The organism is Marinobacter arenosus, assembly GCF_019264345.1.
GTDB lineage: Bacteria > Pseudomonadota > Gammaproteobacteria > Pseudomonadales > Oleiphilaceae > Marinobacter > Marinobacter arenosus.
Genome location: NZ_JAHVAO010000001.1, coordinates 343720 through 401390, shown reverse-complemented (window position 1 = coordinate 401390; position 57671 = coordinate 343720). Strand labels below are relative to the sequence as shown.

At 55.6% G+C, this 57671-nt stretch carries 43 protein-coding genes (1 of these 43 running past the window's edge); 20 read left to right on the top strand and 23 right to left on the bottom strand.

Annotated elements, in window-relative coordinates; genetic code table 11:
• Window positions 1–359: 359 nt before the first annotated feature.
• The 9 genes from KXD86_RS01850 to KXD86_RS01805 all read right to left on the bottom strand — a co-directional run bounded on the left by KXD86_RS01850 (window position 360) and on the right by KXD86_RS01805 (window position 12919).
• Entirely contained in the window at window positions 360–1715 is a 1356-nt protein-coding gene (locus tag KXD86_RS01850) for a metal-dependent hydrolase family protein (protein ID WP_218634391.1), read from the bottom strand.
• A gap of 105 nt (window positions 1716–1820) precedes the next feature.
• On the bottom strand, window positions 1821–3647 hold the full coding sequence (locus tag KXD86_RS01845; protein ID WP_218634390.1) for a M81 family metallopeptidase: 1827 nt from the start codon (window positions 3645–3647) through the stop codon (window positions 1821–1823).
• Window positions 3648–3709: 62 nt separating this feature from the next.
• A complete protein-coding gene (locus KXD86_RS01840) occupies window positions 3710–5503 on the bottom strand; it encodes an amidohydrolase (protein WP_218634389.1) in 1794 nt (597 codons plus the stop codon).
• Window positions 5504–5594: 91 nt separating this feature from the next.
• Complete coding sequence (locus KXD86_RS01835) at window positions 5595–6821, bottom strand: serine hydrolase domain-containing protein (RefSeq protein ID WP_218634388.1); 1227 nt, start codon at window positions 6819–6821, stop codon at window positions 5595–5597.
• A gap of 2 nt (window positions 6822–6823) precedes the next feature.
• Window positions 6824–8161, bottom strand: a complete 1338-nt coding sequence (locus KXD86_RS01830; protein ID WP_218634387.1) for a metal-dependent hydrolase family protein — start codon at window positions 8159–8161, stop codon at window positions 6824–6826.
• A gap of 503 nt (window positions 8162–8664) precedes the next feature.
• Complete coding sequence (locus tag KXD86_RS01825) at window positions 8665–9063, bottom strand: potassium channel family protein (RefSeq protein ID WP_218634386.1); 399 nt, start codon at window positions 9061–9063, stop codon at window positions 8665–8667.
• 971 nt (window positions 9064–10034) lie between these two features.
• Window positions 10035–10859, bottom strand: coding sequence for a MipA/OmpV family protein (locus KXD86_RS01815; RefSeq protein ID WP_218634384.1), 825 nt, complete (start codon window positions 10857–10859; stop codon window positions 10035–10037).
• Window positions 10860–11212: 353 nt separating this feature from the next.
• Complete coding sequence (locus KXD86_RS01810; protein ID WP_218634383.1) at window positions 11213–11914, bottom strand: hypothetical protein; 702 nt, start codon at window positions 11912–11914, stop codon at window positions 11213–11215.
• A gap of 282 nt (window positions 11915–12196) precedes the next feature.
• Window positions 12197–12919 (bottom strand): sulfite exporter TauE/SafE family protein, encoded by a 723-nt coding sequence (locus tag KXD86_RS01805; RefSeq protein ID WP_218634382.1) that lies wholly within the window; start codon window positions 12917–12919, stop codon window positions 12197–12199.
• A gap of 115 nt (window positions 12920–13034) precedes the next feature.
• On the opposite strand from KXD86_RS01805, the gene KXD86_RS01800 reads away from it, so the two are divergent.
• Entirely contained in the window at window positions 13035–13922 is an 888-nt protein-coding gene (locus KXD86_RS01800; protein WP_218634381.1) for a LysR family transcriptional regulator, read from the top strand.
• On the opposite strand, the gene KXD86_RS01795 is transcribed toward KXD86_RS01800, so the two are convergent.
• From KXD86_RS01795 to KXD86_RS01785, 3 genes are read right to left on the bottom strand one after another with little or no spacing between them, the layout of a single operon-like run.
• Window positions 13919–14980, bottom strand: coding sequence for an ABC transporter substrate-binding protein (locus tag KXD86_RS01795; protein ID WP_218634380.1), 1062 nt, complete (start codon window positions 14978–14980; stop codon window positions 13919–13921). The genes KXD86_RS01800 and KXD86_RS01795 overlap by 4 nt on opposite strands.
• Window positions 14977–16398: a sensor histidine kinase gene (locus KXD86_RS01790; RefSeq protein WP_218634379.1), complete on the bottom strand. Its 1422-nt coding sequence runs from the start codon at window positions 16396–16398 to the stop codon at window positions 14977–14979. The genes KXD86_RS01795 and KXD86_RS01790 overlap by 4 nt, the downstream gene beginning before the upstream one ends.
• Window positions 16391–17062, bottom strand: a complete 672-nt coding sequence (locus KXD86_RS01785; protein WP_218634378.1) for a response regulator transcription factor — start codon at window positions 17060–17062, stop codon at window positions 16391–16393. The genes KXD86_RS01790 and KXD86_RS01785 overlap by 8 nt, the downstream gene beginning before the upstream one ends.
• Window positions 17063–17283: 221 nt before the next feature.
• Here KXD86_RS01785 and tcuA point away from each other — a divergent pair, with 221 nt between their 5' ends.
• The 8 genes from tcuA to KXD86_RS01745 all read left to right on the top strand — a co-directional run bounded on the left by tcuA (window position 17284) and on the right by KXD86_RS01745 (window position 27736).
• Window positions 17284–18678, top strand: a complete 1395-nt coding sequence (tcuA, locus tag KXD86_RS01780; protein WP_312846241.1) for an FAD-dependent tricarballylate dehydrogenase TcuA — start codon at window positions 17284–17286, stop codon at window positions 18676–18678.
• Window positions 18665–19777, top strand: a complete 1113-nt coding sequence (gene tcuB / locus KXD86_RS01775) for a tricarballylate utilization 4Fe-4S protein TcuB (protein WP_218634377.1) — start codon at window positions 18665–18667, stop codon at window positions 19775–19777. Before tcuA ends, tcuB begins: the two co-directional genes overlap by 14 nt.
• 16 nt (window positions 19778–19793) lie before the next feature.
• Entirely contained in the window at window positions 19794–20465 is a 672-nt protein-coding gene (locus tag KXD86_RS01770) for a GntR family transcriptional regulator (RefSeq protein ID WP_218634376.1), read from the top strand.
• Between the two features lie 89 nt (window positions 20466–20554).
• Window positions 20555–21871 carry an OprD family outer membrane porin gene (locus KXD86_RS01765; RefSeq protein WP_218634375.1) on the top strand — a complete coding sequence of 439 codons (1317 nt, stop codon included), beginning with the start codon at window positions 20555–20557 and terminating at the stop codon, window positions 21869–21871.
• A 488-nt stretch (window positions 21872–22359) separates the two neighbouring features.
• Window positions 22360–23469: a 4-oxalomesaconate tautomerase gene (locus tag KXD86_RS01760; protein ID WP_218634374.1), complete on the top strand. Its 1110-nt coding sequence runs from the start codon at window positions 22360–22362 to the stop codon at window positions 23467–23469.
• 161 nt (window positions 23470–23630) lie between these two features.
• A complete protein-coding gene (locus KXD86_RS01755; protein WP_218634373.1) occupies window positions 23631–24743 on the top strand; it encodes a Bug family tripartite tricarboxylate transporter substrate binding protein in 1113 nt (370 codons plus the stop codon).
• A gap of 80 nt (window positions 24744–24823) precedes the next feature.
• On the top strand, window positions 24824–26830 hold the full coding sequence (locus KXD86_RS01750) for a tripartite tricarboxylate transporter permease (protein WP_218634372.1): 2007 nt from the start codon (window positions 24824–24826) through the stop codon (window positions 26828–26830).
• Between the two features lie 42 nt (window positions 26831–26872).
• Complete coding sequence (locus tag KXD86_RS01745) at window positions 26873–27736, top strand: universal stress protein (protein WP_218634371.1); 864 nt, start codon at window positions 26873–26875, stop codon at window positions 27734–27736.
• Between the two features lie 84 nt (window positions 27737–27820).
• Here the strand turns inward: KXD86_RS01745 and ccoG are convergent, their stop codons facing one another.
• Together ccoG and KXD86_RS01735 are read right to left on the bottom strand one after the other, a co-directional pair.
• Window positions 27821–29206: a cytochrome c oxidase accessory protein CcoG gene (ccoG, locus tag KXD86_RS01740; RefSeq protein ID WP_218634370.1), complete on the bottom strand. Its 1386-nt coding sequence runs from the start codon at window positions 29204–29206 to the stop codon at window positions 27821–27823.
• 120 nt (window positions 29207–29326) lie between these two features.
• Window positions 29327–30733 carry an aminotransferase-like domain-containing protein gene (locus tag KXD86_RS01735; protein ID WP_218634369.1) on the bottom strand — a complete coding sequence of 469 codons (1407 nt, stop codon included), beginning with the start codon at window positions 30731–30733 and terminating at the stop codon, window positions 29327–29329.
• Window positions 30734–30935: 202 nt separating this feature from the next.
• Here KXD86_RS01735 and KXD86_RS01730 point away from each other — a divergent pair, with 202 nt between their 5' ends.
• From KXD86_RS01730 to KXD86_RS01695, 8 genes are all read left to right on the top strand, one after another.
• Entirely contained in the window at window positions 30936–31766 is an 831-nt protein-coding gene (locus KXD86_RS01730) for a hypothetical protein (RefSeq protein WP_218634368.1), read from the top strand.
• Window positions 31767–32044: 278 nt separating this feature from the next.
• Entirely contained in the window at window positions 32045–32791 is a 747-nt protein-coding gene (locus KXD86_RS01725; protein ID WP_218634367.1) for an outer membrane lipoprotein-sorting protein, read from the top strand.
• 9 nt (window positions 32792–32800) lie between these two features.
• Window positions 32801–33487 carry an ABC transporter ATP-binding protein gene (locus KXD86_RS01720; protein WP_218634366.1) on the top strand — a complete coding sequence of 229 codons (687 nt, stop codon included), beginning with the start codon at window positions 32801–32803 and terminating at the stop codon, window positions 33485–33487.
• Window positions 33484–35988, top strand: coding sequence for an FtsX-like permease family protein (locus tag KXD86_RS01715; RefSeq protein ID WP_218634365.1), 2505 nt, complete (start codon window positions 33484–33486; stop codon window positions 35986–35988). Before KXD86_RS01720 ends, KXD86_RS01715 begins: the two co-directional genes overlap by 4 nt.
• A complete protein-coding gene (locus KXD86_RS01710; protein WP_218634364.1) occupies window positions 35981–37108 on the top strand; it encodes a hypothetical protein in 1128 nt (375 codons plus the stop codon). Before KXD86_RS01715 ends, KXD86_RS01710 begins: the two co-directional genes overlap by 8 nt.
• Window positions 37109–37244: 136 nt before the next feature.
• Window positions 37245–38120, top strand: coding sequence for a PhzF family protein (locus KXD86_RS01705; RefSeq protein WP_218634363.1), 876 nt, complete (start codon window positions 37245–37247; stop codon window positions 38118–38120).
• 177 nt (window positions 38121–38297) lie between these two features.
• Entirely contained in the window at window positions 38298–39212 is a 915-nt protein-coding gene (locus tag KXD86_RS01700) for a pirin family protein (RefSeq protein ID WP_218634362.1), read from the top strand.
• Window positions 39213–39566: 354 nt separating this feature from the next.
• Entirely contained in the window at window positions 39567–40844 is a 1278-nt protein-coding gene (locus KXD86_RS01695; RefSeq protein ID WP_218634361.1) for a mechanosensitive ion channel family protein, read from the top strand.
• Between the two features lie 82 nt (window positions 40845–40926).
• Here KXD86_RS01695 and KXD86_RS01690 read toward each other — a convergent pair whose 3' ends face one another.
• The 9 genes from KXD86_RS01690 to KXD86_RS01650 all read right to left on the bottom strand — a co-directional run bounded on the left by KXD86_RS01690 (window position 40927) and on the right by KXD86_RS01650 (window position 54354).
• Complete coding sequence (locus tag KXD86_RS01690; protein ID WP_218634360.1) at window positions 40927–42528, bottom strand: arylsulfatase; 1602 nt, start codon at window positions 42526–42528, stop codon at window positions 40927–40929.
• A 347-nt stretch (window positions 42529–42875) separates the two neighbouring features.
• Window positions 42876–44339, bottom strand: coding sequence for a malate:quinone oxidoreductase (locus KXD86_RS01685; RefSeq protein WP_218634359.1), 1464 nt, complete (start codon window positions 44337–44339; stop codon window positions 42876–42878).
• A 110-nt stretch (window positions 44340–44449) separates the two neighbouring features.
• On the bottom strand, window positions 44450–45850 hold the full coding sequence (locus tag KXD86_RS01680) for a TolC family protein (protein WP_218634358.1): 1401 nt from the start codon (window positions 45848–45850) through the stop codon (window positions 44450–44452).
• A complete protein-coding gene (locus KXD86_RS01675; RefSeq protein ID WP_218634357.1) occupies window positions 45847–49017 on the bottom strand; it encodes an efflux RND transporter permease subunit in 3171 nt (1056 codons plus the stop codon). Before KXD86_RS01675 ends, KXD86_RS01680 begins: the two co-directional genes overlap by 4 nt.
• 11 nt (window positions 49018–49028) lie before the next feature.
• Entirely contained in the window at window positions 49029–50210 is a 1182-nt protein-coding gene (locus tag KXD86_RS01670; protein WP_218634356.1) for an efflux RND transporter periplasmic adaptor subunit, read from the bottom strand.
• Between the two features lie 169 nt (window positions 50211–50379).
• Window positions 50380–51303 carry a LysR family transcriptional regulator gene (locus KXD86_RS01665; protein WP_218634355.1) on the bottom strand — a complete coding sequence of 308 codons (924 nt, stop codon included), beginning with the start codon at window positions 51301–51303 and terminating at the stop codon, window positions 50380–50382.
• A 39-nt stretch (window positions 51304–51342) separates the two neighbouring features.
• The gene (gene trxA / locus KXD86_RS01660) at window positions 51343–51666 is read right to left on the bottom strand and encodes a thioredoxin (RefSeq protein ID WP_218634354.1); all 324 of its coding nucleotides are present in this window, start codon (window positions 51664–51666) and stop codon (window positions 51343–51345) included.
• Window positions 51667–51791: 125 nt separating this feature from the next.
• Window positions 51792–52835 (bottom strand): lipid A deacylase LpxR family protein, encoded by a 1044-nt coding sequence (locus KXD86_RS01655; protein ID WP_218634353.1) that lies wholly within the window; start codon window positions 52833–52835, stop codon window positions 51792–51794.
• 139 nt (window positions 52836–52974) lie between these two features.
• The gene (locus tag KXD86_RS01650; protein WP_218634352.1) at window positions 52975–54354 is read right to left on the bottom strand and encodes an L-serine ammonia-lyase; all 1380 of its coding nucleotides are present in this window, start codon (window positions 54352–54354) and stop codon (window positions 52975–52977) included.
• A gap of 243 nt (window positions 54355–54597) precedes the next feature.
• Here KXD86_RS01650 and KXD86_RS01645 point away from each other — a divergent pair, with 243 nt between their 5' ends.
• The 3 genes in view from KXD86_RS01645 to KXD86_RS01635 are tightly spaced (at most 26 nt apart) and all read left to right on the top strand, a layout consistent with a single transcriptional unit that may run on beyond the window.
• A complete protein-coding gene (locus KXD86_RS01645) occupies window positions 54598–55782 on the top strand; it encodes a thiamine pyrophosphate-dependent dehydrogenase E1 component subunit alpha (RefSeq protein ID WP_218634351.1) in 1185 nt (394 codons plus the stop codon).
• Window position 55783: 1 nt separating this feature from the next.
• Complete coding sequence (locus KXD86_RS01640; RefSeq protein ID WP_218634350.1) at window positions 55784–56761, top strand: alpha-ketoacid dehydrogenase subunit beta; 978 nt, start codon at window positions 55784–55786, stop codon at window positions 56759–56761.
• Between the two features lie 26 nt (window positions 56762–56787).
• Window positions 56788–57671, top strand: the 5' portion of a protein-coding gene (locus tag KXD86_RS01635; RefSeq protein ID WP_218634349.1) for a dihydrolipoyllysine-residue acetyltransferase. 700 nt of this gene lie beyond the right edge of the window; 884 of the gene's 1584 nt are visible here — the first part of the coding sequence; it begins with the start codon at window positions 56788–56790; the stop codon falls past the right edge of the window.

Genomic DNA, 57671 nt, shown 5'->3' with positions numbered 1-57671 from the left:
TCCTTTCTGAAAATTCCGTTCAAATAACATTATTAAAAACTTTATTTTTGTTCCTACCCTGCACTTGAGCTGTGAAACTGGAGCCCAGCAATTATTCCCGTTCACACCCCCTGGAGCGCCACCGGTTTGCTTACCCGACAAGTAAAAAATTTCAGCCCACTTGTCCGGTGCAGTGTTTATAGCGCCGGACCCATAGCTGCCCTGCTCCCTCCATCCAAGGCACTCCATGATTAAGATTCAGGGACAATGGGGTTTTAGGGGTTAGTTAGAATGAATTCAATAATCCATACTGCCTTGCGTGATGATTATTAAATTCATTTCAACCGCAGAATATATCACTCAAATTTTCTTGCCATCTTTTACATAACCGTATTCTTGTAGACCTTTCCGTCTTTCATGATCACCAAAAAATTCTTTGAAGGATTTTCCAGAAGTTTGATATTCGTGAGTGGATTACCATCAACGAGCAATAAATCGGCGAGCGCGCCCTCCTCCACAACCCCAAGTTTTCCCTGGTAGGGGTTACGAGGGCCTGACATGGCTAAGAGCTCAGCATTGTCATGAGTTGCCATTTTTAGGGTTTCTGCTGGCGTGAACCAATTCGTCATTTTCGGTAAGTAGTATGCTTGACGAACAATTCCATCGGGATTGAACTGCATATCTAACCCAAAAGCGATCTTGACGCCGTGCTTTTTAGCCAGTCGATATGTTTCGGCGGTTCCTGCCGCAACCTGCTTGTACTTAAGTTCATTAGCTGAACCAGGCGCGGTTGGAATCGCGTCCTCGTCTTCAAGAAACGGCTGAGAGCTAAACCAAACCCCTCGCTTGGCCATTAGCTTCAGGGTGTCCTCGTCCAGTAACTGACCATGGTCGATACATTTAACACCCGCTTCAATAGCACGTTTTATTGCGCGTGGTGTGTAGGCGTGAACGGCAACATAGGTGCCCCAATCCTCCGCCGCACCGACAGCGGCCGCTAATTCTGCCTCACTGTACTCGGTCACATCTATCGGATCGTAGTCAGAGCTAACACCCCCTCCCGCGGCTAATTTGACTTGACTGGCGCCCTGCATAAGCTGTTCTCGTACAGCTCTACGAACTTCTGCTACACCATCGGCGACAATTCCCAAACCAGCACGGGTAAACCATGGCGCATCGTCTAGGGCCGCGCCAGGTAAATCGTTTAAGCCTCGGAAATCTCCATGTCCAGAAGTTTGCGAAATCATGGCACCTGATGGCCAGATGCGAGGTCCAACTATGAGCCCTTCGTCGATCGCCTTCTTCAGGCCGAAGGTGTTACCTGCCAGATCACGGACAGACGTAAACCCCGTCATCAAAAAGTCATCCGCATAGGCAGCCGCGCGAATTTGCATGTAGTTCTGCGACACGGAAAGCAGTTGAGCTTTTGGCAGATTGTTAAAAGTGATGTGAGCGTGAGCATCTATGAGCCCAGGCATTAACGTTTTACCATTACCAGCAATAGTTTCTGCGTCCGTTGCGTCGATAGGCGAACTTGAAATTGAAGTAATGAGATTACCCTCTACCAACACATTCACGTTTTCGATGAGTTCGTCGTTTTGTCCATCGAATACATTCACATTAGTAAAAAGCACCTTTGAATCTGCGTCGTCCAATGGCTGTGCTACGACAGCCAGTGAAGATAATGCTGCGAACAACAAGATTGTTATCTTTAAGGTTCTGCAAATTAATTCCATTTGAATTTCTCCTTCCCGATGCAATTACGTGCACCACCGAATCTTTCGTTTCACAGTCGTAACTACTTTAGGTATTGAGTGATAGCACCTAGTTTAAAGCGTCTATTACGCGCTCCCTTCGGGATAAGTGGCATCCTCATCGAGGGGATAGACCCTTCGAGATTTTTTCGTGAACGTGAACGTGGACAGGTCGTTGGAGGCAATGCCTGGTGGGTCGCAATCAATAATCGCACTTGCCACATCCGTCCACCAGGCGCGAAAGTGATTGGCCGATTTAACTACGACGATCCGGTAATCCCCGGGATCAAAGCCGACGATTCGTAGCTGGCCATTGTCAAAGGCCTGCATGTTTCCGCTGAGCACGGCCACATCCACGCCGCCAATCAATAGGCCTGCGGCCGGCCCCATGTCGAACCGCATGCCGGTGACCATCGGCCCGATTATGGTATAGCGCCCGTCGGAGATCGTCTTGACGTAGGCCTTGCCTTTGACCGGGCCACCGCTCTGCTTGCTGCGCTTGCCGCCGAGCGCGACCTCGATGGTGTTGCCCACGCCCGCCTTAACCGCCTGCTTGACCGTGTCCGGGTCGTTGATCGCGACAACACAAGCCTGTTTGACGTCGTGCTTGATCAATTCCTGCAAAAGATGGGTGCTGTCACCCGGTGCGCCGGCCCCGGGGTTGTCGGACTTTTCAGCGATGACCACCGGGCCTTTGCGATCTTGATCAGGAAGGAAGCCAAAGGAACGCTGGTTTTCCGCCGTTGCATTGGCGAGGCGGGCAATGCTCTGGTCGTAAAGCGCCTTTGAATCGCGTGCTTTCGCGTCGCGGACCACCTCTTCCTCGACGCGGCCCTGCGCCACCAGCTCGTCCGCGGCGGCTGCCAGCCCTTGGGCCGCAGAGAGAGTCTTGGCAACGAAATGTGCCCGGTTCGTCCAGATCCAGTCCGCAAACTCCTTTGCGGTTTTGCTGGCAAGCTCGGGCGTTTCCGCCCAGCAGTTGACCAACGCGGTGTTAAACGCAATATCCGCAAAGGGGAACCCGTATTGATAGGAAAACTCGTAGATACCTTTGCGCTTGGCAAACTCCTCGGCTTTCATGCGGATCGGCGCGTAGATGTTGCCCGGCATGGTTGACTGGCACTGCATAATAAAGGGTAGGTGTTCGAAATGTCCCTGTGGTGTGATCTTGCCCGCTACCATATCCGGGAGCAGCTTGCCCGCATGGTAGGCGACGTCGTAAAAATCGATGTGCGGATAGTTCTTGACGATAGTGATCAGGTCCACCTGCTGGCGATTGAAATCGGTCAGGTTACAGTGGTGATCGATCGCCATGACGATTTTCACATTGGGCCCGAGCTCCTGGCGAATTGCCGCACAAAGGTCGCCTTCCACGTCATCCACCCCTTCCGCGACGCCGGCCCCGTGCAGAGACAGTGCCAAGGCATCGAATGGCATCGCCGCGTTGAGGCGCGTCACGATGTCCTTTTTCATCGTCTGGTAGGCTTCACCTTCGATAGTAGGCCCGGCGCCGAAGTTGTAGAAAACCGTTGGCACGATCTCTGCCGAGACCTCGTTGAGCGCGTCGATGTACCCGCCCATCGGCGTCGACGAGCCCCTGAATTCTTCTATGATCGCCTTCTCTTCGTACTTCTGGAACCCGGTGGCCACGTTGCCGGTGACAGTCGCCAGGCCCATGGTCTCCACCGCGAAGGTATTCACTTCCTCAAACAATCCCGCGAGCGCGACTCTCATTTTCGCTCCCCCTTTGGGTTTATCTTCGTCCGCTAATGTAGCGAACGGGCCCGTCACCGCTGCTGCCGCCACTCCGGCGGCCGCGAGCTTAAAAAAGTCGCGGCGTGATTCATTCGATATGTGAGTTTTTCCCATCTTTACAGTATGTTCCGCTTCTGCTTTGTCGGCGTCTGTGGTCATATTCCTTTGCTCGTTCTTATCTTGTTATTGATCATCGGCCGGAAAACCTGTATCGCCGGGACTCACTGGCCCGCGTTTTTATAGACGCTCGTTCCCTCTTTGATGGTCTCAAGAACCTTGATGTCGGCGATCTTCATGGGGTCGACCTTCAACGGATCGTCCGAGAGTACGACCATGTCGGCAAGCTTACCGGGCTCGAGAGAACCCTTGATGTCTTGTTCGCCGTACTGCTCGGCTACCCAAATCGTCATTGCCTTCAATCCCTCTAGAGGCGTCACCCGCTGATCGGGCCCGATCTCCATCCCACTTCGTGAGATGCGGTTGACGGCGGTCCAAAGCATGAGCATCTGGTCGAGCGGCACAACCGGCGCATCGGTATGGTTGGTCGGGTGAAGCCCGGCGTCGATCGCATCGCGCATCGGGCTAATGTACATCGCCTGCTCCCTGCCACGGTTGGCGATGTGCGCGTCGGCGAAGTAAAAAGTGTGCAAAGTGAAGAATGACGGCCGGATCTTGTACCGCACGTACTTCGCGATCTGGTCCTTGCGCAGGAACTGGGAGTGGATGGCTGTCACGTTGCGATATCGCGTTAGCTCATCGCCCGCCGCAAACTCGTGCGCCTTGAGCATCGCATCGATTGCCGCGTCGCCGTTGACGTGGAAGGTCACCGGAACGCCCAGGTCGTAGGCCTTCTTGAGTACCTGGTTGATGACCTCTTGGGACGCAAATAGCTGGCCTTTCCAACCCTCCTGCCCTGACGGTCCACCGGTCAGGTAAGGTGTGGTAAAGGCGGCAGTGCGACCCTGCGGCGATCCGTCGATCGTGATCTTGATTCCCTGGATCTTGACTCGCGCCTCGTATTTTTCCCAGTCGCTGACCGGGAAAACCGCGAGGATCTTTTCGACGTCGGTCATGAAAGGGTAAGTGACGAGGTCGATCGTGTTGCCGCCGGCAGCGGCAGCTCGCTTCATGATCTCGAGCTGATCCAGGTGTGTTGCGCCTTCGTGCGCGGTGGTGATGCCGGCTGACGCGTACATTCGCTGCGCCGCCCTGGTTCCGTCCACCTCCTGACCTGGCGTCAGGGGCGGCGTATTTGCAAAGATCTTCAGGAATGCGGTCTCCATGATGAGCCCCCAGGGCTCGTTGGTGCCTGGTTTTCGCACGATGATGCCGCCATCGGGCGTCGGGGTGTTCGCGTCGAAGCCGAAGCGCTCGAGCGCGAGGCTGTTCAGGACGGTACCGTGCATCGAGATATGGTCGACACGAACTGGATTGTCGGGAAAGGCGGCGTCGAGATCGCCGCGATTCAGGAGTCGGCCATCCGGCATGACGGTGTCGTCATAGCCGTAGGCCATGATCAACTCGCCCTTGGGGATATTGTGCTCCTCAGCGAACTTTCTGAGTTCGGCCACTATGCTTGGAACGTCCTTGCCCGGACCGGCCGGAGGCGGATAGAGGCTGGCCTGCCCGGCCAGCGAGAGTGCATTGATGTAATGGCTGTGGGCATCCAGAAATCCGGGCAGCAGTGTTTTGCCGGCAAGGTCGATCATGTGCGTAGATTTTCCCATGAGCGTGCTCTCGAGGTCCGCACGCGAACCGACCCCGAGTATCTTGCCGTCCTTCACCGCCAGGGCCTCCGCACGGGGCTGGGCATCGTTCATCGTGATGACGTTCGCGTTGATGTAGATCGCGTCGGCCGGTTCAGCCGCACACGCCCACCCGGCTAGGCCGACCGCCAGGGCTGCCAAGCTTCCTAAAAACAGCGATTTCATCAATGGGCCAAGCTGCGTGAGCAGAGCGGCGCCGGTGGTTTGCGGGTTTGTATTGCCCTGGCTATTCGAATCCCGGGTCGTCATAATTTTTCGCCCTACCTGGCTGCCTGTCCCCGTATAGGCTGACCAACGATATTAGTCGCCGGTAAAGTCTGTCTGGGTTTTTTGACTTCTATTATTTCCCTATGGCTTTTACGATCGCACGTGCCATGACTTCTTCCATTTGCTTGCCGGTGCTGAACCACACCACGACGGTATCCGCCGAAGGCGATATATACATGCCCTGACCTCCAACGCCGGCTTTAAAGAAATCGCCATCAGGAAAAACGATGTCCCACTGGTGGCGGTTGGCCAGGCCTTGCATGTCGGGAAACGATTCCTGCATTTCTCTGCCGACAAAACCTTTGAGGTATATTTCCGGTTTGCCGCCCTGCTGTATCGCCTTAATGATTGAGTCGGGAATGATCTGCTCCTTGCTGATCTTGTTCCAACCTGGGGTGAAGATCATGGCGAAGCGGCCCATGTCGCGGAGCGTGCTGTTTACAAAGCCCCAAGCGTTACCCAGGCCGTATTTGGTGACGCCAACGAACGCATCATTCTGGGCACCGATCTTGCGCCAGACTCGATCACCAAACACTTCGTTCAGCGTTCGACCCGTCACTTCATTAACGATCAGTTCGAGCACAAAAGGATTGATGGAGTTGTATTCAAATGCAGTATGGCCAGGCTTCACCTTTTTCATGTTGCGCAACACGTCGTAGGGTGATTGGTTGAGGTTTTCCTTGTCCTCAAACAGACCAATGCTCACTGCCCACTTGTACCACCCACGGACAGGGTTGGAACGGGCGTCATCGTTGGGTTCTTCGTGCTCGGTGGAATCCAGGCCGGTGGCCATGTCCAGGGTTTCCTCGACCGTCACCTCGTCCCAGGCCGAGCCCTTGAGCTTCGCAACATAGTCTGACACTGACTTCTTGAGATCGACCTTGCCCTCCAGAGCAAGCAATTCCACCATAGTGCCTGGCACGACCTTGCTACAGGAGAACCACTGGTGTTTGTCGAAGGGGCGCATGGTCTTGTAGCGCTCGTACACTACGGACCCGTGATGAAGTACCAGCAACGCGTCCATGTTGCTGGTATCAAAATGCTGATCGACCGTTTCCGGTTGTTCACCCGGGCGTGTGAATGTGAACTGGCCGATTTTCGGATCAATTTTCTCGGGGAAGACGCTGATTGGGCCGTCACGTTCGATCTGCATCGTGTACTGGAACGCTGACAAATTTTGCCACGCGTAAAGCGTTTTATCGTTGGCCACCTGAATCTGTACCACGTTCGCAGGTGTGTGGAAGAACGTGAAAATATCGCGGATCTCGCTGATTGGCCGGTGGGACTGGATCGTTCTCATGGCTATGGCCCCTGTTTGACTGTGTTCTTGTAGATCACGCCGTCCTTCATAATCACAACGAAGTTCTTGTCCGGGTCGGCGACGAGATCCAGATTCTCAAGTGGATTACCGTCAACCAGGATTAAATCGGCCAACGCGCCTTCCTTCACGACGCCGATTTCACCAGGATACGGATCGCGTGGACCGCACATTTTGATCAGCTCAGCATTATCGCTGGTCGCCATCTTCAGGGCTTCGTAGGGGGTGTACCAGTTCTTGAGTTTCGCGAGGAACTTGCCTTGCTTCGGTCCAAGGGTTGGGTCGAAAAGCAGGTCCGTCCCGAAGGCCGTCTTGACGTTGTGCTTCTTCGCCAGCTTATAAACCTTGTTCGTCCCGTCAGTAACCTGTATCCACTTGCGCTGGTTCTCCCCGGTAAAGGTGAACGCATCCTCGTCGTTGAGCAACGGTTGTATGCTCAGCCAGATACCTTCTTTGGCCATTAGCTTGAGTGTGTCTTCCTCCAGAAGAAAACCATGCTCGATGGACTTTGCACCTGCCTCAATGGCCGTCCTTATTGATGCGTCGGTATTGGCGTGAACCGCAACGTAAGTGTTCCAACTCTGTGCTGCGTCCACGGCGGCTTTGATCTCTTCGAACGTATATTCCGAAACATCAAGCGGGTCGTAGTTGGAAGATACACCCCCGCCAACGGACAGCTTTATTTGCGTGGCACCCATCCGGAGATTCTGCCGCACAGCCTTTAACACTTCCGTCTTTCCGTCAGCGATTCGCAAATGATCCTGATGCTCCAGGTAAATCGGTGTCTCGGGCTCAGCGGGATGACGACCGTCCGAATGTCCAGAGGTTTGAGTTATGTTCGGGCCTGAAGGGTAGATTCGCGGACCTTCAATCATTCCCTTATCGATGCCCTTCTTGATAGCGAAAGGATTTCCGCCGACATCGCGTACGGTCGTGAAGCCACGGTACAACGTATCTCGTGCTCCTCGAGCACCAAGCAACGTTAACCAGCCGGCGTCAGAGCTCATGAGTTCAGGGAACGTGGGTTCCGACAACATCACATGCCAGTGAGCATCAATAAGCCCAGGCATCAATACTTTCTCTTTGGCATCAATCACGTTCGCTCCGGCGGGCGCAGGTATCGACTTGGCTACCTTGCTGATCTTATTCCCCTCCACCAGAACGCTCATGCCGGTGGCAAGATCCGCGTTAACACCATCGAAAATTGAGGCGTTGGTGATCAGCGTCATGGGGGGTGGGGGTGCTTTTTCGGTGGCAAATATCGGCGCGCTCAAAATGAGCCATACTAATGCGCTGATGAAAATCCCTGTGTTTAGTTTCATGTTCTGCTCCTTGCTGGCGCTGGTGATCCTGAGCCCTATTCAGCACTACTCATTGCAGAGGGAGTCATCCACCCAAACCCGGTGGGTACGTAATTGGAGTTCCTTCCTACTTACAATCAGGGAAATGTAGGAAGCCAAGAATGTTTAACTTTAGCCTGGCGCTATTCACACAGAACAGTCGGAGACAGAGCGAGGAGGATTAACAGCGGATCCTCGGAACTTTGAAGTCCGCAAGTTGCTTGTTAGCGCAATGCTCTAAGGAGTTAAGGTTCAAATGCAGGATTCAGCCAATACCATTCCCGACTAAAGCCTGACCTTATATGTTTAAAAGGTCTAGGTTGCGGCGACCCGCACTCCACCCGCGGCTACGGCGCAGCGGATAAGATTACTGACAGACAACCTCTGGGTCGTTTCAAGGCTCAGAGCGAAAGGACAGAGAGCACACCAAGGCACTCCCTGATTGAGGTTCAGAATAGCCAAGAATTTTGTGTCGCAAACTTGGTCTATTCATCGTGAGGGGGTTCCTTGTGCTTTTCCGAACGAGCTGAAAGTTTTCTCGAAATGCTCTCGGCTGCTTTCAGATTAGCGCTCACTGTAAACATCACTAGTTTTGAACAAAGAGCTATAAAAAGACCAATGGTGAGAATGGCATACAAAATCGTGAAAAGCTTGGAAACATCGGTGGTGGGAGCAAGGTCACTCAGCCCAATCGTGGCCATCAACATGACACAGAAATACAACGAATCAATTAGGGACCACCCTTCGACGGTATGATAAAAACCCGTTCCGCTCAGTAGGACGGTCGCCAGAACGAAAACCATTACGCGAAACTCCGCATCTTGTCGCAAGCCTCTCCAGACTGTCTTTAACAAGCGATAGCCACTGATCCAGAAGGAAATCATTGTGTGTTCCTCTCACCGAATTTGGGCCCAAGTTGGCCACTGGCACTTTTCTTCGGGCTTCTCCAAAGGACAAACAAAGACCCTCAAGAACTTGCGATGAAAAGCTATTATCGAAGGATAGTTCACTGAGTCACTACATAATGAATTGGGGAGGGAACGTCACCCTTCAGTGCATCTTCGGAAATGGTTATATCACCATCACCATTATGTGTATCTCTCTACCAGGGAGCTTCCGCCTATCACTCGCCATTCCGCTCTTACGTTCGTCATGCTGCGTAATTTTGCAGGATTAAGAGTTTTTTTGAGGGATGAAGAAGCGGAAGTGATAGTTGTCAATTCATGGGAGCAAGCGATAGGGATGCTCCGCAAAGGCCGCGCCGACGCCGTACCCATCCCTCAAGTACTGGTACCTACACTCATGAAGGACTATGAGTACACCTATTATCAGCAGTACGCAGGGCGCCTCGGGGTGTCGTTCTATATTGCAAAAAGACATGAAAACACTGGATTGACGGAGAAATTGAGGGATGCGATAGGAGAATGCAGTCAAGCGTAATGCTGAACGCTTCATGGATCCAAGGGGTTAGACTGGGACATTGGAATGGTAATCGGACTACGTGACACGGAAATTCCTGAGGGTGATCCGGGAGACGCAGCAATACACAGTCCACGGGCTCCAAAACCAGGACAAAAACCGACCCAAAAGTGAGGCGCGCGAATGTCCGCTTTTGTTTAAAGGCGCTCCGCCGGTATCAGGGCCTGTTGCTTCTCCTCAAATCCATCAGTTCCAGCGAGACAATTCGGCATTCGGAGTCGGACGACGAATTTAGCACTTTGTGTGGAAACCGGAATGAGTGCCCTATTCTCAAATCTACTTTAAGTTTGTTTAGCACTTTGTGTGGAATTTGGCGGGTAACTTTATCGTTGAAAGCGCCTAAACGAAAACTGCCCCAACTCTCTATTGAGGAACATCAAAAAACATAAATGAAGCCAACACCGATCTCCGCTTCGTAATCATTCCGAGATATCGGGCTATCTGAAACGTCACTCCCGTAGACTTCGTAAAGAGCTTCACCGAAGACCTGCCAGTTCTCGTTTAAGTAATTCCGATAGTTAACATTGAAGCCAGTTGATCTATAGCCGCTGTCGACATCGGTTTCTGGAAGACCTGAATCTATGGATTGCTGTGCGTCCACACCGAAGTCCCGGTTGGCTAGCTTACCATCGTGGAACGTGACAACAGCGCCAACTTCCCAGCCAGTGCCGTTAGGTTTGCACCCCAAACATGTTCCTGCGCCGAAAATACCGAGCGTACCGATTTCTCCTGTTAATACACGGCCATCTAAAAAGTAGCGCCAATCCTCTGTAAGGGCATGACGCACTTCCAACAGCAATGTCACCCCAGAATTGGATTCGCCTAACCCATCCAGTCTGCCATCGTCTGAATCGCCCTCTTCACGACCTTCTTCGTAGCCTAAAGAGGTTTGAAACAACCAGGCATCCCTGGCCAAGGTTCGCCACCCAATGGCTTCACCTGCCCAGAAAAAAATATGGTCGCCAGTTCGCCACTGAACACCCCCAGCCGGATCGATCTCAAGCTCGAATTCGTCCGAACCCTCATAAGCAGACTCATATTCAACGCCTAGCCCAAGCCCCACACCCCAACCATCGCCATCAGTAAAGTCGTCGATAGAAGGAAGCGGAACCAGCGGGGTTCTTGATTCCGTCGCGTTCACGGGTCCAAAACATGAAAGAACGCCAAGAAAGGTGACGACTTTAAGGACTATTTTTTTCATGGCTTTTCCCCTACCAAGCGCTAGGAGGTAATACGACTTACTTATCACTATAGATGATTGGTTTTAACTCGCACTACAGGCGCCTTCGTCATCATCGTTCCTCGGCCCTCATCGAAAAAATGACTGCCATTTCAACTGACTAAGGCCTAGAAGCCCACGAGACACATGTCCCTCCGAGGGGCTCCATCGCATATTCCCGCAGGAGCTTGTAAGCCCTCGCAGGGGCCATAAGCCGGGAGAGGAATTTAGCGCTTTCTGTGAAAATAGGGGTAAGCGCCCTATCCTCGAATACGCATTTTCATGTTGATCCTCAAAGAAGCCTGTTGTCGCGTTACGTGAAATTCGAGCGCAGGTCACTGGTGCTCCACACTTCTGAACCGTCCATAGGTGGAGGCTACCAGGACTCCCAGCAGCACGATTCCAACCAAGAGGAGATGAGGGATGAATGCCTGGACTAATGCGAGTTGATCGTCACTCACGTCCTGCCCCCTGAATTCCTGCCGGGCAGCAAACACGTCGCTGCCCATTTGTTCCCAGAGCGACCAGCTCATCAGGTGAGACAGGAGAAGCAGTCCACAGGTGGCTACTCCCAAAACGTACCCTGCCCTATGCACCTTCAGGAACAACACCCCCACCCACGCATAGAGCAACCCAAGTGTGATTTTGAAGGGTACCTGAACACCCTCCGGAGGGATCCATCCAAACAGGGGTTCTGGTGTCACAAACTGAGTCCACCGCACCATCTGCTTGGAACCTTCCAGCAAAAACATCACCCCGATTAGCATGGTGAGCCAGCTTTCCCGGCGTTTGACGTCCGGGTCGACGTACCCATCCCGATCAATACTCAGCAGGGACAGTCCTGCTGAATAGCCCAGACGATGGGTCACAATCAGCCATACGGCGAATACCACATACTCCAACCAGAACGCGGGCTCGGCGTATTGCCGGATGATCAACTCGATCGGCACCCAGACCACAGAATACACCACGAAATCCAGGTAAACAGCGAGAAGCAATCGCTTTCGGGAAGCGGGCAATACGGGACCTTCGGTCATCATTCATCCTTGAAGTCAGGGGGTTCGATTCAACTCGCTCAACGGCGTGTCGGAGTACACTGGCTATCCGGCAAGATCCCTGAATGATCCCGTCAAACGCCCGAAAAAACTATGCCCTCTGGCACAATTTCAGAACCCCGCCGGTAAATTCGCCCTCATAGATTGATGTTGGGCAGCGATTCTCACGCAAGGGCGATAGCGGGAAGCAGTTTGAAGCCATTCATATCAAGGAAGGGGTCAAGCGGATTCGGGCCTAGCGCTTAGGCTTCTTTCCCGCCATCTCTAGAACAAGAAAATTTTAACTGCGGCAATTGCGGACACCACTCGAATCAGCCATTTAAACTGTTGGAACTGCATTTTGCTCAACAGCAGATAACCAACGAGACCACCGACCAGCATTCCCGGAATAGACTGCAACCCCAGCCACGTGGTTTCAGCGTTAACGAATCCCAGTTGGTACAGAAGCGGCACCTTGGCCAGGTCGATTACCAGAAACAACCAGGCTCGGGTGCTCACATAGGATTCCTTTTCTAATCGTTGTTCCATGATATACAGGCTGAGAATGGGCCCGGCTGCACTGGCTGTCATGCTAATAACGCCAGCAACAAAGCCAACAGCTTTTGCTGTGAATGGGTGTCTCATGAATGTTGCTTCGTAATGGTCCAGCCAGATACCAAGAAGCAGCATTCCTACGATGCTTAACCCGATTAAAAGGGCAAACTGATCCCCATTCATACCGGCCAGGAACCACGCCCCTACTCCCATTCCGAACATCAGCAAAGGTAACAGGCGAATAAGCACCGACCAGTTCACGGCCTTCCTGTAAATGAAAATCGCTATGAGGTCGGCGACGATATAAATGGGAACCAGGATGCCCAATGCTTCGGGACCGGGGTACGCTAGCATCAGTACCGGCACAATCAGCATGCCCATACCACCGACGGAGAACTTGGAAAAACCGGAGATCAATGCAGCGGCCAGCAGAATAAGCGTTTCGCTCTCCACCAATTCCCCCTCATGGATGGCTGATGTTGTCGGCGTTGGAAGATCTTTAGGCTAACCAGTATAACGATAGGAGGATAACTATTAATTGTTATCAAAATGATCGATAATATCTTTCATGACGAATGATCAGCTCAAAGCATTTCTTGCTGTCGTGGAACACGGAAGCTTCCGCGCAGCGGCTTCGCACATCCATAAAACTCAACCAACAATCAGTGCCGCAGTCGCAACCCTGGAAGACGAGTTCGGTTTTCTTTTGTTCACCAGAGAGGGATACCGCCCTGTCCTGACGGCAGAAGGGAAAGTCTTTTACCAGGAAGCCAGGCGGTTGTTGAAGCAAGTTACGAAACTGGAGTCTTTAGGTCATCATCTGGCCAAAGGTGCCCCCCCTACTCTTTCCATATCCATGAGCGCAATGTGTGCATTGCCACCCAGGCTGAATGAAATAAAGGCATTCTGCGACCGCTATCCTGACTTGCAGCTAACGATTTCCACCGAACATTTGTCGGGGATTCTGGAATTGCTTCATCTGGAGAAGGCTGACGTTGCCATCGGCCCCGACATCGGGCTGGACAGTCGTTACGATTTCGTTGAAATCGGAAGGGTCACCATGGTGACCGTTGCCTCACCGGAATTTGCAGGCCCTGGTCATCAAGAAGTGATCAAGCAGGCTGCCATTCGAAATCGCCCGCATATACTGGTTGCTGATACTGGCTCTCTTTCCCCTCTCGACAACATCAACACCCTTCCGGGAGGACGTCGTTGGTTCGTGAAAGACTATCAGGTGAAAAAGGCATTGTTGCTTTCAGGTATGGGCTGGGCGCGTATACCACTTCATATGGTCGAGGCTGAACTTAGGTGTCAGGATCTGGTGCCGTTAGTGATAGAGAACTTTACCTCAAGAAACGACGTGCCAATCCACTTGATTCGCCTGCGCGAGAACCCGCTGAGCGAACTTGGCAAAGAGTTCTGGAATACTATGATAGGTGGGCGCGCGGGAAACTAGTCGAACGTTTTCATTGCAGCTTCCCATTCTTCAAGTATTAAGCTGCGCTTCGCCTGGTCGGCATACATCAATAGTGACAGGCTTAAGGGAATTGGCTGGAAATGGGTATCCGGCTGCTGACTCAATGAATGAGAAAGCAATTCGCCCGCCACCGCTTCACGAATTGGAAACAGGTCGGCTTTATCAGCCAGCACGTGCTGGCCATCCTCAGAGAGCAGGAAATCCAGAAAAAGACCGGCACTTTTCGGGTTCTGGGCTCTTTTCGGTATAAAGGCAGAGCGCATAACCAGGGTTGTATAGTCGTTAGGCATCACCACAGAAACATTGGAGTACTGTTCAGACCAGGATTTTGCATAAGATCCAAGCACATTGTAGGCAATTAAAATTTCCCCGGAGTTTACGTTTCTCAGCATGGACGAACTGCTCGGGAAACGGCGGGCGCGGTGCGTGCCAAAGGCTTCAAGCAATCGGCCGTAACTGCCCGATTGCTGCCGATCATGCGCCCAGGTTAAATATCCTATGCCAACGTTCTCTATATCAAAGGTTCCTATCCTGCCCATCAGTTGATCACTCTCTTGCCGAATAAGATCGAGTAATGCCGAACGAGTTGCTGGCTGCTGATCTTCAGAGAGGAATTTATTGTTGATAGCGATTACCGCAGGTTCATACGTAAACCCAAAAACCTCGTCACGCCAATTAGCCCACACTGGTAAGGTCTGGGTCTGATCCGACCTGTGACGCCTCGCATGTCCGTCATTGACCAGCTTGAACTGAAGATCCATTGCGGAGCTCAACATGAGGTCCGGGCTTCGAGGCAATCTTTCCAGATAGCTTTCATAAAGCACGCGGGTATTAAACTCTGAGTAGCGGATTGCAATATCGGGGTGGCGCTTCTGGAATTCCGCCAACACTGGCCAAAAGACCAAAAAGTCAGCCGCGGCATATATCTGCAACAGGGACGTTTCATCGCCAATGGCGGGTAAGTCATAAACGTCTTCGGAAACCACAGGGCTGGCCCAAAGGGCTAACAGCAGCACGAGCTGTCTGGCATAGTTCATCGATTCAGGCCCCCACGGAAATGAATTTCCACGATGAGCCCCTGGGGAAAGTTGTCCTTGAGTTGGAGCTGGGCATCATGGTGAGCTGCAACCTCTTGCACTATCGCCAATCCCAATCCACTTCCTGATCTCGGATTATTCGGGCTGCGATAGAACTGTTCGAAAACATGCTCCTTTTCCTCCTCAGCTATGCCAGGACCACAATCGCTGACTCTGAGCAAGGGACCGCCATCGATTCCGGCGCCGCTCTTGAGATCCACTTCAACTACGCTGTTTTGAGGGCTGTACTGGATGGCGTTCTCAAGGATATTCCGGATCATCTGTTTAAGGGAGAACGCATCGCCCAGTACAACGACCTTAGCTTTACCCAGGTATGCCACCTCTACACCTCGATGCAGCGCAGAGACCGCGATTTCTCGACAAACCTCTTCGATCAGGCTGTCCAGCGGCACATCAGCAAACAGCTCACTTCGTAATCGATGAACCAACTGAGCCCTGCTCAACAGTTGACTGACCGTATTGGAAAGCATGTCCGTGCACTCAACCACACGTTTTATCTGTTCCTGGCGCAACCCGGGATCATGTTCCGTCAACGCATTCTGAGCCTGGGATTTCAGGCCCGCCAAGGGTGTGCGAATCTGGTGGGCGGCTTCTCCGGTATACTTTTTCAGTCCGTCCAGCGTCGACCCGAGCTGCAACATGAAATGATTGATGGTCTTCAGAAGTGGGCGTATTTCCTGCGGTACGTTCAACGTAAGGGGGTGTAGATCGACGGGCGAGCGCTTGCTTAATGCGACATTTAACTTATTCAAGGGCCGAAGAATCAGCCATATTCCAAATACAATGAGAATCAACGCCACCACAATGAACCACGCAACCGCTTGCAGGGCTTGCCCGCTGATGCCTTCTGCGAGCTCATTGCGGGCGAGCAAAGTCTGCCCGATTTTCACCCGCACGGTTTTGGTAATCCCGAGATCCTTGAGTACCCGCTCCACGGTCACGAATCGGACAGGCTCATCGCTATAGATGACCTCGAAGAAACTCACGGGTAATTGGCCAACAGAACTCTTTGTGCTGGGACCCGGCTCAGGACTCTCCGACTCCGGCAGACCTTCATAACCAGTCAGGTGAATACCGCCAACAATATCCACCGAGTAGAAGACACGATCTTCGGACGCGAGTGCGAGCGTATCGAACGCTGATCGGGGCAGGTCCACCACAACTCGCCCATCCTGCAGTCTTATATTCTCCGCCATTTGATATGCCGCACCGGTGAGCAACCGGTCGTAAGACAACTGAGCCGCTTTCTGGCCGTATTTATTTGCGCCCCAGTAGCTCACCGCTGCGAAGATAAACAACACTACAATCGTAATCGTTGCCAGCTGCTGTTTGATCGAGTAGCTAAGCGGCTCAGCCATTGTCCCTGTCCAACAAATAACCCAAGCCACGAAGTGTTCGAATCTCTACGGTACTGCCCTGAAGTTTTTTTCTGAGCCGCGCCACATAGGTTTCAATTGCGTTAGGACTGGGAGAATCATCGAAAGAATAAAGATGATCGAGTAACTCCTCTTTGCTCAAAACGCGTCCAAGATGACTGAGAAAAATCTCGAGTAAACGGAATTCCCTCTGTTTAAGGTCGATGGGCTGCTGATCAACCGTAACCGTACACGCGCTGCGATCCAGCACGAGATTACCGTACGTGATGGTATTGTCGGCCTGGCCCTGGCTACGCCTGAGTAACGCACGGCTTCTCGCCTCGAGTTCACCAAAATCGAACGGTTTTGTCAGGTAGTCGTCTGCCCCCAGATCAAGAAGCTGTATCCGGTCATAAATCTGGTCCCGGGCGGTAAGTATCAGCACGGGTGTATGGATCTTCCGGTTGCGCAGATTTTCCAGCACTCGGTCACCACTCAGGCCCGGCAGGTTAAGGTCGAGAACCACGAGGTCGTAGGTCGTGTGCTTCAGTATGTCATCTGCCGCTTTGCCGGTTGTGACCAGATCAACGCCATGGCCTTGATTAGTGGCGTGCCGATGGAGAGCTTCCCCAAGGATCTCATCGTCCTCAACAATCAATAATCGCATTAAGCATCGACTCTATCTTTTTGTTTTATATGAAAGGATAAGGAATTTAGTTCCTGCCCCACTGATTATACTAACAGGACGTGCAGCCAATTCAGGAACAAAATCTGGGCCCGTTATAGAGCTTAGAGGGCTTTTCATGTCGTGACAGGCTGGTGACAGGTTCACCGTTTAGCGTTGGCTCCTGTGTATTCATTTGTATACAAACAGGAGTCCAACAAACCATGTCGGTCATGAACAAACATTATGACGTGGTGGTAGTCGGTGGCGGCAATGCCGCTCTGTGCGCTGCAATATCCGCAGCGGAGCATGGTGCCCAGGTGTTGATCCTGGAGGGTGCCCCCAAAACCTATCGCGGTGGCAATTCACGCCACACCCGAAACTTTCGCTGTATGCACAACTCGCCCATGGAAGTACTGACTGGACGATATGACGAAGAAGAGTACTTTCAGGACCTGCTCAAGGTCACCAAAGGTAAAACCGATGAGACGCTGGCCCGCCTGGCAATAAGGGGTACTGAAGCGAGCTACCGGTGGATGCAGAAGCATGGGGTTCACTTTCAGCCCTCTTTGTCCGGCACCCTGTCACTGTCACGGACAAATGCGTTCTTCATGGGCGGCGGTAAATCGCTGGTCAATGCGTACTATCGCGCCGCCGAGGACCTCGGGGTTGATGTTCTTTACGAAGCTGAAGTGACTCATCTCGAGCGTCAGGACAACGTTATCGTCTCGGTCGAATTTACCTACAACCGTTACCGTGAGCGCCTCACTCCCAAAGCCGTCGTTGTGGCCTCCGGCGGATTTCAGGCGGATCTTGACTGGCTCGCCCGCGCCTGGGGGCCTGCGGCGCAGAATTTTCTGATACGTGGCACGCCATACAACCGTGGCGTTGTTTTGCGTGATCTGCTCGATCAGGGCACTGAGCAAGTTGGCGACCCAACCCAATGCCACGCGGTAGCCATTGACGGTCGCGCGCCCAAATTCGATGGTGGAATCGTCACCCGTCTTGACTGCGTGCCCTTCTCCATTGTTGTCAATGAAAACGCAGAGCGTTTTTACGACGAAGGCGAAGACGTCTGGCCAAAGCGCTACGCCATTTGGGGGCGGCTGGTCGCGGCACAGCCGAATCAGGTGGGCCACGTGATCATTGACAGCAAATCCATCAACCTTTTCATGCCCTCGGTATTTCCTCCGATAACAGCTGAGAGCATAGAGGAGCTCGCCTCAAAGATGGATTTGGATCCTGCTGCTCTGCGCGCGACCGTCGACGAATTCAACAGCGCTTGTGTTGGCGGAGATTTTCACCCCACGGAACTGGACGGCCTCTCAACGGAAGGCCTTACACCTGCCAAAACCAACTGGGCACGCCCGCTCGATAGCCCTCCCTACTACGGATACAGCCTGCGTACCGGCGTGACGTTCACTTACCTCGGTTTGAAAGTTGATGGAAACGCGAAGGTTCAAAGCACACAAGGCCCGCTCGACAATCTTTGGGCTGCGGGCGAGATCATGGCCGGATCAATCCTGGGCGAAGGTTATCTGGCTGGTTTTGGTATGACCATCGGGACCGTATTCGGCCGTATTGCTGGTGAGGAGGCAGCAGGTTATGCAACCCATTGAAGTGGTAAATCTTCAGACGCATGTGGAACCTGGACGAAGCCAGGCCGTTGAGGAGGCACGTCGCCAGTTTCAAATATGCAACGCGTGTCGATACTGCGAAAGCTATTGCTCAGTTTTCCCTGCCCTGCATCGGCAACGTGAACTGGAGGATGGCGAACTTCAGCAGCTGGCGAACCTTTGCCACAACTGCCGTGCTTGTCACTATGCATGTCAGTACACGGCACCTCACGAGTTTGCATTGAATGTCCCGGCCGCTCTTGCCGAAGTACGCCAACAGGTCTGGCAGGAAAACGCATCGCCAAAATGGCTGGCCCGCCTGTTTCACCGCAGTGGAGCAGCAATCGCAGCCGTTACCTCACTGGCTTTCGCACTTCTGCTTTGGCTTGCACAAGGGCTTTCGGGTGGTGATGGCGTGGGTTTCTACGCCGTAGTGCCGCATAACATCATGGTGGCACTGTTCCTTCCGGCGTTTATTTTGCCGCTGATCTCTGTGGCTGTCGGACTTCGGCGATACTGGCGAAGCATTGGTGGTACCAGAATCACCCTACGGCACCTCCACGCTGCCATGGGCGCGGTTTCAACAATGAAAAATCTGGCGGCAGGCCATGGCGATGGTTGCAATTTTGAAGATGAAGATCGTTTTTCACATAAACGCCGTCTTTATCATCAGGCAACCATGTATGGTTTTTTGCTTTGCTTCGCAGCGACCAGCGCTGGAACAATCCTGCATTACGCGCTGAACCTACCTGCTCCCTACAACCTGTTTTCAGTTCCCAAGCTACTGGGGTTAAGTGGCGGCATTCTACTCTGCATCGGTACTCTCGGTCTGGCTTACCTGAAAACGAAAGCAGACCCGAATTTATCGGCTCAACGGGTCTGGGGCGGAGAAATGGGCTTTATTCTTCTGCTATTCAGCGTAAGCAGCACCGGGCTGTTGCTATACGCCTTCGCCAACGGTGACTGGTTACCCGAGCTGCTGGCGCTGCATTTGGGTACCGTGCTTGCCTTCTTTGTACTCATTCCGTTTTCAAAAATGGTGCATGGGTTCTACAGGCTGGCCGCCCTGATCAGAGACGAGCAGATGAAAGCTGATGGTTAACGAAAGGAATACGTCCATGTCCCGTGCAGAGCACGCCTATCAAATGCTGCGGCAAGCCATTACCCAGGGAAGCCTCAAACCGGGTGGGCGTATTCTTGAGGCTGAACTGGCGAGTTCGTTTGGAATAAGTCGGACGCCCGTTCGAGAAGCATTGAAGCGCCTCGAATCAGAGGGATTGATCTGCACCGCCCCGCGCCGGGGTATGGTCGTTGCCCGACTGGATTTACAGGCGATTATGGAGCTTTACCAGATGCGAGAGGTGCTTGAAGGCACCGCTGCGCGTCTGGCTGCTCAACAGTGTTCAGACGCGGAAATATACAACCTCCGTGAATTACTGGACCAGGAACTTAGTGCACAACAAGATCCAGCTGAGCAGGCGGTTAAAAACCGGGCATTTCACAACGCGATCTACCTCGCTGCCAATAATCGCTATCTGCTCAAATCCCTGAACAGTTTGAGAGATGCCCTGGCCTTGCTCGGACCAACCACATACACGCTGCACAGCAGACCTAAAATCGCGCTGTCAGAACATGCCGCTATCGTTCAGGCCATTGAAAACCGGGATTGTGCCGCCGCGGAGAAGGCTGCGAGAGAACATATACGATCTGCGCAAAAGGCTCGCATTCGGCTGGAAAACGGGCAGCGTAACAACTGCGCCATTGCTGGTAGAGACACGGCCATCGGATGACAGGTAGATGACAGGTTCCTTCATTAGGGTGTGATATCCGGAAGATTTGACGTCCGGCAACAAAAACACCAATTCAAAAGGGGACCTTGATGTCAAAAACAAAAACCACCAATTGGATAGGCACGGGACTTATTGCAGCTCTGACTGTGGGCCAAGCCATGGCCGCTGACACAGACAACACATACCAATTAAAAACCAAAAGTCGACTCGTTCATTTCGATCGGGAGTTCGAGGATCCGGAAAAAGATCGAACCCAGTCAGCGTTTGCAATCACAGCAGACTGGACTACCCCGGCGTATGGTGACTGGATCGGATTTGGGGTCTCACCCTACTTTGTCGAGGATCTTCACTCCGGGGGACTGGTCCGCGAAGACGTATTGACCGTCAAGGATGGTAAAAATCAGGGCTTTGCCATACTGGGACAGGCGTTTGTATCGCTTACGCCGTTGGACACACTGGCTATCCGGATTGGTCGGCAAATCCACAAGTCGATGTTGCTTAACAGCTCCGGAAGTCGCGCGGTTCCAAACACCTTTCAGGGTTTAAACACCCAGTTCCGTATCACCGATCACCTTTCCTTATACGGTGCCGTTTATGACAAATGGTCGCCACGCTCCAACGACAGCTTTGAAGGTTTCGCCACGGACCAGTCTCTCGAAGGTGACATCGACTATGTTTCAGTCGTTGGCTTTGGCTATAGCCTGGATTCGTTCCGCGCCGAAGTGGAATACCTCGATGCAAAAGATTATCTGAGCAAGTTTGGATTGAGAGTCAGTAACCGGATAGATTTTGACAGCTCTAGTCTGAAACTGACCGCCGGGCTCTTTACCTCTTCCGACAGCGGCTCTCTCTTTGTTACCGGTGCTGAAGGCGGCGATTTGGATGATGAGGATGCACCTGGCAGCGCTGCCGGAGTGACGAAAAGCGAAAACAATGGGCTCGGAGCCTATATTGAAGCGCAGTGGGCCGTTAACAACCTAGAGTTGACGGCCGCTGTGTCGAAATTCGACGACCCCTGGATCGAAGATAACTTCTCTGGTGATCATGGAAGCAACCCATTCCCTACCCGTTCTCGCGTTGGGCCAGATGTAACCAACAGCAATGAAACCGCAGCGAAGTTAGCCCTCAAGTACGATTGGAAAGACCACGTCCCGGGTCTGCAAACCACCGTGGCGGCAGGCCACGGATGGGGCGCCGAAAACTCGGTAAGCGAGTCTCTGGGAACCGCTGACGAAGATTGGCGCGAGGTCGTTGTTGGCTACAAGTTCCAGGCGATAAAGGGACTGAAATTCAAAGCCATCTGGCATGACTACCGTTCCGACGAAGTTGGTAGCGTTGACGGTGTCAAACCAGACCAGACCGACATTCGCGTGTACCTCGATTATTCCTACGCATTTGATCTCTGACTCCCCCACCCGCTCAAACAGCGGCCAGAGCGCCGCTGTTTGACGACTTTGACTGGCCTCTCCCTCCTGATTTTCCCGACAAGGACTCCCCAACCTGACCGATGACAGGTTGATGACAGCTTGGCTCTTTAAATTGATCTTACTGCGCGAGCTAATGCGCCTCCTCTTGAACTGATCAATTAGTCAGCCACAGCCATCAGGAGCGATAACGATGCCTGTAAAAAAAACAATAGCCACACCCGAATTAACGATGCTCGTTCCGCCGGGCATTACGCATTGCAGCATTGTCCAGTTCTCGACCTCCAATTCGGACGGGGCAGAACAATCCGATGAGCTCGAACACGTTGCGATTTTGAGTACGAACTGATTGCCATTTACCGGTAGCGATAATCCACACGGCACCAGGCTACCGGTCTTTCTATTCCCTTCAGGCTCCGAAGTTCAGCAAATCTTGCAGACGAAAGCCCATTCCAGACAGGAGAAAAATAATGCCAACTCAAACTGCGATCCCCTGCACGATGATGCGGGGAGGTACTTCCCGAGGCCCCTATTTCCTGGCAAGCGATCTGCCGGACGACAGTGCAACCCGAGACAAGGTAATCCTTGCAGCGATGGGATCAGGGAACGCTCTTCAGATCAATGGTATTGGCGGCGGTTCCAGCCTGACAAGCAAGGTGGCAATTGTCTCGCAATCTCGTCACCCGGATGCCGATGTCGACTTTCTGTTTGCACAGGTTTCTGTTGAGGAATCTGTCGTTGATACATCGCCATCCTGTGGAAATATTCTGTCCGGGGTCGGGCCTTTTGCGATAGAAAAGGGACTGGTGCCCGCAGATCTCGAAGAAACGCTGGTCCGCGTACGGAATATCAACACCAACTCTTTCATCGAGGCTGTTGTAAAAACGCCTAACGGTGTCGTCGAGTATGACGGTGAAGCGTCCATCGATGGAGTCGAAGGCACAGCGGCGCCCATCTTGCTCAATTTCCTCAATGTCGCAGGAAGCAAAACAGGGCAACTTCTGCCCACCGGTAAGCTAAGAGACCGAATTGATGGTATCGAGGTGACCTGCATCGATGCGGCCGTGCCTATGGTACTCATCTCTGCATCCTCACTGGGCAAGCGCGGCGACGAATCCAAAGAAGAACTGGATGGTGATGCCGACCTCCTGCGTCGAATCGAGGTGATCCGACAGGAGGCGTCCTGGAAAATGGGCCTGGGGGATGCAACCGGAAAAGTCATTCCAAAAGTGGCCCTTTTATCCGGGCCTCGCCATGGTGGCACCGTTACCTCCCGTTACTTTGTCCCCCACAGCTGTCACGGTGCCCATGCGGTCACCGGCGCCATCTGCGTAGCCAGCGCAGTCGCCCTGCCCGGCACCATTACTGACGAATTGGTCGCCCGTCCAGAGGGAGAGAAACAGGTTATTCAAATCGAACACCCAAGCGGAAAGATCGATCTGGCCCTTGAAGTTAACTATACGATGGCCGGTCCTGAGATACAGCGAGCCGGCCTGATCCGCACCGCGCGCAAGCTATTTCAAGGGGATCTCTATGTGTCGTCCCATATCTGGTCCTATTCAAGAAATCAGGCCTGTTAACCAGCCTTCAAAACAATCAGACGAATACGCCAACCAATCCTGTTGATGACAGGTTTCTGACAGGTTCACGCCCTAACTTGGATACCAAGCCCGGTTGTGACTCTCAACAGAAACCGGCGCCAAAGACAAAAACAAAGCAATGCAGAACAGAGAGGATAATTATGCGCCAGTTAACAAAAAACCTACCTTTGATCAAAGCACTGAAAGGAATCACTTTCATCGCTGCCATTTCATTGAGCCTCAGCACTGCAACAACGGTGCAAGCCAGTGTGGATTTTGCAGGCGAAAGGGTTGAATGGGTTGTGCCATTTAAAGAAGGAGGCGGTTCCGACACCTGGGCTCGCTTTTTCGCACCTCTGATCTCAGAGAACTTGCCAGGTCAGCCTCCGGTCGTCGTGAAAAACATCCCCGGGGGTGGATCCACAAGGGGCGCCAATTATTTCGCTCGCCGCGCCGAGGCATCAGGCCTTGAGGTTCTGGGCACTTCGGGCTCAACCCAGTTTCCTTTTCTGTTGGGTGATCGCCGGGTGAACTACGACTACCAGAACTGGACCCCTGTGCTGGCCTCACCCACTGGCGGTGTGTTCTATGTGAGCCCGGAACTGGGAATCGATTCTGCAGAAGACCTGGTTAAACTTCGCGGCGAATCGATTAAGTATGCCAGCCAGGGCGCCACTTCCCTGGACCTTGTCCCCCTTCTCGCTCTTAAGATTCTGGATATTGATGTTCACGCGATCTTCGGCATGAAAGGCCGTGGTGCTGGTCGGCTAGCATTTGAACGAGGTGAGGTAAACGTTGATTACCAGACAACCTCTGCTTATCTGCAGAAAGTAGCTCCCCTGGTTGAGGAAGGCAAAGCAGTACCAATCATGACCTGGGGCGTTCTGGATGAAGACGGCAACCTGCAAAGGGATCCCACGTTTCCGGACCTCCCCCATTTTGCCGAAGTCTACGAAATGATCCACGGAACGAAGCCGGAAGGTACCGCTTTCAGGGTCTGGAAAGCATTCTTTGTGGCCGGTTTTGCTGCTCAGAAAGGAATATTCCTGCCACGCGATACCGATCCAGAAGTGATTGATGCCTGGGCCAAGGCGGTTGAGGCGACTGTAGCCTCTGAGAAGTTTCAGAACCGTGCCAAGGCGGTTCTGGGAAATTACCCGCAAGCCGTGCAAGGGAAAGCCGTCAAGGCCTTTCAGGTTGCGCTGGACATCGACGACTCTGAGCGCGCGTGGGTTCGCGATTGGCTCAGCTCCCGTTATCACGTCCAATTCTAACGGACCCTTCAGCCTTCGTCACAGAGGCGGGCTCCCTCCAAGGAGCGCGCCTCGCGAACGCAACATTGAGGTAAGCAACCATGATTGACGTCTTCCTGGCTGCTCTGGCAACGGCTACTACCGGCTCCCATCTTTTGTATCTTGCTGGTGGTGTTGCACTGGGGCTCGCTATTGGCATTTTCCCCGGGTTAGGAGGCATTGCGGGACTCTCGCTACTTCTTCCTTTCCTTTATGGCATGGAGCCAACCACCGCTCTTGCAATGCTGATCGGTCTGGTTGCTGTGATCCCGACATCCGACACCTTTACTTCCGTACTGATGGGGATACCGGGTTCCAGCGGCTCCCAAGCAACCGTTCTTGACGGCTTCCCGTTGGCGAAGCGCGGAGAAGCTGCCCGGGCACTGGCGGCCGCGTTTTCCTCTTCGCTTTTCGGAGGGATTTTCGGTGCCCTGGTACTTACAGGCTTTGTTCTTATTGCTCGCCCTGTGATTCTCGCGTTCGGCTCAGCCGAGTTATTCATGCTGACGTTGCTGGGTTTGAGCATGGTTGGCGTACTCGCTGGTAACAGCCTGCTCAAGGGGCTGGGTGCCTGCGGAATTGGCTTGCTGCTCGGGAGTGTTGGCAGCGCACCGGCCACCGGCGAGTACCGCATGACGTTCGGCAACTTCTATCTGATGGATGGCTTGCCTCTGGTCGTCGTCGGCCTGGGTATCTTTGCGTTGCCCGAAATTGTCGATCTGCTGCGACAGAATCGCGCCATCTCAGAAGCTTCGGTACTTGGCAAGGGTTGGCTGTCAGGCATTCGGGATCTGATACAGAACAAATGGCTCGCGTTACGATGTGCCGTCTTGGGGTGCGTCGTTGGCGCTCTTCCCGGCCTTGGTGGAAGTGTGGTTGACTGGATTTCATACGGTCACGCGGTGCAAACCACCAAGAACAAGGACAATTTTGGAAATGGTGATGTTCGCGGTGTGATAGCGCCGGAATCTTCGAACAATGCAAAGGAAGGTGGTGCGTTAATCCCGACGCTGTTATTCGGTATCCCCGGGTCGGGCAGTATGGCCGTGTTCCTGGGTGGGATGGTGCTTATTGGTATTGAGCCCGGTCCCTCCATGGTCACCTCAAATCTCGACATCACTTACACCATCGTGTGGTCCTTGGCCCTGGCAAATCTGCTGGGCGCAGGTGCATGCCTGCTCCTTTCGAAATGGGTAGCGAGAGTTACTACGATACCTTACGCCCTGATGGCGCCATTCATGATCGCAATTATCTGCTTCGCCGCTTTTCAGGCGACACGTGATCTGAATGACCTTGTGGCACTGGTAGGAATTGGAACACTTGGCGTTTTGATGAAGCGCTTCGGTTGGCCCCGGCCGGCATTCCTGATTGGGTTCGTATTGGCCAGTGGTATGGAAACCTATCTCTATCAAGCAGTGCAGTTTGACGGCTGGGGATTCCTGACCAAGCCCGGCGTGCTTGTCATCGGTGCTCTTACCCTGATCTCCATATACTTCGCTGCGCGCCATGCTTCCGGGGCGTCGAAGAACGAAGCGGGCAAGAGCGAAGATGAGGAGCGTACCCGTTCCCAACGACTGCCGGCCACGAATCTACAACCACAGGCTCTGTTTGCCGCGGGCGTGTTCATTACGTTCGGTTATGGCCTTTACGACTCTTTCCAACAATCGTTTCTTGGTAGCGTATTCACCGCGTCTCTGTGCGCTGTCATGCTGGTGATAAGTGGCGCCGTGCTGTTCAAGCTTGCGACAGGCCGCGTGAATGATCCGGTCAACTATGACAATGAAGTCATAGAGGGGCACATCGGAGACCAGGGTATCGCAAGCCTGTTTCACTACCTCTACTGGATTATAGGGTTGGTGATTAGCTGCTACCTGCTCGGATTCTTGATATCAATCATCGGATTTTTTGTCACCTTCCTGCTGGTGAAAGCCAGAACCTCATTGATGAGGACTGCCGTTCTGACATCCACAATCGTGGTATTCATGGCTAGCCTGGCACACGTCCTGGTGTTGGATCTGCCACAAGGACTCCTGCAAAGCGCTGTTGAATTGCCTTGGCCACTGGGCTGAAAGCTTTGCAAAAATACGTTGAATCCAGAGGTAAAGAGCAACATGTCAGTACCAAAATCGCTCCTTATGCCGCTGTCCAGCAGCGGCCAGGAAAGAGAACGGATGCTCAGTGCTTTATCAGTGACAGCCCACTTCAGCGCTCGTCTGGAAGTACTTCACGCAACCTTGAACCCGCGCCAGTTTATCCCGGATGAGGTCGTTGCAAGGCGCATGCCTCAGAATTTGCTGCATGAACTGGAAACACTGGCCAAAAAGTATTCGGTAACCGAAGCGTCCGAGCTCAAAAAACTGTTCCTGTCGTTATGCGGGGAATATCGCATCCAGCACAGTGAACGTTTCTCCCAGGACGGCCCGTCAGCTTACTGGCAGGAGATAAATGGCCTAAGAAGTGAGCTTGTGGGTGAACGGGGCAAAGTCAGCGATCTGATTATTGTTCCTCAACCCAAGTCCGGGAACCCGACCTCAACATTCGAGGCCGCCATCATGCACAGTGGCAAGCCCGTGCTGTTGGTTCCTCGTACCTTGACGACTTTTTCCGCAGATCGCGTTCTGATCGCATGGAATGGCAGTACTGAAAGCGCGCGCGCTGTAACAAGCGCGCTGTCAGTACTGAAGCAAGCGAAAGAAGTTGTGGTTGGGTGCAGTAATCGCTCCGCTTTCCGTGAACCGGGTATTGATAAACTGGTTCATTATCTCGCCCATCATGGGGTAACGGCTGTCGGCAAGCGTTTCGATAGCCGTCGTTGCTCTGCCGGTGAAGGTCTTTTGCGTCTCTCAGAATCTGTTGGGTGTGATCTTATCGTTATGGGTGCCTTTACCCACCGAAGGGTTCACGAGCAGATCTTCGGCGGGGTGACCCGACACATGGTTGGTTATGCGAAGGTGCCAGTCTGGATGATGCATTAAAGAGTGAGTGAAAGGGCCCACACCAGGTCCTTCCATGAACACACCGATTACGGCGCCGATGATGCCTGGTCGTATTGACGTCGATCACTGGTTCGGCTGCCCGATAAAGCGGCTGGTTTCGACCAGCCGTTCGCCGCCGGCGTTGACGGAGTCCAGATGAAACGCCATATCAGTCACGCCACGATCAACTGCCTCCGGTACCGCAGTCACCGATACTGGAATTTCACGCCATTCGCCCGCACCCACGACGATGTTCTGAGGTCCGATCAGGCTCAGTCCGTCCATGCCACTGACACGTAACTGGAAGGTCTGACTATCCTGACTTTTGTTGAGCACTTTCAGAATATAGCTGTTCTCAATATTCCCCTGTCCATCGAACCGGAACAGTCCCCTGTCTTTGACCACGTCAAACTCGACCATGGGCCTGGCCATCATCGCCAAGGAGAAGATGGCAATAAACGACACCAGCAGAGCGCCGTATCCCAGTAACCTTGGGCGTAGGATTCTCAGTCGTCCGCCTTCAAGTTCCCTCTCACTGGTATAACGGATAAGGCCCGGAGCGTAGTCCATTTTGTCCATGATGGAATCGCAGGCATCAATACAGGCCGCGCACCCGATGCATTCCATCTGCAGGCCATCGCGGATATCGATGCCGGTTGGGCAGACCTGAACGCACATCTGGCAATCGATGCAATCACCGAGGCCTTCAGCCTTATAATCCGAGCCAGCTTTGCGGCCACCCCGGCTCTCCCCCCTCTGGGCATCGTAGCTGATGACCAGGGAATCCCTGTCCAGCATGGAGGACTGAAAGCGCCCATAAGGACACATGTGCAGGCAGACTTTTTCGCGAAGCCAGCCGGCATTGAGGTAGGTGGCGGCGGTAAAGAAGAACACCCAGAATGCGGCCATGCCAGTGACCTGCAGGGTGAACAGATCCGAAACCAGTTCCCGGATGGGGGCAAAGTAGCCAACGAACGTCACTGCCGTTGCCAAGCTGATTACCAGCCACATTCCGTGCTTTAACGCCCGCTTGTGGATCTTCGACAGTGACAAGGGCGCCTTGTCCAGATTTTTGCGTTGGTTTCGGTCACCTTCTGCCACCCTTTCGGCCCACATGAATACCCACATCCAGACACTTTGTGGACAGGTGTAGCCACACCATACGCGACCGGCAACGACCGTTATGAAGAACAGTCCGAAGGCGCAAATGAGCAGGATAGCGGACAGAAGTATCAGGTCCTGGGGCCAGAAGGTGCTGCCAAAGATATGAAACTGTTTTTCGGACAAATCCCACAACACCGCCTGCCGGTCGCCCCAGGACAACCACACGGTACCGAAAAACAGGGTAAACAGAAGTGTTCCGCCGGCAATTCTCAAGCGTCTGAAAAAGCCCTGGAACTTACGGGTGTGGATTTTGCCGTTGTCATCAGGCCCTACGGCAAGGTTACGGACAGGAATGGCGTTACTCAACGGATACTCTCCCCGACAATCATTGGACTGTCAGGGAGAGTAATGCTCAGCACCCAATGGGCACAGGCTCAATTAATATAATCTTGATGGGTACAGATATGCAGGCACAGTCAGACGTTTCTACTCGTTGTGCAGTAAACCGGGTAATTGCCGGAGAGCGTCCATTCGGGATTCGTTCCAGGGATGGGCGAAGCTTATTCTCAGGCAGTTTTCGAACTGGCCAGAGACCGAAAACAGCGGGCCCGGCGTGATGATGATGCCGTGCTTCAGGGCATTCGGGTATGCCGCCAGTGTGTCGACCGTCTCCGACAACTCCACCCAGACGGTGAGGCCACCTTGCGGGGTACTGACCCGTACCTCCCCGGGCCAGGTATGGAGCGACGCAATCAATCTGTCCCTGTTAACCCTCAGTTCATGGCGCTGACGGCGAAGGTGGGAGGTGAAACTGCCATCGGCCATGTAGTCCGCCACGCCCTGCTGGAGGTACCGGCTGCTGGCCAGTTGGGTAACCAGCTTCAGGTGAAGGATCTTGTCGTGCCAACGCGCACCGGATATCCAGCCAAGTCGCAAATCCCGGGACAGGGATTTGGAGAAAGAGCTGCACAGGATAACCCGATCCTCAACATCCATGGCCTTCAGCGGATCAGGAGAACGACCAAGTGCCGTATCTCCATAGATATCGTCTTCGATCACCGCGAGGTCATGCCGTTCCGCCAACGAAAGCAGGCGATTTTTGGCTGACTCCGGCATCAACGCACCTCCCGGTGTCGAAAACGAAGGCGATACAATACAGGCTCTTACCTTCCAACGCTCAAGTACTTCCTCAAGGCTGTCCATGTCCATGCCCGTCTCCATGGACGTGGGCACTTCCACCACTTTAAGGCCAAGCTGTTCCAGAAGTTGCAAGGCACCATAAAATCCCGGGGATTCGACAGCGACCACATCCCCACGCTCACAGGATGCCATCAGCGCCAGGAACAGGGCATGTTGGCAACCTGAGGTGATGCAAAGCTGTTCCGGTGAGGCAGTCCACCCTCGCCTGGCATGATGGAGCGCCAACTGCTCCCGCAAGCCGTCAAACCCTGCAGGCTTATCGTAATACTGGAAGTCTTCGCCCTTCTGGCGTCTCAGTGCCCGGCCTATCGAACGGTTCAGAGTCACTATGCCTGGCGGAAGGTCGCCACTGTGAAGGTCCGGCAGTAAATCAAACGCCGCACTACGGCCCATGATATCCAGCAGCAGATCGCTGACATTTACCGGGCGTGGGGCTTCTATCCGGGCACGACTAACCGGCTTCTTCACTTCATCCGGCCGCAAGGAAACAAAATAGCCAGCTTTAGGGCGAGCCTCGATCAGGCCCTGGGTCTCCAGTCGCTGCAGGGCGTGCTGAACCGTTGCCTTGGACAATTTCTGTTCGGCACACAGTGTTCGGATCGAAGGAAGGCGCTCTCCCAACCGCCAGCGCTGCTCCAGGATTCCCTTCAATAACCAGCCTTCCAGTTGCTGATAGCGGTACTCGTCAGTCATTTATGGCCCTTACCCTGTCCTGATGCATCGGCAACTTCATACACCTGCACCTATTTGTAAAGCCTTCATCAAAAGCCGGTTTCGACCCGTCTTTATACGGAAGATGAGTTGCTCATTGCTATCGCCGAACTAAACTAAAATCAACTCAACAGACAGATCAAGCCGTCCTGTCAGAACACAAAAAGGCCGGAGGCTTGATCGCATGAAACTGCAAAAGCTACTGCAGATCGCCTGCTTACCAATACTTTTCGGAACCGCCCTGACCTCAGATGAAGCATTTTCGGCCGAGGCCGATGGCAAGACCTTTCCCGATCGTGGAATGATCCAGCTGGGGGCCTTGTTTGTCTTCGACTCAGACACGACAGTCTCCGCGAGCGGCGCAACAGCTGGCATTGGCACAACCATTGACTTCGCGAATGATCTTGATGGAGATTCCACCATTACCACACCGTCATTCGAGACCTATTATCGCTTCAATAGCCGGCACCGGCTGGAGCTGGCAGCTTTCCAGCTTGAACGTGATGGCAGCCGAGTGATCACGCGGGAAATCACCTTTCGGGATCGGACGTTCTCCCGCAGTGTCGAGATCGACAGCTCTATTAATAACGATATCTACAAACTTGCGTACGCCTACAGTTTTTATCATGTAGATAGAGTGGAGCTGGCGGTATCTGCGGGTTTCAACGTACTGGACTATGAGGTTCGGCTGGCCTCATCTGCGGGAGATTTCGTGGAAACGGCGTCGACCACCGCGCCCATGCCGGTTTTCGGTTTCAGGATGGATTACGCGGTAACACCACGCTTAACGGCCCGATTCCGAACTGACAGCTTCTACTTCGACTTCGAAGACAAAATCCGTGGCTCCCTGCTCGAACTTCAGGTTGGCGCCGAGTACCGCTTGATGCGGAATTTCGCGCTGGGTGCCTCACTATCACGATTGGCCATTGCGGTTGACGTAGATGACGACGATTTCGATGGACGTGTGGACGACCTCTACCGGGGCGCACGGATATACGGATCGTTTTACTTCTAGTGGGCCGGACTGTTTCCCGTTAGGTTGATCGTGCCAACCCAACCCGCTCAAGCGAGCCTCGATGGCCGCAGCGGAGCCCTCATCGCTTTTAAATGAGTTCAGCCCCTAGATTTGATGGAGGTCATGACGGGGCAATGTCACTTGATTCAATCTAAAAAGAAGTCGAGTAATCGTTGGACGCAGTCGTGTCTCAGGGAGAATTCGCCGGTTTCTTAGCCTTTGAGTGACTCAAGGGTTCGAGCTGACGAAAACACCAGCAAACGACAAAGGACTTCGTGATGAAAAGGCTTCTCCCAGCCCTGCTCCTGTTATCCTTGTTTGCGGTCGCTGCCGAGTCGTCGCCTGGTGGCGCGGAGCTCGTCGATGGTATGGAAAACACCCTCTGGGGCGATTCCAATCATGGCCGTTTTACCATGCGCATCGAAACCGAATACTGGACGCGGGAGCTGGACCTGGAAGCCTGGATGGATCGGCCAGAGAACACTCTGATCCGCATCCACGCGCCCAAGAAAGAAGCCGGCATCGGCTCGCTGCGCATCAAGGCTGCCATGTGGAACTACCTGCCCAAGGTGGATCGCACCATCAAGATCCCGCCCTCGATGATGCTCCAGCCCTGGATGGGCTCCAACTTCAGCAATGACGACCTGGTCAAGGAGAGTTCGTTCGTCAACGACTACAGCCACGAAATCACCGGCAGCGAAGAGCAGGACGGGGTGACCGTCTACCACGTGCGCTCTACTCCCAAGCCGGACGCGCCGGTCGTGTGGAGCCGTTTGGAATTCAAAATCCGCGAGGACCATATACCCGTAGCCGTGACTTACTTCGGCGAGCGGGATCAGGCGGTCAAGGAAATGACCTACAGCGCCATCGAGACCGTAGGCGGGCGCCGCATTCCCACCCGCTGGACCATGGTGGAGACCGACGACGCCAAATCCCGCACCGTGATCGAGATCGAGTCCATCGAGTTTAACGTGCCCCTGGAGGACGACCTCTTCTCCCTGCGCCGCCTGCGCAATCCACAGTGAGGACACGTCATGGCGATTGTGAATGTGGAAAAAACCTCGCGCATCTACCGTCAGGACAGCGTGGCGGTCAAAGCGCTTGATGACGTTTCCGTGGCGATCGAGGCCGGCGAATTCACTACCCTGGTGGGGCCGTCCGGTTCCGGCAAGACCACCCTGCTCAACCAGATCGGTGCCCTGGATGAACCCACCTCCGGCCGCATCCAGATCGATGGCCAGGAGATTACCGGCCTCAACCGCAGGAAGCGTACCGCGTTGCGATTGTGGAAGATCGGTTTCGTGTTCCAGGAATACAACCTGATCGGCGTGCTTTCGGCCCAGGAAAACGTGGAATACGTGTTGATGCTGCGCGGCGTGCCGTTCCGCGAGCGACGCGAAAAGGCTCGGCAGATATTGGCAGAGGTCGGTCTGGAGGGGATGGAAGGTCGTCTGCCCAACGAACTGTCTGGAGGCCAGCAGCAGCGGGTGGCGGTGGCCCGGGCCATTGTCAGCCAGCCGGCCATTGTTCTGGCCGACGAGCCCACCGCCAACCTCGACTCCAGAACCGGCGCCGCCCTGCTGGACATGATGAGGCGGATGAATGACGAGCACGGCGTTACCTTTGTCTTCTCGACCCATGATCCCATGGTGATGGAGCGGGCCCGCCGGGTGGTGCACCTCAAGGACGGGCGCATCGAACGCGAGGAGCACCGGTCATGATGGCCTGGCTGCGATTGGCCCTGGGCAACCTGCGCGCCAACCGCCGCCGCACCGGCATCACCCTGCTCTCCCTGACCGTCGGCGTGGCCGGGCTGGTGTTCCTGTGGGCCTTTATCGACGGCATCAATGCCCAGATGATCAACAACATGACCGGCTACGTGACCGGCGACCTTAAGGTGCACAAGCGCGGCTTCCACGACGAGCGGGAAATGAACATCGCTCTCCCGCAGCAATGGCAGCTGACAGAGGCTGTCGCCGATCTCCCCGGCGTGGACGCCGCCACGCCCCGGGTCACCGGCCACGCGCTGGCCAGTCTCGCCGACCAGTCCCGGGCCCTGCAGGTAATGGGGGTGGCGCCCGAGCAGGAGCGCTCCGTCACGCGGCTGGACCGATCCATCGTCCAGGGCCGCTATCTGCAATCCGGTAACGAAATCGTCCTTGGCACGGGCGCCGCCCGGGCACTGGAGGTGGCCCTGGACGACGAACTGGCCCTGGTGGTGCAGGCAGCGGACGGTTCCATTGGCGCCGACCGCTTCCGGGTGGTGGGTCTGTTTGAAACCGGCGTGAAACGCATAGACGGCGGTGTGGCCCAGATCCCTCTTGATGCAGCCCAGTCCCTGTATGCCTTTTGGGGCCGGGTAACGGAGGTCGCCGCCCGGGTGGACGACCCCGACCTCCTTAAGGGTGTCGTGGCAACCCTGGAGACACAGTTGGGCGAGCGTGGTGTGGAAGTCCTCGACTGGCCCGCCCTGATGCCGTCGCTGATGCAAATGGTCGATTTTCACAACGCGGTGACCTACATCGTTATCTTCGTGGTGTTTGTGGTTGTGGCGGCCGGTATCGTCAACACCATCCTGATGTCTGTGATGGAGCGCGGCCGGGAGTTCGGGGTGATGATGGCTTTGGGCACCTCCGGGTCGCGGATTGTGCAACTGGTGCTGATGGAAACCACCCTGCTGGCCCTGGTGGGCTATGCCCTTGGCCTGCTCCTGGGCCTGGCCGTGACCACCTATTACGCCAGCCACGGCCTCGACTTCACCGCCTACATCCAGGCCATGGACACCATGCCGGGGCTGAGCGGTATCGTTTATCCCACCACCAGTCCCGTCCGTTGGCTGATCATTGGCGTGGTGGTGATCATTGTGGCCCTACTGGCCGCCGTTGTGCCGGCCTGGATTGCCAGCCGTCATACGCCCCTGGAAGCCATGGATGCCCATCGCAGCGCCAGCAACCGTCTGCGCCGCGTCCATGCCGAGGTCACCGCCAACAATCGTCTCCTGATTTTTGCCCAGATGGCGCTGCGCTCGGTGTTCCGCAACCCGCGCCGTTCCCTGATCACCGCGTCGGCTACCGCGTTCGGGCTCGCCGCCTATCTGTTCCTGTACGGTTTCACCGATGGTTTCTTCGAGCAGATGATCCGCAACTCCACCCAGCAGTTGAGTGGCCATGTGCAGGTGATGCAGCGGGGCCATGATGTCGACCTGTCCCCGGCCCTGCGTATCTCCGATACCGCCTCCCGCGTAAAGGCGCTGGTGCAGCAGCCCAACGTCGAAGCCGTCGCCCCGCGGGTGCACGTCAAGGCCATGGTTGCCAATCCCAAGACCAGCCGCCCGGTGGAGGTGGTGGGTGTGGATCCGGAGCGGGAACAACAGGTGACCCGATTGGCGAATTACATCGTTGAAGGCCATTACGTGGAGCCGGCCGGCGACGGCATCGTGATCGGCCAGAAACTGTCAGACGAACTGGACGCCCGTCTGGGCGACAAGCTGGTCGTCACCGTCCAGCAGGCCAGCGGAGACCTCGCCTCCAGCGCTTACCCGATTGCCGGCATCTACCGCACCGGTAGCGACCTGTTCGACAGTGAGTACGTCTTCACGAGCCTCACCAAGGCCCGGACTCTGCTCAGTTTCCAGCCGGACCAGGCCTCGCGTATCGCCCTTCGGTTGCAGGACCGCAGCCAAAGCACACCTCTGGCCCGGGACCTTAACCGCACCCTGCCTGATGATTTGGTGGCCCAGGACTGGGAAACCCTGTTACCCATAGTGATGCAAATGATCGACATGACCCGGATCGACTTTTACCTGATCCTGTCGGTGGTGTTCGTCGTGGTTGCGATCGGTGTCATGAACACCATGGTGATGTCGGTGATGGAGCGCACCCGTGAGCTGGGTGTGATGCTGGCGTTGGGAACGCGCGGCTCCCAGGTGGTGCTGACCATCCTCTTTGAGGCGCTGTTTCTGGCGCTACTGGGCATGGCCGCCGGCAGTGTGGTCGGAACACTGATCGTGGCCTGGTATAACCGCAGGGGGATCGACCTCTCGGCCGTCGCTCATTCATTTGAAGCCGTTCCCGGAGTCACGGACGTGATTTACCCGGTGCTCATCTTCGACCACGTCTGGCTGCCTGGTCTGCTGCTTTTCATCTGCTCCGTTCTGGTGGCCCTGTACCCGGCGCGACGGGCATCAAGACTGGATCCGGTGGAGGCGATTCGCCATGGTTAAGCGCACCTGCGCTGCAATCGCGGTGAGCCTGATGCTGGCGCCGCCCGCCGGGGCCGACTTCAGCCATTCCGGCTCCCTCAAGAACCTCACTGTGGGTTCGCGTTCGCTGGTGGACGACGATCCGTATGTGTCGAACCTCACCCGTCTGCGCCTGGAACCCCGCTATCGCCAGGGCGACTGGACCCTGGAGGCGGCCTACGATGTGGAACTGGTTACCGGCAGCTTCCTCGACAGCCCCGAATTCGCCCTGCTCAAGGACGCCCCGGATCCACGCTATTGGGACCTGCAGGGCGAGCTGACCGAATCCGGCGATCTTGTGGCCCGCCACCAGTTGTACCGGGGCACGGTGCAGTGGCGTTCACCGGCGGGGGATTGGCGTTTCGGACGGCAGCAGGTGAACTGGTCCACGGCGCTGATCTGGAACCCCATGGATATCCTCAACCCGGTGAGCCCCCTTCAACTGGAACCGGATGAGCGCATCGGCGTCGATGCCCTGCTCTGGGATATGCCCTGGGGCGCCCTGGGCCGGATCAGTGCCGTGCATGCCCCGCAACATGAGGACGACGAGGCCAGCACCGCCGCCCGGGTCAAGCGCTTCGTGGCCGGTGTGGATGCCAGTGTGATGGCCGGAACCTTCACGGATGTCACCAAGGCTGGTATCGGCGGCAGCGGTTCACTGGCCGGCACCGGCTGGCGCATGGAAGCGGTGTGGAGCGGGCCCGACGAGGAAGCCAGCTACTGGCAGGCGGTGGCGGATCTCAACTGGTCGTTCCGTAACGGTGTCAATCTTGCCCTGGAATACTTCTACAACGGCCGGCCCGCGCCCGATCCGGGACTGTCTTTCAGCCGCCTGGCCGCCGGGGAGCCCCAATACGCGGACCGCCACTACACCGGCCTCCTGGTTTGGCAGGACATCAATCCGTTCTGGCAGTACCGAGTGGTCGCGATCCGCAATGCCGACGACCACAGCTGGGTGTTTTATCCCCGCTCCACCTGGGCACTGCCGATACCCATGGAGGTGTATCTGACAGCGGGCGTGCAGCTGTTTGGCGGCAATGACAACAGTGAATACGGGGCCCTCAACAACCTGGGTTTGTTGGAAGCCCAGTGGTTTTTTTGATGGGCGGGCGAGGCTTTTTCGGGGGAAATTGCGCCACGTAAGCTGACTTGCCCTCTTGTTCCATGGACCTGCGATTGGAACACTAACCCTGTCAAACACGACAGGTGTACAACCCCATGAAGGAGGCGTGACGGTCATGAACATTGAGATTCCAATTGTCAGTGCTTTTGTTGACGGCAATTCTGGTGGGAATCCGGCGGGCATTGTTCTGAACGCAGACCGGTTCAGCGCAAGCCAAAAACAAAAGATTGCAGCCGCTGTCGGTTTGTCCGAAACGGCGTTTGTGTCTCCATCCGATTCAGCCGATCTAAAGCTGGAGTTCTTTACGCCAACGCAGCAGATCGCCCACTGCGGGCACGCGACCATCGCGACCTTCAGCTATCTGCGTCAAAACGGTTTGCTGGCAAACGATCAGTCATCCAAGGAGACGATTGATGGGAACAGATCAATCAAGATGGAAGGCGACGTTGCGTTCATGGAGCAAAAGGCGCCTGTCTATACGCCGCTCAGCGAACCTGATCTTCATTTGACTCTACAGGCACTGGGGTTAGCGCAATCAGATCTCATTGATGGCACCGAACCAACAATCGTGAACACGGGCAACAGCTTTGTACTGGTCGGCATTCGCGACGTCGAGACGATGAAAGCCCTTCAACCTGATTTTTCAATGATCGAGAGGCTGAGCAAGGCGCTGGATCTGATCGGGTTCTACGTTTTTTGCCTGGACGGCGTCGCTGATGGACGGGACGCCGGGACCCGGATGTTCGCCCCTCGGTATGGAATACGCGAGGAGTCCGCAACCGGCATGGCGGCTGGTCCTCTTGCGTGCTATCTGCACGATACACTTGGCGTAGAAAAAACGGAATTTGCCATAGAGCAGGGTCGCTGGATGCCCTCGCCCTCTCCCAGTGTGCTGACTGTGCGGCTCCAAATTGACCACAACGGCAGGATCCAAGGTCTATACGCCGGCGGAAGAGGTGCCGTGCGAGAGAAGAAAACCATCGTCATTTAACGCAGGCAGCCGATGTGAGTGCGTATTTTTTAGCGTTCGTTGTTCAAAATTTTTGCCTATTTTCTGAAAGGTGATGGCCCAACCTTTTGCCTACCGTCGCACAAAACCATCGGCTAGATTTATTGAACCAAGCCCACCTCGACATAACTCACTTAAAACGTCACAGGAGGCACGACCATGAGCAATCTCACCCGATCCCTGGCACTCGAATGCACCGTCGCCCCATCCTGTGGTGCCGTGGAGCTCTTGATTCAGCCCAGAGAAAAGGATCTCGGTGGGTTCTCCGTGCGACGGGTCCTGCCGACGAAGGAACGCCAGATGGTCGGCCCCTGGATTTTCTTTGACCACATGGGGCCAGCGCAGTTTAAAGCCGGTGACGGCATCAACGTACGACCTCACCCCCACATCAACCTGGCGACAGTGACTTATCTGTTCGAGGGTGAGATCCTCCACCGGGACTCTCTGGGTAACCTGCAGGCCATCAGGCCCGGCGACATTAATTTGATGGTGGCCGGCAAGGGTATCGTCCACTCCGAACGGGAGCGTCCCGAAGTAACCGCCTCTGATCATACATTGCACGGGCTTCAGCTCTGGCTGGCGTTGCCCGAGACGAAAGAGGAAATCGACCCCGCGTTCACGCACTATCCCAGCGAAATGATTCCGGCCAAGGAGGTCGACGGCGTTCCCGTACGGGTCATTATGGGCAGCGCTTATGGCCTGACCTCCCCCGTCGATGTCTTTGCAGACACCCTGTACATCGAAGCCCATTTGCAACAAGGGCAGACGCTCACCCTGCCCCACGCCGAGGAACGTGCCCTGTATGTCGCTCAAGGCTCGCTGGGCGCACGGGACGTCGACATTCCGCAATTTACTATGGCGGTTTTGGGGCCCGACCACGGTGTCCAAATCCTGGCGAAAGAAGAAACCCGAATTGCCCTGATAGGCGGCGAACCGTTCTCGCCCCGGCATATGGAATGGAACTTTGTGTCCAGCCGGGCGGAACGAATCGAACAGGCCAAATCGGACTGGAAGGCTGGTCGATTCCCGGTCGTTCCCGGCGACGAAACGGAATTTATTCCGTTGCCGGACTAGGCGCGGGCTTTCTCAACGCTGATGATATTGCCGGCACGCAGCTGCACTCGACTTTCTGAGGGCCAAGGTCAGGCCCTGCACCGGTCTTAGCAGCCGGTCTTCATGGGAGGCAAAAAGCATAATATATCTCCGGAGGGCACGGTTACCCGCGCAAACCTGTTGATTCAGTTTGATCCTCTGCTCGTTCGCCTAGCGGGGCCGACCATGGGCTACACTGAATAGGCGCAATCCATTTATCCTGCCTGGCTGCAAAGGGCCCAATGACCCCGCCTGGAAGGTGTTTGCAAAGCCTTTCCGTAAACAAAGGTGTCCTCAGTCAGATTGATCAGCTTGAAATAGCTAGAGAGAAAACCAATGCGTGTACTCAGGCCCCTGCTGCTTTTTATTGCATGCACTCTCGCACTCCTCAATGCCGCCATGGCGCAGGCGCCCTCGGAAACGAATGTAGCTCCAGTGAACTACCAGGCTCTGGCGAACCCTCAGATCTCGATTAAGGAACTCGCCCATCGCGTCGTGCCCATGACAAAAGAGCAGCTCAAACCCCTCGCGCTTGCCTGGCAAACTATTGTTCAAGCCGAAACCCTGAAAATCTCCGATGAGAAAGTCCGCCTGAATCTGAATCCGGAAGCGGCTACCAAGGAAGCTATTCAGGGCGTCATAGACATGGTGGAAGCACGAATGGAAGTGTTCGAGCGCTACTCACTGGTGGTGGATGCTTTCGAAAGTAAAGGTGGAGATCCTGCTCTGGTCACCGAATTACGTACCTACCGTGATTCGATTCTGTTCAATGAAACTGTCCTGGCAAATCCCCGCATCTTGTTTATGGCCATTCTTAACTGGGCGACCCGAAGTGATGGCGGAATATCCATACTGAAGGACCTAGGAATTGCCCTGATGGCTTTACTGGGGCTGCTGGCACTTGCCCGAACGGCTGGCGGAGCCGCCCGCAAATGGATTGGAAGGGTTCCAACCATCTCAAAGCTTCTGGAACGGTTTCTTGTTGGTGTGGTTTTCTGGCTGGTTCTTACGATTGGTATCCTGGTTGTCCTGGCCAGCCTCGGTGTCAGGATCGCGCCTCTTTTCGCAATGATTGGGGGCGCATCCTTTATTCTGGCGTTCGCGCTGCAGGATACACTGGGGAATCTCGCCAGTGGCATTATGATTATGGTTAACAATCCGTTCGACGAAGGCGACTACGTTCAGATTGGTGGTGTTTCGGGTACGGTCAAGTCTGTGAGCATCGTTGCAACAACGGTTGCCACCCCGGACAATCAAGTGATCATAATCCCCAATCAAAACGTGTGGGGGAATATAATTACCAATGTGACGGCCAGTACCACTCGACGGGTCGATCTGGTCTTCGGAATTTCCTACGAGGATTCCATTCCCAACGCGCTTGAGGTCATGGAGCGCGTTGTGAGAAACCATCCCGCGGTCCTGAGGGATCCCGAACCGGTCTTACGGGTTCACCAGCTCTCTGACAGTTCGGTTAACCTTGTCTGTCGCCCCTGGGTGAAAACAAAGGACTACTGGAACGTCTACTGGGATCTGACCCATCAGATGAAAGAGGCTTTCGATGCCGCCGGGATCTCGATACCCTACCCGCAGCGCGACATTCACATGAAAAGCTGAGCCTCTTCACGCCCCAAAGAAATCTCACAGGCGCCCGACGAATGCAAAACGCCGGGCGCTATTAATGAAAGTCGCTGGCGGGTCAGCGAGCTCCACTCGTTTCCTTTAGCTTGTCGACAATGCCCTGCAAGTTGAACGATCCGGGCTTCTGGCTCGGCGGATAGTCGATGAAGCTCTGAGAGAAACGGGCGGCGGCCGCCTGCATCGGAACCAGGATGAATGCATGATCCAGGAACCAGTCGTTGTAGGTGTTGGAGTTGTGTTGCGCCTTCTCGAACGGGTCGCGTCGGAGGTTGAAAAGCAACGGAACCCGCAGCTCAGTGAACGGCTCTCGCCAGACCTCGAATGCCACACCCCGGTTTTCAAAGAACACACCTTTCCAGTCTCCCAAACGGATGGCGACCACCTGACCGTCATCATTGAAGTACCAGAATTCCTTGCGAGGCGACGCGGCGATATCGTCGTTAATCGACTCGAAGCTGCCCGCCTTTGACAGATACTCGGTCAGGTCGTACCCGTCGAGGTGGTTTTTATACTCACGGCCGATAGCCTCATAGCCGTCGAGCAGGTCCTCCTTGAGATCGTCTTTACCGGCGACTGCGGCGAACGTGGGCATCCAGTCTTCATGGGCGACCAGACCGTTGATTGTGGTGCCCGCAGGGAATTTACCGGGCCAGCGTACAAAGGCGGGAACGCGGTAGGCGCCTTCCCAGTTCGAGTTTTTCTCACTGCGGAACGGCGTGGTGCCGGCATCTGGCCAGGTATTGTAATGAGGGCCGTTGTCCGTTGAATAGAACACGATCGTGTTATCGGCGATGCCAAGCTCGTCAAGATGATCGAGCAGTTCGCCGACTTGCATGTCGTGCTCAACCATTCCGTCATGGTACTCATTGCCGCTTGCGCCGCTAAGGCCCGTGTGTTCTTCCTTCACGTGTGTGCGGAAGTGCATGCGTGTGGCGTTCCACCACGCGAAAAAGGGCTTGCCTTCCTCGTGTTGCCGTTCGATAAAGTCCTTCGCGGCTTCCAGCGTCTCTTCGTCAATGGTTTCCATGCGTTTTTTGGTGAGCGGACCGGTGTTTTCTATGGTTTGCGTACCGTCATCGTTAGCCGTCGCTTTAATCACGCCGCGAGGCCCCCACTTCTCTCTGAACGTCTCGCCGCCCGGTAGCACGTAATCACCAGGATAATCGCGATGCTCCGGCTCTTCCTCGGCGTTCAGGTGGTAGAGGTTGCCGAAGAACTCGTCAAAACCGTGGTTGGTGGGAAGATGTTCATCCCGGTCCCCAAAGTGGTTCTTGCCAAATTGGCCGGTCGCATAGCCGAGTGATTTCATCACCGCCGCGATAGTAATGTCGGATTCCTGCCAGCCTTCCTGAGCGCCTGGCAATCCGACCTTGGTCATGCCGGTACGTACCGGAACGGTGCCACCGACGAAAGCGGCGCGGCCGGCAGTACAGGATTGCTGGCCGTAATAGTCTGTGAAGGCCACGCCTTCTTCAGCAATACGGTCTATGTTGGGTGTTTTGTAGGCCATCATGCCCCGGTTATTGTGACTGATGTTCCAGGTGCCAATGTCATCACCCCAGATGACGAGGATGTTCGGCTTATCGCCGCTCTCCTGAGCAAATACCCCGGCAGGGGCCAGCAGGCACCCCGTCAGTAGTAATAAGGTTGACGTCCTCATAGTTTCACTCTCCATGTTGATTGGGCGCTGGTAGGAACACTGCAATGCGCGGACTGTGATAATTCAGGTGGGCGGGCGATGCGGGCAATGCTGCGCCCAAAGACGCCGGGGCACATTGGGTGAGCCCCGGTGTACGTTCAGGGAAATGCGGTAACTCAGCAGGAAAGTTGCTTACGGCCATGCGATAGGCTCCATGCCCTTACGCGTCAGAGTTAATCAAACTCTGCAATTTCCATGACCATTACATCTTCAATCGCGGAAAACAGCTGCAAATAGAGTGGATGATTATTCGCACATTCAGTTTAGATCGCGAGACGATTTATTCCATATACGACCTGACTTCTCTTTCAGCCCACCTCGGCCCGGGTGATTCCGAGCTTACTGTTGATGGCATCTCGGATCTCCCGATACCGATCCGGTTCGTGGATCAAGATTTCCAGGTCATCCTCAGGAAAGATCTCTTTCAGTTTCCGCCTGGCGTCGTCTTTTGACACGATCGCAGGGAGCAGTTGCTCCAGGCAGCGCAACATAACCTCCGGGGAGACGGATGCCCCCGGTGAGGCGCCGAGCAGGGTCCCGTACGTTTTGTCACTGGATACAAGAATCTCGGTGCCCATCTGGAGATCCCCATCCTTGATGATTTGCACACGCTGGCCCGCTTCAACCGGTTTCCAGTTGAACTTTTTGCTCATGCCGGGCGCAAAGTTTTCCAGCTCCTCGAACATGCTTTTCTCACCTTTGAAGGTCTCTGACACCAGATACTTCACCAGCGGAAAATGCTCCAGGGCAACGTTCAGCAAGCCAGGAATATCGTGCAGGCGCATGGAGCGAAGGTAGTCCAGGAATCCCCGGCCCTTCTCGAGCACAGGCTTGAAGGAAGCGAACGGGCCAAACAGCAGGTAGTGCTGACCGTCCGCAACCCGGAGGTCCAGGTGCGGAACCGACATGGGTGGCGCCCCCACTGCCGCCTTGCCATAGGTTTTGGCCCGGTATTGCTTGGCCTGTTCCTCGGTAATGGGGGCCTGAAGAAATCGCCCGCCTACCGGGAAGCCCGTAAACCGGGCGCGGAACGGCAGATGGCTCTTTTTGAGGATGGGAAATGCCCCACCACCGGCGCCCACAAATAGCACGTCAGCTCGGTGCTGAACCGGTGCCCCGTTCTTCTCCGTTTCCACAAGCCAGCTTCCGGCCGGGCTACGGTGCACGCGCTTCACATGGGTGCCGTATTCAATCTTGACACCCAGTTCGTTCACGGCGTACTTGGCCATTTGCTCGGTTAAGGCACCGAAATTGACATCCGTGCCGGTTTCGATGACGGTCGCGGCCATTTTTTCATGGCGCGGGCGCCCTTCCATCAGGTACGGAATCCAGCTCTGTATCTCGTCAAAATCGTCCGAAAAACGCATCTGTTCGAAAAAGTGGTGAGCGGACATCTCCTTGAACCGCAATCTGAGCAACTCAATATCCGATTCAGAAACGATGGTGCAATGCTTGGTCTGGTTGATGAAGGTTTTGGGATCCTTGATCGCACCCTTGTCGATCAGGTAGGCCCAGAATTGCTTGGCGACATTGAACTGGGCATGAATTTTCAATGCCTTCTCGACCGAAATCACTTCTTCATCAACGGGGGTGTAGTTCAGCTCGCAATTCGCCTCGTGCCCGGTACCGGCGTTGTTAAAGACCCAGGAATTACCTGCGCCGGGGCGCTCCAACCGCTCCAGAATGGTAATGTCCAGTTCGGGAGCCAGCTCCTTCGCCAGTGTGGCAAATGTGGTGCCCATAATCCCTGCGCCAATAATGATTACATTCATGAGGTCTGCTCACCCGTTCCAAGTCGTTAAATTCAAGCCGTTTTACTTCCTTGAACCTACCATGATTCCGTTGCGTACTGAAAACCGCCAGGCCAACTGACCGTTACGACCTAGGCGCCCGTCTCTCTGATTTGCCGGTACAGGCTGTGACTCCAAAGCCCGCTGAACGCCCTGAGCAAGCCCAGACGCGAATCCGCCAGATCGAACTGGGCATTCAGATGAGCTCGCTGAGCTGCGATCCATTCCCGATTGGCGTCAAGATAATCCAGGTAGCCAATAGCGCCCTCCCGGTAGAGGGATTCCGAGGTATTGAAGGCGACTCGTGAAGCCTCCAGAGCCCGGGCGCTGGCCCGCTCGGACTGCTCCGTCCGTGAAAAGCGATCGGCGACCACCCTCGCCTGCCCGACCGCCTCTACCACGGTCTTACGGTAGGCAACGTACTGCGCCTCGGTGCGGGCTTCCTGAACCTCGACCTGTTTCAGCAGGGCCGGATAGCTGAGCACCGCCCAGGAAATTCTCGGGATTGCGCTCAAGGTATCCTCAAAGCCGTCGCCCACACCCTCGATGTTGCTGAATCCGGCAAACCCTTCCACCGTCACCTGGGGATACAGATCCGACACCGCCGCCTCGGAGAGCGCAGCCGCCTGCGCCAGGCTCGCCAGTGCGGCGGCAATATCCGCGCGTGACTGAAGAGCCAGGCCGGGCTCGTCACCGACCGGCAATGCACGCGCCTGCTTCAGGGTAGCCGGCGCTGCCGTGAGGCTGAGGTCATCCGGATCCTGGCCAAGCAGAACCGCAAGGCTGGCTCGGGTGCGGAACTGATTGTTCCGGGCAACCGGCAGCAGGACACGCTGTTGATGATAGAGTGTCTCAGCCCGGGCCAGATCCAGGCGCGGTGACAGCCCCGCTTCCACACGGTTTCTGACCAGTTTCAGGCTTGCGTCCAGCGCTTCAAGATCCGATTCAATCAGGGCGACCTGCTGCCGCGACGACTCCCAGCGGAGGTAGGCCTGAATTACCCCAACCGTCACCTCTTTCAACGCGGCCCGGTCCAGTGCCTCGGCACTGGCTACTCCGGCTTCGCGGGCATCAATCACGGAGCGAATTCGTCCGAACAGGTCCAGCTCCCAGGTAATCTGGGCCCCCGCTCGTGCGGACTCCAACCGCTCGTCATCCCGATCGGTGACGCTGTACTCTCCAACTCCGCCTCCTTGAGGCAGGCGTTCCGATTCGCTGACGCCCAGTTGCGCCAATGCCTCCTGAAGGCGTCGATCGGTTGCCTGGAGGTCAAGGTTGACCAGGTGTGCCTGCTCAACCAGTCGGTTCAACTGGGCGTCGTTCAGCGTTTCCCACCAGCGAGTCTGTTCGTTGGTCGTTGAGGATGCCTCGAACCTCAACCCGGCGAGGTAATCCTGGGTGTGGGCCACCTTGGCATCGTAGTTGGGCGCGCTGGCACAGCCGGCCAGCACCAGAAGGCTGACAAGGCCAGCCCATAACCTCGTATTCCTCATGCTGTGCGTTCCTCGTCAAGGGTAGTTTGCAGAGCCGCCTGTTTCCTCGCGCGGGTGACCGCGGCATAAAAGACCGGAGTGAACAGCAACCCGAAAACGGTGACACCGATCATGCCGGAGAAAACGGCGACGCCCATCGCATGGCGCATTTCCGAGCCTGCCCCGCTGGCGAGCACCAGTGGCACAACACCGGCGGTAAACGCGATGGACGTCATCAGAATCGGACGCAACCGCAGGCGACACGCTTCGATAATCGCCTCCAGGTGGGACTTGCCCTGGTGATTCAGGTCCCGTGCGAATTCCACCATCAGAATCGCGTTTTTACTGGCAAGGGCGACCAGGACGATCAACCCGATCTGGGTAAAGATGTTGTTGTCGCCACCTGTGAGGGACACACCCAGCAAGGCTGAAAGCAACGTCATGGGCACGATCAGTATGATGGCGAACGGCAGCCGCAGGCTTTCGTATTGGGCTGCGAGCACAATAAACACCAATAGCACGACCAACGGAAACACATACGCCATGGTGTTGCCGGCCAGAACCTGTTGGTAGGTTACTTCCGTCCATTCGTATTCCATGCCCTCTGGCAGTGTGTCGGCCAGGACCTGTTCAATGGCCAGGCGGGCTTGCTCCGAACTGAACCCCGGAGCCGGACTGCCGTTCAATTCCGCGCTGGGATAGCCGTTGTAATGCATGACCCGATCCGGGCCGGTGGTCGGCACTGCGTTCATGACGGCACCAAGGGGCACCATGTCGCCCCGGGCATTGCGGACCTTCAGGTTCAGGATATCCTCCGGGTCCAACCGGTTATCCGCTTCCGCCTGGGCCATCACCTGGTAGGTGCTGCCAAACAGGTTCACGTCGTTCACATACACCGAGCCGAGGTAGGTTTGCAGGGTGCTGAACACCGATTCGATCGGAATACCCTGAAGAATCGCCTGCTCCCGGTCGATCTCCAGATCCAGCTGCGGCACCTGCACCCGGAAACTGGAGTACAAACCCACCAGGGCCGGATGCTGTCGGGCATTGGCGATCACCGATTGCAGGGTGTCGAACAGGGCCTCGAACCCTTTGCTGCCACGGTCTTCAATCTGAAGCTTGAAGCCACCCGTCGTCCCCAGGCCGAGAATTGGAGGCGGCGGAAACACGGCAACGAAGGCCTCATCAATCCCGGCGAATTGCCCATTCAGCTTGCCTGCAATGGCCCCCGCCGAGAGTTCCGCGCTTTCGCGCTCTGAAAAGTCCGCGAGCGGAACGAAAACAATGGCGCTGTTGGGGCTGTTGGTAAACCCGTTCACCGACAGGCCCGGGAACGCTACGGTGTTTTCCACGCCGTCGGTTGCCAGAGCAATGTCCTCCATCTCCCGGACGACGTCGGTGGTCCGGTCGAGGCTGGCCGCATCGGGCAACTGGGCGACGGCAACAAGGTACTGCTTGTCCTGGGCCGGAATGAATCCGCCCGGGACCTGATTGAAAAGGTGCCCTGAAAACGCCGTCAGTCCCACGTAGATCACGCCCACGATGGCGCCATAGCGAATGAGCTTCTTCACTAACTGCTCATACGCCGCCCCACTGGCATCAAACAAACGGTTGAATGGCCGGAACAGGAACCGACCGAACACCCGGTTCAGCCCCCGGGTCAGCCGATCCGGCTTTTCGTGCTCTCCTTTCAGGAGCAACGCGGACAACGCGGGTGACAGGGTCAGCGAATTGAAGGCAGAGATCAGCGTCGAAATCGTGATCGTCAGGGCAAACTGCTTGTAGAACTGGCCGGAAAGCCCGGTAATGAAGGCGGTGGGAATGAAGACCGCACACAGCACCAGGGCGATGGCAATGATGGGCCCGGTCACCTCCGTCATCGCCACTTTCGTGGCTTCCCTGGGCGACAGGCCCTTGTGAATGTTCCGTTCCACGTTCTCAACGACCACGATCGCGTCGTCCACGACAATGCCGATCGCCAGCACCATGCCGAACAGCGACAAGGTATTGATGGACACCCCTAACCACTGCATCACCGCAAAGGTGCCGATCAGGGAAACGGGAACGGCGACCAGCGGAATAATGGAGGCGCGCCAGGTCTGAAGGAACAGGATCACCACCAGGACCACAAGCGCGATGGCCTCAAGCAACGTGGTGATGACCGCATCGATCGAGCCCCGAACGAACACCGTTGGGTCATAGACGATGTCGTAGGTTACCCCCTGGGGAAAGTCTTCCGAGACTTCAGCCATGGCCGCCCTGACCTGATCAGACAGCTCAATGGCATTGGAACCCGGGCGCTGGAAAATCGGCATGGCCACCGCGGATTGGCCATTGAGCATGGCCCGCAACGCATAGGTATTCTGGCCGAGCTCAACGCGCGCCACGTCGCTCAGACGGGTCACTGCGCCTTCCTCACCGACCTTGATGATGATGTCCCGGAATTCTTCCAGTGTGGACAGCCGGCCTCGAACATTCAGCAAGACCTGAAACTGGCTTTCATTGGGTGAAGGCTGCGCGCCCAGTGAACCCGCCGCAACCTGCTGGTTCTGGCTGCGGATAGCCCCAACCACGTCTGATGCATTCAGGTTTCGGGACGCCAGCTCGTCGGGCTGCAGCCATACCCTCACGGCGTATTCACCGCCGCCGAACAACTGGACGTCGCCGACGCCTCCCAGACGGGCGATCTGATCCTTGACGTTCAGTTCCGCATAGTTTGCCAGGTACTTGATATCACGGGATTCATCCGGCGAATAAAGGTGAACCACCATCGCCAGGTTGGGCGAGGATTTCTCGGTAACCACACCCAGTCGTTGCACTTCTTCCGGCAGTCGCGGCAATGCGCTGTTCACCCGGTTCTGTACCTGCACCTGGGCTTTGTCCAGATCGGTTCCCAGTGCAAACGTGACCGTCAGGGTCATCCGGCCATCCGACGTGGCCTGGGACGACATATACAGCATGTTCTCGGTACCGTTGATCTCATCTTCCAACGGTGAGGCAACGGTTTCGCCAATCACCTTCGGATTGGCGCCCGGATAATTCGCAGTCACCACCACGGTGGGTGGCACCACTTCCGGGTACTCACTCACCGGCAGCTGGAACAGGGAGATTCCGCCGCCGATCAGGATAATCAGGGAAAGCATGGCCGCAAAGATCGGCCGATCAATGAAGAAATGGGCAAATTTCATGGTTTCTCCGATTATCGGGGAATCGCGGCGGTTTGGGGATCGTCCAACGACTGTTTATTCAGGGTAAGCTGCAAGCCCTCGGTATCCAGATCGACCTCCACGGGCTGGATGGCCATACCCGGTCCGATCTTGGCGGTGCCATTGACCACAACGTTCAGGCCCTTCTCAAGCCCTTCTTCAATAACCCGGTACTCGCCAAAACGTTCGCCCGGCGTTACCGGCGTATAGGTGGCCTGGTTGTTGTCGTTGACGGTCAGGACAAACTTGTTCTCCAGGTCGGTGGCAATTGCACGGTCTGGCACCAGCACCTTGGCGCTGGCCTTCGCTACAGCCAGTCGTACGCGGGCAAAGGCACCCGGCAACAACTGCCCCTCGTTATCCGGCAACACCGCCCGGATTCGAAGAGTGCCCGACCCCTGCTCGATCTCGTTGTCGACGAAATCAATCACACCGCGATGGGGATACCCTTGCTCGCCAATGAGCTGAACCACGACTGGCGCGCTGATCGCGTTTTCCCGCTTGCCGTAGTAGCGGTACCACGTGCGCTCCTCCATGTTGAAATAGGCGTAGCGTTTCTGATCCGACGAGATGTTGGTGAGCAGGCTCTGATGGGCAGACACAGTGTTGCCGGCCGTAATTTCGGCGCGGGAAATCGTCCCGGAGATCGGGGCACGGATGGACGCGTAGCTGAGATCAAGCTCTGCCTGGGCAAGGCGGGCCTTAATGGAACCGACATCCGCCCGGCGCTGCTGGGCCGCCGATTCACGCAGTTCGGCCTGTTCCCTTGAGATTGCCTGCTGCTGAATCAGGCGCTCGGCACGCTCGTATTCATTCTGGGCCTGGCGAAATGCCGCTTCTGCGCTGACAAGCTCGGCTTGAAGTTGATCCACACGTGCCGCAAGGTGCCGCTTATCCAGCGAGATCAGCAGGTCGCCTTCCTGAACGGATTGTCCCTCCACAAAATGAACCTTCTCCACCACGCCGGAGATACGGGGGCGAAGGGAGACCTGCTCGGGCGCCTCAATGCGGGTGGTGTAGGTTTTCCACGGCTGGACCTCGAAGGCTTCGGCCTTCACCACCTCGATGGATGGCGCCTGATTCTGGGGTTGTTGGGTATCGGCACTTCCGGGGCTTTCACAGCCGGCCAGTAACAGGGCCGACATAGCGGTCAGGAGGAGTAGTCTTGTCTTCATGGGGAACCTCTGAGCTGTGCATCAGTGAACGAGGAATCCATGAAAGGGCGGATGTAGCGGTGGGCCTCCCCCGCCTCTCTCATGAGTTGCGACTGAGGCCATTATTTCGGGGAGAGGCGATGACGAATAATTGAGAACCGGCATTTATAACATCATTGAAAATGATGTTTCAGGCAGCTGCACCTATAAAGCTGGAGTGGCGTTCCTTGAGCAGGTCTTCAATAAGCTCCCGAATCCACACGATTCCGGGGTCGCGGTCGTGCCGGGCGTGCCACATCAGATAGAGGCTGGTGGGATCCAGTTCAAACGGCAAGGGCGAAATCGAAAGGTCGTCCCTGAATTCCTCGCACCCGACCAGTATATCCGGCACTGCACAAATCAGGTCCGTTCGTTTAAGTAAGCTCGGCACCGTCACGAATTCGTTGACCGTCACTGCGACACGGCGACTGAGGCCTTTCTGGTCAAGATACGAATCAACAAATCCGTGGGCATCGCCGGACAGAGACACCAGAAGGTGCCGGGCGTTTAGAAAATCGTCCAGACTGACCGGCTTGCCTGCCAGGGGGTGGTCAGACCGCATCGCCAGCTGGTAGCCGCCCTGGAACAGCCAGATACTTCGCAAGCTGTGGTCATGCTGGGTGATCAGGCCAATGGCAAGGTCCACATTGGCCTCACGGAGATCCGCGTAGGTTCCTTCAGGAGTGTAAGGCACAGCGTGTAAGTCGACGCCCGGCGCCTCCCGTTCCAGAACTTCGGCCAGTTCTCCCCAGATCATATCCGTAATGATATCGCTGACCGCAATGCGGAAAGTGCGCTTGGCCTGAGAGGGATCAAACGTCGTTGAGCTGACGGCGGTCGAAAGATCGTAGATCGGCCCCCGAATTCGGTCCCACAGGCTGAATGCATAGGAGGTCGGCTCGATCTGGCGCCCCTTCCGGACAAACAGCGGGTCATTCCAGACCTGACGCATCCGGGAGATCGCATTCGATACGGCCGGCTGCGTCATTGCCAGTCTGTCCGCCGCGCGGGTAACCGAGCGTTCCGTCATGATCGCATCGAATACGTACAGCAGATGCAATTCCTGGTTTTTCATCGAGCAGTTATTCCCCGATCTGTATTAGAGCCGTCAATTTTACAGGTTCGCACTCAGAAAGGTACGCAACTCGCTCAAACTGCCGGCGCCGGTCTTGGTCGCACTGAGCTGACCGTCCCGAAACAGTGACAGTGTGGGAATGCTGCGAATGCCCATCTTGGCGGCAAACCCCGGATTGTCGTCCACATTCACTTTAACAACTTTCAGTTCATCCTCGAACTCGTCAGCCAGCACTTCCAGAACAGGCTCAACGGCTTTACACGGCCCGCACCAGGCTGCCCAGAAATCCACAAGCACGGGGCGATCGCTCTGGTACACCTCGGCTTCAACGGTAGCATCGCTAACCTGCACAATGTTGGTCATTGCAAACTCCTTATCTTGTCCGGTTCATTGACCCTGGCTCAATGATGGAACCCGGGGATCGGGTTGAATAATCATCAGTTGATATGGCATACATTCATTTGGCGAATGAGTCGTTACCCGGTTGGTCATGGGAACGTTTTGGTCAGGACCAGCCCACCCCATGCCAGCGTTCGGTCGCCCCTGCCGCGCTTGATTTCAGAGCTCTGTACCCGAAGCACGTAACTCAGCTTGTATTCCGTTGAAAAGGAATGGGTGTAACCCAGCCAGGCTTCCGCCAACGCGATGTTAAGATTATCCCGGTCGATGGTGTGCTCGCTGTCTCGAAACTGTCCTTCGAGAAAGGCGTTATAAGCGCGAACCTTGAACGCAATGCCACCCCAGAAATAGTCCTCACGCGCCTGGCCGGCAGCCACCTCGGCCGTGCGTTCGCCGTAGGTACTCAGCTCGGGATTGAAGCGGTTATCCGGTGACGAAATCAGCCCGTCTCGAAAGACCAGCGCCACACCTGCTTCGGTCAGGTAGCCTGCGGAGCCAAAGTAGGTCAGCTTGAATTGGCTGTCGGGCTCGCTGGCATCGAGGTACTGGTGGTAAGCCAGTGAATAGCGAGCGGTCAGCTCACCGCCTTCGGACACCTGGTGTCCCCACCCCTCGGCTTGGTCACTTCCGACCAGCGGGTGAATGGCGTTCTGTCCGGCCTTGAACAGGTCAAGGCCAAGCGCGCCAACCGTCAATGAGCTGGTCCACCCATTGCGGCTGCCCCGGGCCTTGTAGCGGTTGCTCACGGAAACGTACACCAGACTGCTGTAGGGGCGATCATCCTCAATGACATCGGTTATGGTGATGTCCTCGGGCGTGAAACCGTAGGCCCCGAACTCGAACGTTCTCAGATCCGTACCCGATTGGGCGCGGTCGCCAAGAAGGGCCGCGTTCAGCCCATCAAGGCTCCGACCCAGGACGTTCCAGTTTCCCTTCAATTCCGGGCCCGAGTAGGTCAGCGCCACACCTGCCGTGTAATCCTGGTCCGTCTGCGTTGGCGCAAACAGATCATTGTCCGTTGATAGCGTTAACGTACGTTGCGCGTCGCCCTCATCAGCGAGAGCCGGAGTCACCCACACAGTCTGCGATAGCAATACGGCGGCGGAGAAGAATGCGAGTTTGAATGTGCGCATGTTGTCACCTGAACCTGATTGGTGATGTTGAATGCGCTCATTCTTGCGTTCGGGTATTAATAAAACTAATTATGAAATCGAATTTGATACATCACTGATCGTGATGTGCGCCCGGTCCTTCATCGAACATCAGGACCACTCAGCATTCGATCGCGTTGACTGCCAGGCCGCCCTTGGAGGTTTCCTTGTATTTATCCTGCATGTCCATTCCGGTCTGGCGCATTGTCCGGATGACTTTGTCGAGGGAAATGAAGTGTTTCCCGGTCCCCCTCAAAGCCATTTGAGCGGCGTTGATGGCTTTGACCGCGGCAATTGCGTTTCTCTCGATGCACGGCACCTGGACCAACCCTCCGACGGGATCACAGGTCAGCCCCAGGTTGTGTTCCAGGCCGATTTCCGCGGCATTCTCCACTTGTTCAGGGGAGCCACCCAACACCTCACACAGACCCGCCGCAGCCATGGCGCAGGCGGAGCCCACTTCACCCTGGCATCCAACTTCAGCACCGGATATGGACGCGTTTTCCTTGCACAGGGCACCAATCGCGGCCGCTGCCAGAATGAAGTCGACCACCTGATCGTCCGAAGCACTCGGCTCAAACTCCATGTAGTACATAAGCACTGCCGGAATGATACCGGCGGCACCGTTGGTGGGCGCAGTCACCATGCGACCACCACAGGCATTCTCTTCATTGACCGCCAGAGCGTACAGATTTACCCAGTCCATCGCGCCCAGGGTCGAACTGATCACGTTGGGATGTGCACAGCTGAGTAAGGATTGATACAGGCCCCTGGCGCGGCGTTCGACCATCAGTCCGCCCGGCAACGGCCCCTCTTTGCGCAGGCCTGACGCAATGCAGTCCTTCATGGCGGTCCAGATCTCTATGACGCCTTGTCGGATTTCGGACTCAGGCCGCCAGACCTTTTCGTTTTCCAGGACCAACTGGCTGATCCGAAGCCCATGGGTGCTGCAGAGGTCGAGCAAATCAGCCGATCGACTGAATCCAAAGGGTAGCTCTGCCACCGGCACCAGATTCGCTCCCTCGACGGCCGCGCTTTCCTCAATCACGAAGCCGCCCCCGACGGAATAGAAGGTATTCTCAGAGAGCAGCTGATCATCCTGATCCAGGGCTCTGAATCGAAGGGCATTGGGGTGGTACGGAAGGGTCTCGTCGAGGAACCGTAGGTCCCGGCTCCAATCAAAAGCCACCGGGTAGCCGCCGACCAGGTTAAGAACCCGGTCCTGTTTGAGCGTTTCCACGGTCGGGCCAATGATGTCGGGGTCAACACTATCGGGACGGTTGCCCATGAGCCCCATCACGACCGCGTGATCGGTACCGTGGCCTTTCCCGGTGGCGCTTAGCGAGCCATAAAGGTCAATCTGGATTCGCCGGACCGACGAAAGCAAATCGGCCGCCTCAAGCTGTTGCACAAACGTTGCGGCAGCCACCATGGGTCCAACCGTGTGCGAACTGGAGGGGCCAATGCCGATTTTGAAGAGATCAAATACAGATACGGACATAAGAGCACCCGATCGGGTAATGAGTTTCTTACCTGGAGTGTAGATTCACATTCCTTGCTGTATGACCGGAAAGTCAACATTAAAATCCGGACCAAGGGTCTACCCTCGCATGGAAGTTTACGTTAAGGTAAACCTACCCTGAGTGGAATCATACCCGATTCCAACAGGCTGTCTTCACAGACATTAACTACACTCCCAAAAGGAGTGTTTTGTTCCTCAGGCCGACACCCCAGGAAGAGGATTATGACAACAACAAAGTCCAAAGTTGTGTATTCCCCAGTGTTTACCGACGGTGCGGAATTTCGTATTCCCACTTTCAAGCTATTGAAACAGGACGGCAAGCTCTACAAGAGCGCCAAGGCTCCTGACCTCGATAAAGAGAAAGCCCTCCGAATCTACCGGGCCATGATCACCACCCGTATTCTGGACGAGCGCATGCTCGCAGCCCAGCGACAGGGGCGATTGAGCTTCTACATGCAATGTACCGGTGAAGAAGCGGCTGTTATTGGCAGCGCGGCTGCGCTGGATGACGGCGACATGATCATGGCTCAATACCGTGAACAAGGCGCCCTCGCCTATCGTGGCTTTTCTATCGACGAATTCATGAACCAGCTGTTCGGCAACGAACTGGACTATGGCAAAGGGCGCCAGATGCCCGTTCATTACGGTTCCAAGAAGCTGAACTACATGACGATTTCGTCGCCGCTGGCCACCCAGATCCCCCAGGCCACCGGTTACGCCTACGGTCAGAAGATGGCCGGCGAAGGCCACTGCACCATAACCTATTTCGGGGAAGGTGCGGCGTCTGAAGGCGACTTTCACGCGGCACTGAACATGGCCGCGGTTCACCGTGTTCCCGTCATTTTTCTCTGCCGTAACAATGGTTACGCCATTTCCACTCCGGCCGCGGAGCAGTTCGCGGCGGACGGCGTTGCGCCTCGGGCCTACGGCTACAAGATGGACGTGATCCGGGTGGACGGCAACGACATTCTGGCCATGTACGAAGCCACGCGCGCAGCTCGCGCACTGGCTGTCGAGCACAACCGTCCCGTGCTGATCGAAGCCATGAGTTATCGGCTGGCGGCCCACTCGTCCTCGGACGATCCCTCGGGCTACCGGAGCAAAGACGAAGAAGCCGTGTGGCGTGAGAAAGATCCGATCCTTCGCATGCGCCTCTGGCTGGAAAGCAAGAAATGGTGGAGTGAGGATGACGAGAAAAAGCTTCAGGAAAGCATGCGACGCGAGGTGCTTGAGACCATGAAACGCGCGCAGAAGCGGCCACCACCTCCGCTCGAATCCCTGGTGACGGATGTCTACGACGAAGTGCCACCCATGCTGGCCGAGCAGTTTGAAAAGCTCAAAGCTCACATCCGCCGGTACCCTGACGAGTATCCGAAGAGCGCTGAACACGCCAAGGGAGGGGCCTGAGATGACCAAGATGAATATGCTCCAGGCCATCAATAATGCCCTCGATACCGCCATGGGTGCCGATGAGCGGGTCCTCTGTTTTGGCGAGGATGTTGGCGTGTTTGGGGGCGTTTTCCGCGCAACCAGTCACCTGCAACAGAAATACGGCAAGGCTCGCTGTTTCAACACACCATTGGTGGAACAGGGCATTATTGGCTTCGCTAATGGACTTGCCGCCCAGGGTTCGATACCGGTTGCCGAAATCCAGTTCGCGGATTACATCTTCCCGGCGTTCGATCAGATCGTTAACGAGTCGGCCAAGTACCGTTATCGCTCGGGTAACCTGTTCGATGTCGGCGGGCTGACCATCCGCGCCCCTTACGGTGGCGGTATTGCCGGTGGCCTTTATCACTCCCAGTCCCCGGAAGCCTACTTTGCCCATACCCCGGGCCTGAAAATCGTGGTTCCGCGGAACCCCCATCAGGCCAAAGGTCTGCTACTGGGTGCAATCCACGATCCCAACCCTACCCTGTTCTTTGAGCCAAAACGGCTTTACCGGGCCTCGGTCGGCGACGTGCCCGATGAGGACTACCGCCTGCCGCTGGGCGAAGCCGAAATCATCAAGGAAGGGACGGACGTCACCGTCCTCGGCTGGGGTGCCCAGTTGGAAGTGATCGAACAGGCCGTGGAACGCGCGGAAAAGGACGGAATTTCCTGTGAGGTCATCGACCTGAGAACGATTCTGCCCTGGGATGTGGAAACCGTGGCGAATTCCGTGTTCAAGACTGGGCGCCTGGTCGTCACCCATGAAGCTCCCCTGACTGGCGGATTTGCCGGTGAAATCGCCGCAACCATTCAGGAGCGCTGCTTCCTGTATCTGGAGTCTCCGATCGCACGGGTTACCGGGATGGATACCCCCTTCCCGCTGGTGCTGGAAAAAGAGCACCTGCCCAACCACCTGAAGGTCTACGAGGCCATCAGGGCAAGCGTCGAATTCTAGGCTGATATCAGGACAGGAGACCAAAGATGAGTGATTTTATACTGCCCGATATCGGTGAAGGTATCGTGGAATGCGAGCTGGTCAAATGGCTGGTGAGTGAGGGCGATGTGATCGAGGAAGATCAGCCTGTCGCCGAAGTGATGACCGACAAGGCGCTGGTGGAAATACCGGCGCCCTACAAAGGCCGGGTAACCCGCCTTTACTACAAGGAAGGCGACATCGCGAAAGTTCATGCCCCCCTGTTTGAGCTGGTTGATGAGACCGGAGATGACGCCGGACAGACGGCTGAATCAACCCCCGCACCCAAAGCGGAGACAGTGAACGGGCAAGCTGGCAAGCCCGTTGACACCGGCGACAGCGACAGTGCGACCGAAGACTTCATACTGCCCGACATTGGCGAAGGCATTGTGGAGTGTGAAGTCGTGGAATGGCGTGTCGCCGAGGGTGACGAGATCGAAGAAGATCAGCCGGTAGTCGATGTCATGACCGACAAGGCAATGGTCGAGATCACGGCACCTAAAGCCGGCCGCATCACCAAGCTCTACCACGAGCAACAGGCCATGGCACGGGTACACTCTCCGCTCTTTGCCTTCATCCCCCGGGATCGCGAAGAGCCGGACGAGAGCACGAAGAAAGCAACGCCGTCTCCGGAGCCCGCACCAGCCACGGCCACCCCGGTTGCCTCTGGAAGCCGCCAGCGGGTTCCGGCCAGCCCGGCCGTCCGCCGACTGGTCCGTGAACACGAGCTGAATCTTGGTGATATCCCCGGTTCTGGTAAAGACGGTCGGGTGCTTAAGGCGGATGTGCTCGCCCACCTCGAACAACCCGAACCGGTGACCGAGGTAGCCGGAGGCTCACGACCTGAAACACCGGTGACCGCCCGCAGACAGCCGGAGCGTGAAAAGGAAGT

Excerpts from the sequence above, each read along its gene's own strand:
- KXD86_RS01720 (WP_218634366.1), top strand. The coding sequence starts at position 32,801 with ATGGCGATTGTGAATGTGGAAAAAACCTCGCGCATCTACCGTCAGGAC.
- KXD86_RS01650 (WP_218634352.1), bottom strand. The coding sequence starts at position 54,354 with ATGTCCGTATCTGTATTTGATCTCTTCAAAATCGGCATTGGCCCCTCC.
- KXD86_RS01640 (WP_218634350.1), top strand. The coding sequence starts at position 55,784 with ATGACCAAGATGAATATGCTCCAGGCCATCAATAATGCCCTCGATACC.
- KXD86_RS01685 (WP_218634359.1), bottom strand. The coding sequence starts at position 44,339 with ATGAATGTAATCATTATTGGCGCAGGGATTATGGGCACCACATTTGCC.
- KXD86_RS01700 (WP_218634362.1), top strand. The coding sequence starts at position 38,298 with ATGAGCAATCTCACCCGATCCCTGGCACTCGAATGCACCGTCGCCCCA.
- KXD86_RS01835 (WP_218634388.1), bottom strand. The coding sequence starts at position 6,821 with ATGAGAACGATCCAGTCCCACCGGCCAATCAGCGAGATCCGCGATATT.
- KXD86_RS01710 (WP_218634364.1), top strand. The coding sequence starts at position 35,981 with ATGGTTAAGCGCACCTGCGCTGCAATCGCGGTGAGCCTGATGCTGGCG.
- KXD86_RS01755 (WP_218634373.1), top strand. The coding sequence starts at position 23,631 with ATGCGCCAGTTAACAAAAAACCTACCTTTGATCAAAGCACTGAAAGGA.
- KXD86_RS01800 (WP_218634381.1), top strand. The coding sequence starts at position 13,035 with ATGACGAATGATCAGCTCAAAGCATTTCTTGCTGTCGTGGAACACGGA.
- KXD86_RS01790 (WP_218634379.1), bottom strand. The coding sequence starts at position 16,398 with ATGGCTGAGCCGCTTAGCTACTCGATCAAACAGCAGCTGGCAACGATT.
- KXD86_RS01840 (WP_218634389.1), bottom strand. The coding sequence starts at position 5,503 with ATGACGACCCGGGATTCGAATAGCCAGGGCAATACAAACCCGCAAACC.
- KXD86_RS01665 (WP_218634355.1), bottom strand. The coding sequence starts at position 51,303 with ATGAAAAACCAGGAATTGCATCTGCTGTACGTATTCGATGCGATCATG.
- KXD86_RS01695 (WP_218634361.1), top strand. The coding sequence starts at position 39,567 with ATGCGTGTACTCAGGCCCCTGCTGCTTTTTATTGCATGCACTCTCGCA.
- KXD86_RS01770 (WP_218634376.1), top strand. The coding sequence starts at position 19,794 with ATGTCCCGTGCAGAGCACGCCTATCAAATGCTGCGGCAAGCCATTACC.
- tcuA (WP_312846241.1), top strand. The coding sequence starts at position 17,284 with ATGTCGGTCATGAACAAACATTATGACGTGGTGGTAGTCGGTGGCGGC.
- KXD86_RS01825 (WP_218634386.1), bottom strand. The coding sequence starts at position 9,063 with ATGATTTCCTTCTGGATCAGTGGCTATCGCTTGTTAAAGACAGTCTGG.
- KXD86_RS01730 (WP_218634368.1), top strand. The coding sequence starts at position 30,936 with ATGAAACTGCAAAAGCTACTGCAGATCGCCTGCTTACCAATACTTTTC.
- KXD86_RS01725 (WP_218634367.1), top strand. The coding sequence starts at position 32,045 with ATGAAAAGGCTTCTCCCAGCCCTGCTCCTGTTATCCTTGTTTGCGGTC.
- KXD86_RS01795 (WP_218634380.1), bottom strand. The coding sequence starts at position 14,980 with ATGAACTATGCCAGACAGCTCGTGCTGCTGTTAGCCCTTTGGGCCAGC.
- trxA (WP_218634354.1), bottom strand. The coding sequence starts at position 51,666 with ATGACCAACATTGTGCAGGTTAGCGATGCTACCGTTGAAGCCGAGGTG.
- KXD86_RS01765 (WP_218634375.1), top strand. The coding sequence starts at position 20,555 with ATGTCAAAAACAAAAACCACCAATTGGATAGGCACGGGACTTATTGCA.
- KXD86_RS01715 (WP_218634365.1), top strand. The coding sequence starts at position 33,484 with ATGATGGCCTGGCTGCGATTGGCCCTGGGCAACCTGCGCGCCAACCGC.
- KXD86_RS01680 (WP_218634358.1), bottom strand. The coding sequence starts at position 45,850 with ATGAGGAATACGAGGTTATGGGCTGGCCTTGTCAGCCTTCTGGTGCTG.
- KXD86_RS01750 (WP_218634372.1), top strand. The coding sequence starts at position 24,824 with ATGATTGACGTCTTCCTGGCTGCTCTGGCAACGGCTACTACCGGCTCC.
- KXD86_RS01830 (WP_218634387.1), bottom strand. The coding sequence starts at position 8,161 with ATGAAACTAAACACAGGGATTTTCATCAGCGCATTAGTATGGCTCATT.
- KXD86_RS01760 (WP_218634374.1), top strand. The coding sequence starts at position 22,360 with ATGCCAACTCAAACTGCGATCCCCTGCACGATGATGCGGGGAGGTACT.
- KXD86_RS01675 (WP_218634357.1), bottom strand. The coding sequence starts at position 49,017 with ATGAAATTTGCCCATTTCTTCATTGATCGGCCGATCTTTGCGGCCATG.
- KXD86_RS01705 (WP_218634363.1), top strand. The coding sequence starts at position 37,245 with ATGAACATTGAGATTCCAATTGTCAGTGCTTTTGTTGACGGCAATTCT.
- tcuB (WP_218634377.1), top strand. The coding sequence starts at position 18,665 with ATGCAACCCATTGAAGTGGTAAATCTTCAGACGCATGTGGAACCTGGA.
- KXD86_RS01845 (WP_218634390.1), bottom strand. The coding sequence starts at position 3,647 with ATGACCACAGACGCCGACAAAGCAGAAGCGGAACATACTGTAAAGATG.
- KXD86_RS01735 (WP_218634369.1), bottom strand. The coding sequence starts at position 30,733 with ATGACTGACGAGTACCGCTATCAGCAACTGGAAGGCTGGTTATTGAAG.
- KXD86_RS01810 (WP_218634383.1), bottom strand. The coding sequence starts at position 11,914 with ATGACCGAAGGTCCCGTATTGCCCGCTTCCCGAAAGCGATTGCTTCTC.
- KXD86_RS01655 (WP_218634353.1), bottom strand. The coding sequence starts at position 52,835 with ATGCGCACATTCAAACTCGCATTCTTCTCCGCCGCCGTATTGCTATCG.
- KXD86_RS01850 (WP_218634391.1), bottom strand. The coding sequence starts at position 1,715 with ATGGAATTAATTTGCAGAACCTTAAAGATAACAATCTTGTTGTTCGCA.
- KXD86_RS01670 (WP_218634356.1), bottom strand. The coding sequence starts at position 50,210 with ATGAAGACAAGACTACTCCTCCTGACCGCTATGTCGGCCCTGTTACTG.
- KXD86_RS01690 (WP_218634360.1), bottom strand. The coding sequence starts at position 42,528 with ATGAGGACGTCAACCTTATTACTACTGACGGGGTGCCTGCTGGCCCCT.
- KXD86_RS01745 (WP_218634371.1), top strand. The coding sequence starts at position 26,873 with ATGTCAGTACCAAAATCGCTCCTTATGCCGCTGTCCAGCAGCGGCCAG.
- KXD86_RS01645 (WP_218634351.1), top strand. The coding sequence starts at position 54,598 with ATGACAACAACAAAGTCCAAAGTTGTGTATTCCCCAGTGTTTACCGAC.
- KXD86_RS01785 (WP_218634378.1), bottom strand. The coding sequence starts at position 17,062 with ATGCGATTATTGATTGTTGAGGACGATGAGATCCTTGGGGAAGCTCTC.
- KXD86_RS01815 (WP_218634384.1), bottom strand. The coding sequence starts at position 10,859 with ATGAAAAAAATAGTCCTTAAAGTCGTCACCTTTCTTGGCGTTCTTTCA.